The organism is Pseudomonas frederiksbergensis, from assembly GCF_000802155.2.
Taxonomy (GTDB): domain Bacteria; phylum Pseudomonadota; class Gammaproteobacteria; order Pseudomonadales; family Pseudomonadaceae; genus Aquipseudomonas; species Aquipseudomonas frederiksbergensis_A.
Map to the genome: position 1 here is coordinate 514005 of NZ_JQGJ02000001.1, position 57671 is coordinate 571675.

The 57671-nt window shown below is 61.9% G+C and carries 50 protein-coding genes and 2 pseudogenes (2 of these 52 cut by a window edge); 35 read left to right on the forward strand and 17 right to left on the reverse strand.

The genetic code is table 11. The annotated features are described in order from the left end of the window. From JZ00_RS02295 to aceA, 8 genes are all read left to right on the forward strand, one after another. Positions 1 to 316: the 3' portion of an NUDIX hydrolase gene (locus tag JZ00_RS02295; protein ID WP_039592882.1), read on the forward strand. Its footprint begins 131 nt before the window's first position; only the last 316 of its 447 coding nucleotides appear in the window; the start codon falls outside the window, past its left edge; its stop codon occupies positions 314 to 316. 59 nt (positions 317 to 375) lie between these two features. Further along, entirely contained in the window at positions 376 to 1500 is a 1125-nt protein-coding gene (mnmA, locus tag JZ00_RS02300; protein ID WP_039592881.1) for a tRNA 2-thiouridine(34) synthase MnmA, read from the forward strand. Then, entirely contained in the window at positions 1497 to 2120 is a 624-nt protein-coding gene (hflD, locus tag JZ00_RS02305; RefSeq protein ID WP_039592880.1) for a high frequency lysogenization protein HflD, read from the forward strand. The genes mnmA and hflD overlap by 4 nt, the downstream gene beginning before the upstream one ends. Before the next feature lie 133 nt (positions 2121 to 2253). Further along, positions 2254 to 3624, forward strand: a complete 1371-nt coding sequence (gene purB, locus JZ00_RS02310) for an adenylosuccinate lyase (protein ID WP_039592879.1) — start codon at positions 2254 to 2256, stop codon at positions 3622 to 3624. An 84-nt stretch (positions 3625 to 3708) separates the two neighbouring features. After that, a complete protein-coding gene (locus JZ00_RS02315; RefSeq protein WP_039592878.1) occupies positions 3709 to 4875 on the forward strand; it encodes a ribosomal protein uL16 3-hydroxylase in 1167 nt (388 codons plus the stop codon). Next, complete coding sequence (locus JZ00_RS02320) at positions 4868 to 5293, forward strand: GNAT family N-acetyltransferase (protein WP_039592877.1); 426 nt, start codon at positions 4868 to 4870, stop codon at positions 5291 to 5293. Before JZ00_RS02315 ends, JZ00_RS02320 begins: the two co-directional genes overlap by 8 nt. Positions 5294 to 5463: 170 nt before the next feature. After that, positions 5464 to 6225 (forward strand): secretin N-terminal domain-containing protein, encoded by a 762-nt coding sequence (locus JZ00_RS02325; protein WP_039592876.1) that lies wholly within the window; start codon positions 5464 to 5466, stop codon positions 6223 to 6225. A gap of 456 nt (positions 6226 to 6681) precedes the next feature. Beyond that, entirely contained in the window at positions 6682 to 8007 is a 1326-nt protein-coding gene (aceA, locus tag JZ00_RS02330; RefSeq protein ID WP_018925513.1) for an isocitrate lyase, read from the forward strand. Between the two features lie 111 nt (positions 8008 to 8118). Here the strand turns inward: aceA and JZ00_RS31850 are convergent, their stop codons facing one another. Both JZ00_RS31850 and JZ00_RS31855 read right to left on the reverse strand, forming a co-directional pair. After that, a complete protein-coding gene (locus tag JZ00_RS31850; protein ID WP_412177656.1) occupies positions 8119 to 9036 on the reverse strand; it encodes a methyl-accepting chemotaxis protein in 918 nt (305 codons plus the stop codon). Beyond that, a pseudogene (locus JZ00_RS31855) lies at positions 9022 to 10041 on the reverse strand (methyl-accepting chemotaxis protein); the annotation flags it as partial. The gene JZ00_RS31850 and the pseudogene JZ00_RS31855, both read right to left, overlap by 15 nt. 641 nt (positions 10042 to 10682) lie before the next feature. Between JZ00_RS31855 and JZ00_RS02340 the strand changes: the two are divergent. The 18 genes from JZ00_RS02340 to JZ00_RS02420 all read left to right on the forward strand — a co-directional run bounded on the left by JZ00_RS02340 (position 10683) and on the right by JZ00_RS02420 (position 31727). Beyond that, on the forward strand, positions 10683 to 11096 hold the full coding sequence (locus tag JZ00_RS02340) for an NADH-quinone oxidoreductase subunit A (protein ID WP_030141323.1): 414 nt from the start codon (positions 10683 to 10685) through the stop codon (positions 11094 to 11096). Between the two features lie 10 nt (positions 11097 to 11106). Next, entirely contained in the window at positions 11107 to 11781 is a 675-nt protein-coding gene (locus tag JZ00_RS02345; RefSeq protein WP_039592874.1) for a NuoB/complex I 20 kDa subunit family protein, read from the forward strand. 72 nt (positions 11782 to 11853) lie between these two features. Beyond that, positions 11854 to 13635 (forward strand): NADH-quinone oxidoreductase subunit C/D, encoded by a 1782-nt coding sequence (nuoC, locus tag JZ00_RS02350; protein ID WP_039592873.1) that lies wholly within the window; start codon positions 11854 to 11856, stop codon positions 13633 to 13635. Positions 13636 to 13637: 2 nt separating this feature from the next. Beyond that, positions 13638 to 14135 (forward strand): NADH-quinone oxidoreductase subunit NuoE, encoded by a 498-nt coding sequence (gene nuoE / locus JZ00_RS02355; RefSeq protein ID WP_039592872.1) that lies wholly within the window; start codon positions 13638 to 13640, stop codon positions 14133 to 14135. After that, complete coding sequence (gene nuoF / locus JZ00_RS02360) at positions 14132 to 15490, forward strand: NADH-quinone oxidoreductase subunit NuoF (RefSeq protein WP_039592871.1); 1359 nt, start codon at positions 14132 to 14134, stop codon at positions 15488 to 15490. Before nuoE ends, nuoF begins: the two co-directional genes overlap by 4 nt. A gap of 140 nt (positions 15491 to 15630) precedes the next feature. Next, positions 15631 to 18345: an NADH-quinone oxidoreductase subunit NuoG gene (nuoG, locus tag JZ00_RS02365; RefSeq protein ID WP_039592870.1), complete on the forward strand. Its 2715-nt coding sequence runs from the start codon at positions 15631 to 15633 to the stop codon at positions 18343 to 18345. Further along, on the forward strand, positions 18342 to 19349 hold the full coding sequence (gene nuoH / locus JZ00_RS02370) for an NADH-quinone oxidoreductase subunit NuoH (RefSeq protein ID WP_039592869.1): 1008 nt from the start codon (positions 18342 to 18344) through the stop codon (positions 19347 to 19349). Before nuoG ends, nuoH begins: the two co-directional genes overlap by 4 nt. A gap of 11 nt (positions 19350 to 19360) precedes the next feature. Further along, positions 19361 to 19909: an NADH-quinone oxidoreductase subunit NuoI gene (nuoI, locus tag JZ00_RS02375; RefSeq protein ID WP_024779320.1), complete on the forward strand. Its 549-nt coding sequence runs from the start codon at positions 19361 to 19363 to the stop codon at positions 19907 to 19909. Positions 19910 to 19918: 9 nt separating this feature from the next. Next, positions 19919 to 20419, forward strand: a complete 501-nt coding sequence (gene nuoJ / locus JZ00_RS02380) for an NADH-quinone oxidoreductase subunit J (protein ID WP_039592868.1) — start codon at positions 19919 to 19921, stop codon at positions 20417 to 20419. A gap of 4 nt (positions 20420 to 20423) precedes the next feature. Next, positions 20424 to 20732, forward strand: coding sequence for an NADH-quinone oxidoreductase subunit NuoK (nuoK, locus tag JZ00_RS02385; protein WP_003180046.1), 309 nt, complete (start codon positions 20424 to 20426; stop codon positions 20730 to 20732). Further along, entirely contained in the window at positions 20729 to 22582 is a 1854-nt protein-coding gene (gene nuoL, locus JZ00_RS02390; RefSeq protein ID WP_039592867.1) for an NADH-quinone oxidoreductase subunit L, read from the forward strand. Before nuoK ends, nuoL begins: the two co-directional genes overlap by 4 nt. A gap of 39 nt (positions 22583 to 22621) precedes the next feature. Next, positions 22622 to 24154 carry an NADH-quinone oxidoreductase subunit M gene (nuoM, locus tag JZ00_RS02395; protein ID WP_039592866.1) on the forward strand — a complete coding sequence of 511 codons (1533 nt, stop codon included), beginning with the start codon at positions 22622 to 22624 and terminating at the stop codon, positions 24152 to 24154. Between the two features lie 7 nt (positions 24155 to 24161). Beyond that, positions 24162 to 25625 (forward strand): NADH-quinone oxidoreductase subunit NuoN, encoded by a 1464-nt coding sequence (nuoN, locus tag JZ00_RS02400; RefSeq protein WP_039592865.1) that lies wholly within the window; start codon positions 24162 to 24164, stop codon positions 25623 to 25625. Positions 25626 to 26162: 537 nt separating this feature from the next. Then, entirely contained in the window at positions 26163 to 27968 is a 1806-nt protein-coding gene (locus JZ00_RS02405) for a phospholipase D-like domain-containing protein (RefSeq protein ID WP_039592864.1), read from the forward strand. Further along, on the forward strand, positions 27968 to 29221 hold the full coding sequence (locus JZ00_RS02410) for an SEL1-like repeat protein (RefSeq protein WP_039592863.1): 1254 nt from the start codon (positions 27968 to 27970) through the stop codon (positions 29219 to 29221). Before JZ00_RS02405 ends, JZ00_RS02410 begins: the two co-directional genes overlap by 1 nt. Before the next feature lie 314 nt (positions 29222 to 29535). After that, entirely contained in the window at positions 29536 to 29688 is a 153-nt protein-coding gene (locus tag JZ00_RS31350) for a PAAR domain-containing protein (protein WP_235433038.1), read from the forward strand. Between the two features lie 250 nt (positions 29689 to 29938). Continuing rightward, a complete protein-coding gene (locus JZ00_RS02415) occupies positions 29939 to 31048 on the forward strand; it encodes an NAD(P)/FAD-dependent oxidoreductase (protein ID WP_039592862.1) in 1110 nt (369 codons plus the stop codon). A gap of 202 nt (positions 31049 to 31250) precedes the next feature. Then, the gene (locus JZ00_RS02420) at positions 31251 to 31727 is read left to right on the forward strand and encodes a hemerythrin domain-containing protein (RefSeq protein ID WP_039592861.1); all 477 of its coding nucleotides are present in this window, start codon (positions 31251 to 31253) and stop codon (positions 31725 to 31727) included. Between the two features lie 53 nt (positions 31728 to 31780). Here JZ00_RS02420 and JZ00_RS02425 read toward each other — a convergent pair whose 3' ends face one another. The 7 genes from JZ00_RS02425 to JZ00_RS02455 all read right to left on the reverse strand — a co-directional run bounded on the left by JZ00_RS02425 (position 31781) and on the right by JZ00_RS02455 (position 38308). Next, positions 31781 to 32659 (reverse strand): LysR family transcriptional regulator, encoded by an 879-nt coding sequence (locus JZ00_RS02425; protein ID WP_039592860.1) that lies wholly within the window; start codon positions 32657 to 32659, stop codon positions 31781 to 31783. A 110-nt stretch (positions 32660 to 32769) separates the two neighbouring features. After that, positions 32770 to 33399 carry an isochorismate family cysteine hydrolase YcaC gene (gene ycaC / locus JZ00_RS02430; protein WP_014337664.1) on the reverse strand — a complete coding sequence of 210 codons (630 nt, stop codon included), beginning with the start codon at positions 33397 to 33399 and terminating at the stop codon, positions 32770 to 32772. 77 nt (positions 33400 to 33476) lie between these two features. Beyond that, on the reverse strand, positions 33477 to 35315 hold the full coding sequence (locus tag JZ00_RS02435) for an amidohydrolase (RefSeq protein WP_039592859.1): 1839 nt from the start codon (positions 35313 to 35315) through the stop codon (positions 33477 to 33479). A 118-nt stretch (positions 35316 to 35433) separates the two neighbouring features. Beyond that, positions 35434 to 36072, reverse strand: coding sequence for an antibiotic biosynthesis monooxygenase (locus JZ00_RS02440; RefSeq protein WP_039592858.1), 639 nt, complete (start codon positions 36070 to 36072; stop codon positions 35434 to 35436). Next, entirely contained in the window at positions 36065 to 36478 is a 414-nt protein-coding gene (locus JZ00_RS02445) for a DoxX family protein (RefSeq protein WP_039592857.1), read from the reverse strand. The genes JZ00_RS02440 and JZ00_RS02445 overlap by 8 nt, the downstream gene beginning before the upstream one ends. After that, positions 36475 to 37422 carry a LysR family transcriptional regulator gene (locus JZ00_RS02450; protein ID WP_039592856.1) on the reverse strand — a complete coding sequence of 316 codons (948 nt, stop codon included), beginning with the start codon at positions 37420 to 37422 and terminating at the stop codon, positions 36475 to 36477. Before JZ00_RS02450 ends, JZ00_RS02445 begins: the two co-directional genes overlap by 4 nt. A gap of 64 nt (positions 37423 to 37486) precedes the next feature. After that, a complete protein-coding gene (locus JZ00_RS02455; RefSeq protein WP_039592855.1) occupies positions 37487 to 38308 on the reverse strand; it encodes an alpha/beta fold hydrolase in 822 nt (273 codons plus the stop codon). A gap of 244 nt (positions 38309 to 38552) precedes the next feature. Here JZ00_RS02455 and JZ00_RS02460 point away from each other — a divergent pair, with 244 nt between their 5' ends. Then, entirely contained in the window at positions 38553 to 41363 is a 2811-nt protein-coding gene (locus JZ00_RS02460; RefSeq protein WP_039592854.1) for an ATP-binding protein, read from the forward strand. Here JZ00_RS02460 and JZ00_RS02465 read toward each other — a convergent pair. Next, complete coding sequence (locus JZ00_RS02465) at positions 41310 to 42800, reverse strand: ATP-binding protein (RefSeq protein WP_039592853.1); 1491 nt, start codon at positions 42798 to 42800, stop codon at positions 41310 to 41312. The genes JZ00_RS02460 and JZ00_RS02465 overlap by 54 nt on opposite strands. Before the next feature lie 183 nt (positions 42801 to 42983). Then, on the reverse strand, positions 42984 to 43934 hold the full coding sequence (locus JZ00_RS02470) for a GlxA family transcriptional regulator (protein WP_039592852.1): 951 nt from the start codon (positions 43932 to 43934) through the stop codon (positions 42984 to 42986). A 236-nt stretch (positions 43935 to 44170) separates the two neighbouring features. Between JZ00_RS02470 and JZ00_RS02475 the strand changes: the two genes are divergently transcribed. After that, positions 44171 to 44893, forward strand: a complete 723-nt coding sequence (locus JZ00_RS02475) for a pirin family protein (protein ID WP_039592851.1) — start codon at positions 44171 to 44173, stop codon at positions 44891 to 44893. 61 nt (positions 44894 to 44954) lie between these two features. Here JZ00_RS02475 and JZ00_RS02480 read toward each other — a convergent pair whose 3' ends face one another. Further along, a complete protein-coding gene (locus JZ00_RS02480) occupies positions 44955 to 45830 on the reverse strand; it encodes a LysR family transcriptional regulator (RefSeq protein WP_039592850.1) in 876 nt (291 codons plus the stop codon). A 111-nt stretch (positions 45831 to 45941) separates the two neighbouring features. Between JZ00_RS02480 and JZ00_RS02485 the strand changes: the two genes are divergently transcribed. Next, a complete protein-coding gene (locus JZ00_RS02485; RefSeq protein ID WP_039592849.1) occupies positions 45942 to 47153 on the forward strand; it encodes a YbfB/YjiJ family MFS transporter in 1212 nt (403 codons plus the stop codon). A 3-nt stretch (positions 47154 to 47156) separates the two neighbouring features. Here the strand turns inward: JZ00_RS02485 and JZ00_RS02490 are convergent, their stop codons facing one another. Then, on the reverse strand, positions 47157 to 48188 hold the full coding sequence (locus JZ00_RS02490; protein WP_039592848.1) for a GlxA family transcriptional regulator: 1032 nt from the start codon (positions 48186 to 48188) through the stop codon (positions 47157 to 47159). 268 nt (positions 48189 to 48456) lie between these two features. Here JZ00_RS02490 and JZ00_RS31860 point away from each other — a divergent pair. Both JZ00_RS31860 and JZ00_RS31865 read left to right on the forward strand, forming a co-directional pair. Continuing rightward, positions 48457 to 49539: pseudogene (locus JZ00_RS31860) on the forward strand (HAMP domain-containing protein); the annotation flags it as partial. 93 nt (positions 49540 to 49632) lie between these two features. Beyond that, positions 49633 to 50400 carry a methyl-accepting chemotaxis protein gene (locus tag JZ00_RS31865; RefSeq protein WP_412177657.1) on the forward strand — a complete coding sequence of 256 codons (768 nt, stop codon included), beginning with the start codon at positions 49633 to 49635 and terminating at the stop codon, positions 50398 to 50400. Positions 50401 to 50629: 229 nt separating this feature from the next. On the opposite strand, the gene JZ00_RS02500 is transcribed toward JZ00_RS31865, so the two are convergent. Continuing rightward, a complete protein-coding gene (locus JZ00_RS02500; RefSeq protein ID WP_039592846.1) occupies positions 50630 to 51529 on the reverse strand; it encodes a glycine betaine ABC transporter substrate-binding protein in 900 nt (299 codons plus the stop codon). A gap of 438 nt (positions 51530 to 51967) precedes the next feature. Between JZ00_RS02500 and JZ00_RS02505 the strand changes: the two genes are divergently transcribed. Beyond that, a complete protein-coding gene (locus JZ00_RS02505) occupies positions 51968 to 54004 on the forward strand; it encodes an NADH:flavin oxidoreductase (RefSeq protein ID WP_039592845.1) in 2037 nt (678 codons plus the stop codon). 99 nt (positions 54005 to 54103) lie between these two features. Here JZ00_RS02505 and JZ00_RS02510 read toward each other — a convergent pair whose 3' ends face one another. Then, on the reverse strand, positions 54104 to 54889 hold the full coding sequence (locus JZ00_RS02510) for a pyrroline-5-carboxylate reductase family protein (RefSeq protein ID WP_039592844.1): 786 nt from the start codon (positions 54887 to 54889) through the stop codon (positions 54104 to 54106). After that, positions 54886 to 55587, reverse strand: a complete 702-nt coding sequence (locus tag JZ00_RS02515; protein WP_039592843.1) for a TetR/AcrR family transcriptional regulator — start codon at positions 55585 to 55587, stop codon at positions 54886 to 54888. Before JZ00_RS02515 ends, JZ00_RS02510 begins: the two co-directional genes overlap by 4 nt. Positions 55588 to 55990: 403 nt before the next feature. Between JZ00_RS02515 and JZ00_RS02520 the strand changes: the two genes are divergently transcribed. Together JZ00_RS02520 and JZ00_RS32150 are read left to right on the forward strand one after the other, a co-directional pair. After that, positions 55991 to 56254, forward strand: a complete 264-nt coding sequence (locus JZ00_RS02520) for a hypothetical protein (protein ID WP_039592842.1) — start codon at positions 55991 to 55993, stop codon at positions 56252 to 56254. A 104-nt stretch (positions 56255 to 56358) separates the two neighbouring features. Beyond that, a complete protein-coding gene (locus tag JZ00_RS32150; RefSeq protein ID WP_442087941.1) occupies positions 56359 to 56445 on the forward strand; it encodes a small membrane protein YohP in 87 nt (28 codons plus the stop codon). 37 nt (positions 56446 to 56482) lie between these two features. Here JZ00_RS32150 and JZ00_RS02525 read toward each other — a convergent pair whose 3' ends face one another. After that, a complete protein-coding gene (locus JZ00_RS02525) occupies positions 56483 to 57052 on the reverse strand; it encodes a TetR/AcrR family transcriptional regulator (RefSeq protein ID WP_039592841.1) in 570 nt (189 codons plus the stop codon). A gap of 184 nt (positions 57053 to 57236) precedes the next feature. On the opposite strand from JZ00_RS02525, the gene JZ00_RS02530 reads away from it, so the two are divergent. Next, positions 57237 to 57671, forward strand: the 5' portion of a protein-coding gene (locus JZ00_RS02530) for an SDR family NAD(P)-dependent oxidoreductase (RefSeq protein ID WP_039592840.1). The gene runs 348 nt beyond the window's last position; 435 of the gene's 783 nt are visible here — the first part of the coding sequence; it begins with the start codon at positions 57237 to 57239; its stop codon lies off the right edge, out of view.

Consider the following 57671-nt stretch of genomic DNA (forward strand, 5'->3'; position numbering starts at 1 on the left):
CCTCATCGAAGCCGCCATACGCGAAACCCTCGAAGAAACCGGCTGGGACGTAGAACCCACCAGCGTCATCGGCATCTATCTCTACACCGCCCCGAGCAACGGCGTGACCTACCAGCGGGTCTGTTTCGCCGCCAAGCCCTTGAAACATAACCCCGACTACCAACTGGACGACGGCATCCTCGGCGCCAAATGGCTGACCCGCGCCGAACTGCTCGAGCAGCGCGAACACTGGCGCAGCGAGCTGATCATCCGCTGCATCGACGATTACCTAGCCGGCCATCGCCACAGCCTGGCGCTTATCCGCCCTTCTCTTTAGCCTTGCGCGCCCGGGCCTGATAGAATCGCGTCCTTTTTCAAGACACTCATTGAACTCCTATGCGTGATCCAGCCTCTTCGAGCACCCCAAAACAGCGCGTCATCGTCGGCATGTCCGGCGGCGTGGACTCTTCCGTTTCCGCCCTTCTGCTGATCGAGCAGGGTTATGAGGTGGAAGGCCTGTTCATGAAGAACTGGGAAGAAGACGACGGCACCGAATACTGCACCGCCATGGATGACTTGGCGGACGCCCAGGCCGTATGCGACAAGATCGGCATCAAGCTGCACACCGCCAACTTCGCCGCCGAGTACTGGGACAACGTGTTCGAGCACTTCCTGGCCGAATACAAGGCCGGCCGCACGCCGAACCCGGACATCCTCTGCAACCGCGAAATCAAGTTCAAGGCGTTCCTCGACTACGCCATGATGCTCGGCGCCGACCTGATCGCTACCGGCCACTACGTGCGCCGCCGCGACATCGATGGCCGCACCGAACTGCTCAAGGGCCTGGATCCGAACAAGGACCAGAGTTATTTCCTGCATGCCGTCGGCGGCGAGCAGATCGCCAAGACCCTGTTCCCGGTCGGCGAACTGGAAAAGCCTGAAGTGCGCGCGATTGCCGAGAAACACCAGCTCGCCACCGCCAAGAAGAAGGACTCCACCGGAATCTGCTTCATTGGCGAGCGCCGTTTCAGCGATTTCCTCAAGCAATACCTGCCGGCCCAGCCGGGCGAGATCAAGACGACCGAAGGCGAGGTCATCGGCCGCCACCATGGCCTGATGTACCACACCATCGGCCAACGCCAGGGCCTGGGCATCGGCGGGCTCAAAGACGCCGGCGACGAGCCTTGGTACGTACTGGTCAAGGACCTGGAGCACAACGAACTGATCGTCGGCCAGGGCAACGACCATCCCTGGCTGTTCTCCGGCGCCCTGCTCGCCTCCGACATCTATTGGGTCAACCCGATCGACCTCAGCGAACCGCGCCGCCTCACGGCCAAGGTTCGCTATCGCCAGAGCGACCAGCCCTGCACGCTGGAGAAAACCGCCAGCGGTTATCGGGCCACGTTCGATGATCCGCAGCGAGCGGTCACACCCGGCCAATCCGTGGTGTTCTATGACGGCGAAATCTGCCTGGGCGGCGGCGTGATCGAAGTCGCCGAGCCATGGAGCAGCAAGGCATGACGCCGATTCAGGAGCAACTGACGGCGCTGGGCGGCGTATTCCTCGCCGCCGTGCTGGTGGACCGGATCGCCAAGACCGGCCAGGCCACCGAAGCCGGCCTGGGCTGCATGCTCGGCAGCCTGCTGGTGCGCGATCCCAAGGACACGCTGGAGGTCTACGGTGGCGACGACCTGAACCTGCGCGAGGGCTATCGCGCCCTGATCGGCGCCCTGGAGCGCGACCCCAGCGCCCTGCAACGCGAACCACTGCGCTACGCCCTGTCGATGCTGGGCCTGGAGCGCCAATTGGCCAAGCGCGACGATTTGCTGGAAACCATCGGCAATCGCCTGCCGCAGATCCAGTCCCAGGTCGAGCACTTCGGTCCATCCCACGAAAACGTGATTGCCGCGTGCGGTGCGCTGTACCAGGACACCCTGAGCACCCTGCGCCAGCGCATCCAGGTGCATGGCGACATGCGCAACCTGCAGCAACCGAGCAATGCCTCGAAGATCCGCGCCCTGCTCCTGGCAGGGATCCGCTCGGCACGGCTGTGGCGACAGCTGGGCGGCCATCGCTGGCAACTGGTGATCAGCCGACGCAAATTATTGAAAGAGCTTTACCCGCTGATGCGCAACGAATGAATCCGCTCGCCAGAGGCAATAAACAGTTTTAACTTGTTACGCGTAACACGCCGGTCAGTTGGCGACGGACCGGCGCTGGTTTTCATGTATGATACGCGCCCCATTTCGTTGCCCGACTGTCCGAGAACACCCCATGCAGCTCTCTTCGCTCACTGCGGTTTCCCCTGTAGACGGCCGCTACGCCGGCAAAACCCAGGCCCTGCGCCCGATTTTCAGCGAGTACGGCCTGATCCGTGCCCGCGTCCTGGTTGAAGTGCGCTGGCTCCAGCGCCTGGCCGCCCACCCTGGTATTGGTGAAGTCCCGGCTTTTTCCGCCGAAGCCAACGCGGTACTCAACGCCCTCGCTGAAAACTTCGCGCTGGAGCACGCCGAGCGCGTCAAAGAGATCGAGCGCACCACCAACCACGACGTCAAGGCCATCGAATACCTGCTCAAGGAGCAAGCGGCCAAGCTGCCGGAGTTGGCCAACGTCAGCGAGTTCATCCACTTCGCCTGCACCAGCGAGGACATCAACAACCTGTCCCACGCCCTGATGCTGCGCGAAGGCCGCGATGAGGTGATGCTGCCCCTGATGCGCCAGACTGCCCAGGCTATCCGCGAGCTGGCGATCCGCTTCGCCGACGTGCCGATGCTGTCGCGCACCCATGGTCAACCGGCTTCGCCGACCACCCTGGGCAAGGAGCTGGCGAACGTTGTCTACCGCCTGGAGCGCCAGATCGCCCAGGTGGCCGCCGTGCCGCTGCTGGGCAAGATCAACGGCGCCGTGGGCAACTACAATGCCCACCTGTCGGCCTACCCGGACATCGACTGGGAAGCCAACGCCCGCGCCTTCATCGAAGACGAACTGGGCCTGAGCTTCAACCCGTACACCACCCAGATCGAACCGCACGACTACATCGCCGAGCTGTTCGACGCGATCGCACGCTTCAACACCATCCTGATCGACTTCGACCGTGACATCTGGGGCTACATTTCCCTGGGTTACTTCAAGCAGCGCACCATCGCCGGCGAAATCGGATCCTCGACCATGCCGCACAAGGTCAACCCGATCGACTTCGAAAACTCCGAAGGCAACCTGGGCATCGCCAACGCGCTGTTCCAGCACCTGGCGAGCAAGCTGCCGATTTCCCGCTGGCAGCGCGACCTGACCGACTCTACCGTGCTGCGCAACCTGGGCGTAGGTTTCGCCCACAGCGTCATCGCCTACGAGGCCAGCCTCAAGGGCATCAGCAAGCTGGAGCTCAACGAGCAAAAGATCGCCGCCGACCTGGACGCTTGCTGGGAAGTCCTGGCCGAGCCGATCCAGACCGTGATGCGTCGCTACAACATCGAAAACCCGTACGAGAAGCTGAAAGAGCTGACCCGTGGCAAGGGCATCAGTCCTGAAGCGCTGCAGACTTTCATCGATGGCCTGGACATGCCTGCCGAGGCCAAGACCGAGTTGAAGAAGCTGACCCCGGCCAGCTACATCGGCAACGCGGCGGCACAAGCCAAGCGCATCTGATCCATCGCTCCACCTTTGAGACGCCCGGCCGCGCCGGGCGTTTTTATTCGCGGCTGAAAAGTATATTTTTTCAATAGGTTACACATGAATCCTGACATTCCACTGCAACTCCTGGGCGGCATCACGGCACGGGAGTTCCTGCGCGACTACTGGCAGAAGAAACCGCTGCTGATCCGCCAGGCCATTCCTGACTTCGAAAGCCCGATCGATGCCGACGAACTGGCTGGCCTTGCGCTGGAAGAAGAAGTCGAATCGCGCCTGGTGATCGAGCACGGCGAGCGACCTTGGGAATTGCGTCGCGGCCCATTCGCCGAAGACGAATTCAGCAAGCTGCCGGAGCGCGAGTGGACCTTGCTGGTGCAGGCTGTCGACCAGTTTGTCCCCGAAGTCAGCGAGTTGCTGGAGCATTTCCGCTTCCTGCCGAGCTGGCGCATCGACGACGTGATGATCAGCTTCGCCGCCCCTGGTGGTGGCGTGGGCCCGCATTTCGACAACTACGACGTCTTCCTGCTGCAAGGCCATGGCAAGCGCAACTGGAAGATCGGCCAGATGTGCGACTCCGAGAGCCCGCTGCTGCCCCACGCGGACCTGCGTATCCTTGCCGATTTCGAAGCCACCGAAGAGTGGACCCTGGAACCCGGCGACATGCTCTACCTGCCGCCGCGCCTGGCTCACTGCGGCGTCGCCGTGGATGACTGCATGACCTACTCGGTCGGCTTCCGCGCGCCGAGTGCCGCCGAAGTCCTGACTCATTTCACCGACTTCCTCAGCCAGTTCCTGCCGGACGAAGAGCGTTACACTGACGCCGATGCACGCCCCGTGGCTGACCCGCATCAGATCCAGCACGACGCGCTGGACCGCCTCAAGGGCCTGTTGGCCGAGCACATGAGCGACGAGCGTTTGCTGCTGACCTGGTTCGGCCAGTTCATGACCGAGCCACGCTACCCGGAACTGGTGGTGGGCCCGGAACTGGAAGAAGACGACTTGCTCGCCGGCCTGGAACAGGGCGCGGTAATCATCCGCAACCCGAGCGCACGCCTGGCTTGGTCGGAAGTCGATGACGACCTGCTGCTGTTCGCCAGCGGCCAGAGCCGTTACCTGCCGGGCAAGCTGCGAGAGCTGTTGAAGATGATTTGCGCCGCCGACGCGCTGCACATCGAAAACCTTGGCCCATGGCTCGCCGATGAAGAGGGCCGCAGCCTCATCCATGAGTTGGTCAAGCAAGGCAGCCTGGGGTTCGCCGATGAATAAAATTCACGTTCGTGTCGCAGACTGGCAAAAGGATAACGCCGAGATCCGGCGCATTCGTGAAGCGGTGTTCATCGCCGAGCAATCCGTACCTCCCGAGCTGGAGTGGGATTCGGATGACCAGGACGCCGTGCATTTCCTGGCCTTCGAAGGGGACTTTCCCATCGGCACCGCCCGCTTGTTGGCTGACGGCCATATCGGCCGCGTCTCGGTCCTCAAGGACTGGCGCGGCCTGAAGGTCGGCGATGCCTTGATGCATGCACTCATTGCCGAGGCCGAGAAACGCGGGCTCAAGCAACAGATGCTCAGCGCCCAGGTGCACGCCACGCCGTTCTACGAGCGACTGGGGTTCGCGGTGGTCAGCGAGGAATTCCTCGAAGCCGGCATTCCTCATGTGGACATGGTGCGGCGCTCGGCCTGAGCCCCGCAGCAAGCAGCACCACAATTCCCTCGCCACAAAAGCATCCTGCAACGCCCAAAACGCCTCGCCATCCACCGATGCCGGGGCGTTTTGCCGTCTACCATTCAACTTGCCCCACCCGAGGCCGACAAACTGGCAATATCAGGCCTTTGTCTCACGGAGAAATGGACATGCTCGCACGCACCCTGCTGACCTTCCTGCTGCTTGGTAGCAGCCTGTCAGCCATGGCCGACACACAAATCGTGCCGCTGAACTACCGCACCAGCGCGGACTTGCTGCCGGTGGCACAGAACTTCATCGGCAAGGACGGCCAGGTCAGCGCCTACGGCAACCAACTGATCGTGAACGCCGAACCAGGCAAGATCGAAGAACTCCGGCAATTCCTGGCTCAGCTGGACACCGCTCCCAAGCGCTTGCTGATCACTGTCGACACCAATGAAAACAACCTGCAGGGCGACCAGGGTTACTCGATCAACGGTGCCGCGCCCAGCCAGACTCGCATCATCAACCGCAGCACCGCCAGCCGTGACGGTGGCGTGCAGCAGGTGCAGGCCAGCGAAGGCCAGCCGGCGCTGATCCAGGTCGGCCAGAGCGTGCCGTTCACCAGCAACCAGACCGACAGCTACGGGCGCATGCAAAGCCAGACCGAATACCGCAACGTCACGCAGGGCTTCTACGTCACCGCCAGCGTCACCGGCGAGACCGTTCATCTGAGCATCAGTACCAACCGTGACCGCATGAGCCAGGAACGTCCCGATGTAGTGAACGTGCAAAGTACCGACACAACCGTCAGCGGACGCCTGGGAGAATGGATCACCCTGGCCGGGGTGAATCGCCAGACTCAAGCCGATAAACAGGGCCTGACCCGCAGCTACTCGACCCAGGGCCGGGATGACATGATTCTGCGGGTGAAGGTCGACACCTTGAACTGAAGCACCAGAAACTGACTGATGAGTCGTATTAGACCAAAGATGTAGTGCTTGAAAAAAAGCACTACAAAACGTTTGACGAGCCAAAAAACCGAAGGCATGATGGCCTCGCTCCCGCTAATCAGGGGCCCTGGCAAGGGCCTTCGGGTCGATGCTTGCAACCACCCTGCGAGCCGATTCGTGTCTGTACCGCCCACAAGGTGTGTTTGACGAGGTTGCGACTGGAACGAAGTTGTCCCGAGGGACGGAAGCGTAACTAGGTAACCCGGCATCACTCTGAGTTCGTATGAAGGCCCACGACGCCCGAATGCGCCCGCAGTTCGCCTCTACCTGCTCACTTTCCCCTCGAGCCCATCGTTCATCCCGTCGCCTCCCCGCCTGAACCGACTTGTATGCCACCCCCCGGTCGGCAGGAGCAGGAATTTTCCACCCCAGACCTATGCGACGAGGTTTATCTCCATGGCACTGACACGCGAACAGCAAATTGCAGCCCTTGAAAAAGACTGGGCTGAAAACCCGCGCTGGAAAGGCGTGAAGCGCAATTACTCCGCTGCTGACGTCGTCCGTCTGCGTGGTTCGGTTCAACCTGAGCACACCTTTGCGAAAATGGGCGCAGAGAAGCTGTGGAACCTGGTCACCCAGGGCGCCAAGCCATCCTTCCGTCCCGAGAAAGACTTCGTCAACTGCATGGGCGCCCTGACTGGCGGCCAGGCCGTACAACAAGTCAAGGCCGGCATCCAGGCCATCTACCTGTCGGGCTGGCAAGTGGCTGCGGACAACAACTCCGCCGAGTCGATGTACCCCGACCAGTCGCTGTACCCGGTGGATTCCGTTCCAACCGTGGTCAAGCGCATCAACAACTCGTTCCGCCGCGCCGACCAGATCCAGTGGAAAGCCGGCAAGAACCCGGGCGACGAAGGCTACATCGACTACTTCGCTCCGATCGTGGCTGACGCCGAAGCCGGTTTCGGCGGCGTGTTGAACGCCTACGAGCTGATGAAGAGCATGATCGAGGCAGGCGCCGCCGGCGTTCACTTCGAAGACCAACTGGCCTCGGTGAAAAAATGCGGCCACATGGGCGGCAAGGTACTGGTTCCGACCCAGGAAGCCGTACAGAAGCTGACCGCTGCCCGCCTGGCGGCCGACGTTGCCGGCGTACCGACCATCATCCTGGCCCGTACCGACGCCAACGCCGCCGACCTGCTGACCTCGGACTGCGACCCGTATGACCAGCCGTTCGTCACCGGCACTCGCACCCAGGAAGGCTTCTACAAAGTGCGCGCCGGCCTCGACCAGGCCATCGCCCGCGGCCTGGCCTACGCGCCGTACGCCGACCTGATCTGGTGCGAAACCGCCAAGCCGGACCTGGACGAAGCCCGTCGTTTCGCCGAAGCGATCAAGAAGGAATACCCGGACCAACTGCTGTCGTACAACTGCTCGCCTTCCTTCAACTGGAAGAAAAACCTGGACGACGCGACCATCGCCAAGTTCCAGCGCGAACTGTCCGCCATGGGCTACAAGCACCAGTTCATCACCCTGGCCGGCATCCACAACATGTGGCACAGCATGTTCAACCTGGCGCACGACTACGCCCGCAACGACATGACCGCCTACGTGAAGCTGCAAGAGCAGGAATTCGCTGACGCCGCCAAAGGCTACACCTTCGTGGCCCACCAGCAGGAAGTGGGCACCGGCTACTTCGACGACATGACCACCGTGATCCAGGGCGGCACCTCGTCCGTGACTGCGCTGACCGGTTCGACCGAAGAAGAACAGTTCCACTGATCACAAAAACAAACGGCCCTTGCGGACCGAATAAAAGCTAACCGCAAAGCCGACGATCTGAAGCCCCGACTGGTTCGGGGCTTTTTTTTGCCGGCTTCCCCGGCTCGCTTCTCAAACCTTGAAATGACTGACCAACTGCTGCAGCTGGTTACCCAGGCGCGCCAGTTCGACGCTGGAGGCTGCGGTTTCTTCGCTGGCTGAGGCGGTCTGCTCGGAAACATCGCGCACGCTCAGGATACTGCGGCTGATTTCCTCGGCCACCGAGCTTTGTTGCACCGCGGCGGCGGCGATCTGTTGATTCATGATCTGAATGCCGGACACCGCCTGGTTGATGTTACCCAGGGATGCACCTGCCCTGCTGGCCAACTCCACGCTGCTGTCGGTCAGTTCGCGGCTGTTTCGCATCATGCTCGATACCTGGCGCGTGCCGTTCTGCAATCCCGCCACCAGGCTTTCAATTTCCTCGGTGGAATGTTGGGTACGCTGGGCCAGCCCCCGGACTTCATCGGCGACCACGGCAAAACCGCGTCCGGCGTCACCCGCCCGGGCGGCCTCGATGGCGGCGTTAAGGGCCAGCAAGTTGGTCTGTTCAGCCACCGCCCTGATCACATCCATGATCGTGCCAATGCGCCCGCTTTCTTGCTCCAGCTCGCTCATGGCTTCGACTGAACGACCGACCTCGCTGGCCAAGCGCTCGATTTGAACGATGGCTTGCGCGACTACTTCGTCGCCAATACGGGCTTGCGCATCGGCCTCTGATGCGGCTGCGCGAGCTTGTTCGGCATTACGCGCGACCTCATGCACCGTGACCGACATTTCGTGCATGGCGGTCGCCACCTGATCGGTTTCGGTCTTCTGGCTGTTAACGCCGGCGCTGGTCTGCTCGGTGACAGCCGATAATTCTTCGGCGGCACTGGCGATTTGCGTAACGCCATCGCGAATGCCCTCGATCAAGTCGCGCAGGGTGGCGCCCATGCGCTGGATACCCTGCTGCAAGATCCCCAGTTCATCCTTGCGGGTCACGATCATATGTTGGGTGAGGTCGCCTGCCGCAATGCGGTCGACCACCGCCAACGTGTCACGCAACGGCCGGGTAATCTGGCGGGTAATGATCAGGGCGGCAAGAATCCCCAACAACATCGCCAAGGCAGCACAGCTCAACTGCAGGACGCGAGCCTCGGCGCTGTCTTCGTCCCGAGAGACCAATTGGCTGGCATACATTTCGTCAGACAGACCGGTGATGGTTTCACCCAGATCGACCGTATCCTGCACGGCCTTGCCAATGGCCTGATTACTGGCAGTGAAGTCCTGCACCGAACGGCGGTAGGCAACCAGCGCGGCTTCCAGTTGCTTGAAGGTATCGGCGTAGGCCGGACCGAATGCGCTATTGAGGGTTTCGATGCCCTTGAGTGCATTTTCGAGCTGGCGATTGGCGGCCTGCTCGGTAACGCTGTTGGGGTTGCCGGTATAGCCACGCACTTCGTAACGCACCAGTGCCACATCCTCTTTTGCCTTGAGGATGATCCTGTACAACTCAAAGCGGCGCTCATCCGAGGCAGGCATTGCTTCGACGTCATTGATGACTTTGGCAATCAGCGCAGCGCCCTTGACCGCATTGACGCCCATCTCCTTGCGCATGGCTGCGTCATTGCGATAAGCCTCGCGCATCGTATCCAGGGCCACTTGATAGCGCGTGCTGGCCTGCTCGATCAGCGCCAGTTTTTGCAGGTTTTCAGGCTTTTTCAACTCGCTTGCGAGGCTTTTCTGCTTGGCAACAAACTGCTCCAGCGACGCCTGGATTGCTGCACCCTTCTGTTCATCGCCCCTGTCCAGTTGGTATTGCAAGCGAGCCCTGCGCAGGTGATCAAGACGGTTACCGAGCTCGGTAATGCTGGTCATTCGATCAGTACGCTCGATCATTTTCCCCAGGCTGAACCAGCCGGTCGCAGCGAGAATGGCGGTCAGAAGCAGCACAACGGCAAAGCCCAAAGCCAGCTTGAGCATGACGCTCATATTCGCGATCCAAGAGTTCATGACAGTCCTTACGATAATCAGCCGCGATCATTCAGGACTGGCGCGGCTATCTGAGAAGGGGGCTTAGCCTAATCACATATTGATATAGATGATTAGACGAATGAGGCATAAAGATAGCCATTTGACATCAATCCTTCAAGGGAAGAGTCGACGTTGCATGACGGCGGCGAATGACAGCCCGCCTTGCGGATCCAAGCTCCACCGCGTACGTCGCTCAAGAAAGTTTCGTGCAATAAATAGAAAATTGATCGAACGCAGTGTTGGGCTGTCTGAAAAGGAGTAAAACGTGCGGCGCTGACAATTGCAGTAGCGACGATGTTAGGAAGGCCCTCCTGCACTACATTAAGTGCACCGTGGAACGGTCACCACAGATAATAATAATTATCATTTGAAAGGCATTATCATTGTTACATCCCCCACGAAATATTATTGATGAACAGACGCCCAGCCCCCACCAGGCCTGGGTTGCAGAGCCTTGGAGGCGTGCTATGTCCTTATTCCAATAAATAATTTCATCATAGGAATTTTACTTGCCCGGTGTTTAGCCATAAAATCACCGCGATTGATTGCTGCGACATATCGTCACTGCGTTATTTCTTTTCAAGCTCAGAGACCTTTGCTCTCTGTTAAGGATTTCCAGCATGCCCGAAGCGACAGGACTCATGGCCCACAACTGGGGCTTTGCCATTTTCCTTCTGGGTGTCGTCGGCCTGTGTGCCTTCATGCTCGGCGTGTCGAGCCTGCTCGGGTCAAAAGCCTGGGGCCGCAGCAAAAATGAACCGTTCGAGTCCGGCATGCTGCCTACCGGTGGCGCCCGCTTGCGGCTCTCAGCCAAATTCTATCTGGTCGCGATGCTCTTCGTGATCTTCGATATCGAAGCCCTCTTTCTCTTTGCCTGGTCTGTGTCCGTCCGCGAAAGCGGCTGGACCGGATTTGTCGAAGCTCTCGTTTTCATAGCAATTCTGTTGGCAGGTCTTGTCTACCTTTACCGGGTGGGGGCTCTTGATTGGGCTCCGGAAGCTCGGCGCAAGCGGCAAGCGAAGCTGAAACAATGAGGCTTTGGCAATGCAATACAATCTCACCAGGATCGACCCCGATGCTCCTAACGAGCAGTATCCGATCGGCAAGCGGGAAACCGTCGCCGATCCGTTAGAAGATCAAGTCCACAAGAACATCTTCATGGGCAAGCTCGAAGACGTGCTGAACAGTACGGTCAACTGGGGTCGCAAGAACTCCCTGTGGCCGTACAACTTCGGCCTTTCGTGCTGCTACGTGGAAATGACCACCGCCTTCACGGCGCCCCACGACATCGCGCGCTTTGGCGCCGAGGTGATCCGGGCATCGCCGCGCCAGGCGGATTTCATGGTTATCGCCGGTACGCCGTTCCTGAAAATGGCCCCCATCATCCAGCGACTGTACGAACAGATGCTGGAGCCCAAGTGGGTCATTTCCATGGGCGCCTGTGCCAACTCCGGCGGCATGTACGACATTTATTCCGTGGTCCAGGGAGTCGACAAGTTCCTCCCGGTGGATGTCTATGTGCCCGGCTGCCCGCCCCGCCCCGAAGCTTTCCTGCAAGGCCTGATGTTGCTGCAGGAATCCATCGGCCAGGAGCGTCGCCCACTGTCCTGGGTCGTCGGTGATCAAGGCGTCTATCGCGCCGACATGCCGTCGCAAAAGGAACAGCGCCGCGAACAGCGAATCGCAGTCACCAATCTGCGCAGCCCCGACGAAGTCTGATCCAGCTCTGTTCTTTAGAAGAAACGAGAACCTGGCTTCATTCTTTACGTTGACCGAAAGCGATAAATAACCATGACTACAGGCAGTGCTCTGTACATCCCGCCTTACAAGGCAGACGACCAGGATGTGGTCGTCGAACTGAACAATCGTTTTGGCGCAGAGGCGTTCACCGCCCAGTCGACCCGCACCGGCATGCCGGTGCTTTGGGTTGCCCGCGCCAAGCTCATCGAAGTCCTGACGTTCCTGCGCAACCTGCCCAAGCCGTACGTCATGCTCTATGACCTGCATGGCGTGGACGAGCGTCTGCGCACCAAGCGCCAGGGCTTGCCAGGTGCCGACTTCACCGTGTTCTACCACCTGTTGTCGGTAGAGCGTAATAGTGACGTGATGATCAAGGTCGCCTTGTCCGAGAGCGACCTCAGCGTGCCGACCGTGACCGGCATCTGGCCGAACGCCAACTGGTACGAGCGTGAAGTCTGGGACATGTTCGGCATCGATTTCCCCGGCCACCCGCACCTGACGCGCATCATGATGCCGCCGACATGGGAAGGTCACCCGTTGCGCAAGGACTTCCCAGCCCGCGCCACCGAGTTCGACCCGTACAGCCTGACCCTGGCCAAGCAGCAGCTCGAAGAAGAGTCCGCGCGCTTCAAGCCTGAAGACTGGGGCATGAAGCGCTCCGGCGCCAACGAGGACTACATGTTCCTCAACCTGGGCCCGAACCACCCTTCGGCCCACGGTGCCTTCCGCATCATCCTGCAACTGGACGGTGAAGAGATCGTCGATTGCGTCCCGGACATCGGCTACCACCACCGTGGCGCCGAGAAGATGGGCGAGCGCCAGTCCTGGCACAGCTACATTCCCTACACCGACCGCATCGACTACCTCGGCGGGGTGATGAACAACCTGCCGTACGTCCTGTCGGTGGAAAAACTGGCGGGCATCACGGTGCCGGACCGCGTCAACGTGATTCGCATCATGATGGCCGAGTTCTTCCGTATCACCAGCCACCTGCTGTTCCTGGGGACCTACATCCAGGACGTGGGCGCCATGACGCCGGTGTTCTTCACCTTCACCGACCGCCAGAAAGCCTACACGGTGATCGAAGCAATCACCGGCTTCCGCCTGCACCCGGCCTGGTACCGCATCGGCGGCGTGGCCCACGACCTGCCGCGCGGCTGGGAAAAGCTGGTCAAGGATTTCGTCGAGTGGATGCCCAAGCGCCTGGACGAATACACCAAGGCCGCCTTGCAGAACAGCATCCTCAAGGGCCGTACCGTCGGCGTTGCCGCCTACAACACCAAGGAAGCGCTGGAATGGGGCGTCACCGGCCCAAGCCTGCGCGCCACCGGCCTGGACTTCGACCTGCGCAAGGCGCGCCCGTACTCCGGCTACGAGAACTTCGAGTTCGAAGTCCCGCTGGCGTCCAGCGGCGATGCCTATGACCGCTGCCTGGTTCGCGTCGAGGAGATGCGCCAGAGCGTCAAGATCATCGAGCAGTGCATGCGCAACATGCCGGAAGGCCCGTACAAGGCGGACCACCCGCTGACCACGCCGCCACCGAAGGAACGCACGCTGCAGCACATCGAGACCCTGATCACGCACTTCCTGCAAGTTTCGTGGGGCCCGGTCATGCCGGCCAACGAATCCTTCCAGATGATCGAAGCGACCAAGGGCATCAATAGTTATTACCTGACGAGCGACGGCGGCACCATGAGCTACCGCACCCGGATTCGCACCCCAAGCTACCCGCACCTGCAGCAGATCCCTTCGGTGATCAAAGGCAGCATGGTCGCGGACTTGATCGCGTACCTGGGTAGTATCGATTTCGTTATGGCCGACGTGGACCGCTAAGCATGAACAGCACGCTTATCCAGACTGACCGTTTCGCCTTGAGCGAAACCGAGCGCTCGGCCATCGAGCACGAGCTGCACCACTACGAAGACCCGCGCGCGGCGTCGATCGAAGCACTGAAGATCGTCCAGAAGGAACGTGGCTGGGTGCCTGACGGCGCGCTCTACGCCATTGGCGAGATCCTGGGTATCCCGGCCAGCGACGTCGAAGGCGTCGCGACGTTCTACAGCCAGATTTTCCGCCAGCCAGTGGGCCGCCACATCATTCGCGTCTGCGACAGCATGGTCTGCTACATCGGCGGCCACGAGTCGGTGGTCGGCGAGCTCCAGAACAAGCTGGGCATTGGCCTGGGCCAGACCACCGCCGACGGCCGCTTCACCCTGCTGCCGGTGTGCTGCCTGGGCAACTGCGACAAGGCGCCGGCGCTGATGATCGATGACGACACCTTTGGTGACGTCAAGCCGGACGGCGTCGCCAAACTGCTGGAGGGCTACGTATGACCCTGACTTCCTTCGGGCCCGCCAACCGCATCCAGCGTTCGGCCGAAACCCATCCCCTGACCTGGCGTCTGCGTGACGACGGCGAAGCGGTATGGCTGGACGAATACCAGGCGAAGAACGGCTATGCCGCCGCGCGCAAGGCGTTCGCCGACATGGCCGCCGATGACATCGTCCAGACCGTGAAAGACTCCGGCCTCAAGGGCCGTGGCGGTGCGGGCTTCCCCACCGGCGTGAAGTGGGGCCTGATGCCCAAGGACGAATCCATCAACATCCGCTACCTGCTGTGCAACGCGGACGAGATGGAACCCAACACCTGGAAAGACCGCATGCTGATGGAGCAACTGCCCCATCTGCTGATCGAAGGCATGCTGATCAGTGCCCGTGCGTTGAAGACCTACCGTGGCTACATTTTCCTGCGTGGCGAATACACCACCGCCGCCAAGCACTTGAACCGTGCCGTGGAAGAAGCCAAGGCCGCGGGGCTGCTGGGCAAGAACATCCTGGGCAGCGGCTTCGATTTCGAGCTGTTCGTCCACACCGGCGCCGGGCGCTACATCTGCGGTGAAGAAACCGCGCTGATCAACTCCCTGGAAGGCCGCCGCGCCAACCCACGCTCCAAGCCGCCCTTCCCTGCCGCCGTGGGCGTGTGGGGCAAGCCGACTTGCGTGAACAACGTCGAGACCCTGTGCAACGTGCCGGCGATCATCGCCGACGGCGTGGACTGGTACAAATCCCTGGCCCGCGACGGTAGCGAAGACATGGGCACCAAGCTCATGGGCTTTTCCGGCAAGGTCAAGAACCCTGGCCTATGGGAGCTGCCCTTCGGCGTTACCGCTCGCGAGCTGTTCGAAGACTATGCCGGCGGCATGCGCGACGGCTACAAGCTCAAGTGCTGGCAGCCCGGCGGCGCCGGCACCGGTTTCCTGTTGCCGGAACACCTGGACGCACAAATGTACGCCGGCGGCATCGCCAAGGTGGGCACCCGGATGGGTACCGGCCTGGCAATGGCGGTGGACGACAGCGTCAACATGGTCTCCCTGCTGCGCAATATGGAACAGTTTTTCTCGCGCGAATCCTGCGGGTTCTGCACCCCTTGCCGCGATGGCCTACCCTGGAGCGTCAAGCTCCTGATGGCCATCGAGAAAGGCCAAGGCCAACCCGGCGACATCGAGACCCTGCTGGGCCTGGTGGGTTTCCTCGGCCCAGGCAAGACCTTCTGTGCTCACGCACCGGGTGCCGTGGAGCCATTGGGCAGCGCAATCAAATACTTCCGCCCTGAATTCGAGGCCGGTATCGCGCCAACCCGCGCGGACAACCTCAATCAGGTGGTCACGCCGACCATGGTCGGCGCGTAACGACGCTTAAAAAGGCGAAGGGTCCGTGCCCTTCGCCTTTCGTTCGATGACGCCTTTACCGAGGCTGTTTGGATTCGGACGAATGACAAGATTCCATTAGCCACGCCCGCTGACACCGGGCCAACGAAGAACTTTGAACCATGGCCACTATCCACGTAGACGGCAAAGAGCTCGAAGTCGATGGCGCAGACAACCTGTTACAGGCTTGTCTGTCGCTGGGCCTCGACATCCCTTATTTCTGCTGGCACCCCGCCCTTGGCAGCGTTGGCGCTTGTCGCCAGTGCGCGGTCAAGCAGTACACCGACGAGAACGACAAGCGTGGTCGGATCGTCATGTCCTGCATGACCCCCGCCACCGACGGCAGCTGGATCTCCATCGATGACGAAGAAGCGAAAGTGTTTCGCGCCAGCGTCGTCGAATGGCTGATGACCAACCACCCTCACGACTGCCCGGTCTGTGAGGAAGGCGGCCATTGCCATCTGCAAGACATGACCGTGATGACCGGCCACAACGAGCGCCGTTATCGCTTCACCAAGCGCACCCACCAGAACCAGGACCTCGGCCCGTTCATTTCCCACGAGATGAACCGCTGCATCGCCTGCTACCGTTGCGTGCGTTTCTACAAGGACTACGCCGGCGGCACCGACCTGGGTGTGTTCGGTGCCCACGACAACGTGTACTTCGGTCGCGTTGAAGACGGCACCCTGGAAAGCGAGTTCTCCGGCAACCTCACCGAGGTCTGCCCGACCGGTGTGTTCACCGACAAGACGCACTCCGAGCGCTACAACCGCAAATGGGACATGCAGTTCTCGCCGAGCATCTGCCATGGCTGCTCCAGCGGTTGCAACATCAGCCCGGGCGAGCGCTATGGCGAACTGCGCCGCATCGAAAACCGCTACAACGGTTCGGTGAACCAGTACTTCCTGTGCGACCGCGGCCGTTTCGGCTATGGCTACGTCAATCGCAAGGACCGCCCGCGCCAGCCGCTGCTGGCCAATGGTACCAAGCTGAGCCTGGACGAGGCCCTGGACAAGGCCGCCGAACTGCTGCGCGGACGCAACATCGTCGGCATCGGCTCGCCTCGCGCCAGCCTGGAAAGCAACTACGCCCTGCGTGAACTGGTCGGCGCCGAGCACTTCTACAGTGGCATCGAGGCCGGCGAGCTGGAACGCATCCGCCTGGTGCTGCAAGTGCTCAAGGACAGCCCGCTGCCCGTGCCGACGATGCGCGATATCGAAGACCATGACGCGGTGTTCGTCCTTGGCGAAGACCTGACCCAGACCGCCGCCCGCATGGCCCTGGCCCTGCGCCAGTCGGTCAAGGGCAAGGCCGAGGACATGGCCGACGCCATGCGCGTCCAACCATGGCTCGACGCCGCCGTGAAGAACATCGGCCAGCACGCGCTGAACCCGTTGTTCATCGCCAGCCTCGCTGAAACCAAGCTCGACGATGTGGCCGAAGAATGCGTCCACGCCGCCCCCGACGACCTGGCGCGTATCGGTTTCGCCGTGGCCCACGCCCTGGACGCCAGCGCCCCGGCCGTCGACGGCCTGGACAGCGAAGCAGCCGCCCTCGCCCAACGCATCGCCGACGCCCTGCTGGCGGCCAAGCGCCCACTGATCATCGCCGGTACCTCCCTGGGTTCCAAGGCACTGATCGAGGCCGCTGCCAACATTGCCAAGGCCTTGAAGCTGCGCGACAAGAACGGCTCCATCAGCCTGGTCGTGCCTGAAGCCAACAGCCTCGGCCTGGCCATGCTCGGTGGCGAATCGGTCGATGCAGCCCTGCAAGCCGTGATCGACGGCAGCGCCGACGCCATCGTGGTGCTGGAGAACGATCTGTTCACCCGCACTGACAAGGCCAAGGTCGATGCTGCGCTGAACGCCGCCAAGGTCGTGATCGTCGCCGACCACCAGAAAACCGCTACCACCGACCGCGCCGACCTGGTGCTGCCGGCGGCGAGCTTCGCCGAAGGCGACGGTACGCTGGTCAGCCAGGAAGGTCGCGCCCAGCGGTTCTTCCAGGTTTTCGACCCGCAATACCTGGACGCCAGCATCCTGGTCCACGAAGGCTGGCGCTGGCTGCACGCCCTGCGCGCCACCCTGCTGGACCAGCCGATCGACTGGACGCAACTGGACCACGTCACCGCCGCCGTTGCTTCGAGCAGCCCGCAACTGGCCGGTGTGGTCGACGCCGCGCCGTCCGCCGCGTTCCGCATCAAAGGCCTGAAGCTGGCGCGCGAACCGCTGCGCTACTCCGGTCGTACCGCGATGCGCGCCAACATCAGCGTCCATGAACCGCGTACCCCGCAGGACAAGGACACCGCGTTCGCCTTCTCCATGGAAGGCTACTCGGGCTCTGCCGAACCGCGCTCGCAAGTGCCGTTCGCCTGGTCGCCGGGCTGGAACTCGCCACAAGCCTGGAACAAGTTCCAGGACGAAGTCGGCGGTCACCTGCGCGCCGGTGATCCGGGCACTCGCCTGATCGAAAGCCAGGGCGATGGCCTGGGCTGGTTCGCCAGTGTTCCGCGGGCCTTCAATCCGGCACCGGGCACCTGGCAGGTTGTGCCGTTCCATCACCTGTTCGGCAGTGAGGAGAACTCCTCCCGGGCCGAACCGGTACAGGAACGCATCCCGGCCGCCTACGTGTCGCTGGCCAAGTCCGAAGCCGATCGCCTGGGCGTCAACGACGGTGCCCTGCTGAGCCTGAACGTGGCCGGCCAGATACTGCGCCTGCCGCTGCGCATCAATGAAGAACTGGGCGCCGGCCTGGTGGCCCTGCCGGCTGGCCTGGCGGGTATTCCACCGGCTATTTTCGGCAAAACCGTCGACGGTCTGCAGGAGGCAGCGCAATGAGCTGGTTCACCCCTGAAGTGATCGCCGTGATCCTGACGGTCCTCAAGGCCATCGTGGTCTTGCTGGCCGTGGTGGTGTGCGGCGCGTTGCTGAGTTTCGTCGAGCGTCGCCTGCTGGGCTGGTGGCAGGACCGCTACGGTCCGAACCGCGTCGGCCCGTTCGGCATGTTCCAGATCGCCGCCGACATGGTGAAGATGTTCTTCAAGGAAGACTGGACGCCACCGTTCGCCGACAAGGTGATCTTCACCCTGGCACCGGTCGTGGCCATGAGCGCCTTGCTGATCGCCTTCGCGGTCATCCCGATCACCCCGACCTGGGGCGTGGCGGACCTGAATATCGGCCTGCTGTTCTTCTTCGCCATGGCCGGCCTGTCGGTGTACGCGGTGTTGTTCGCCGGTTGGTCGAGCAACAACAAGTTCGCCCTGCTCGGCAGCCTGCGGGCTTCGGCCCAGACCGTGTCCTATGAAGTGTTCATGGGCCTGTCGCTGATGGGCATCGTGATCCAGGCCGGTTCGTTCAACATGCGCGACATCGTCGAATACCAGGCGCAGAACCTGTGGTTCATCATTCCGCAGTTCTTCGGCTTCTGTACGTTCTTCATCGCTGGCGTGGCCGTGACTCACCGTCACCCCTTCGACCAGCCGGAAGCGGAACAGGAACTGGCCGACGGTTACCACATTGAATATGCCGGCATGAAATGGGGCATGTTCTTCGTTGGCGAGTACATCGGCATCATCCTGATCTCGGCATTGCTGGTGACGTTGTTCTTCGGTGGCTGGCACGGTCCGTTCGGCATCCTGCCGCAACTGTCCTTCGTGTGGTTCGCCCTGAAGACCGCGTTCTTCATCATGCTGTTCGTCCTGCTGCGCGCCTCGATCCCGCGCCCACGCTACGACCAGGTGATGGACTTCAGCTGGAAATTCTGCCTGCCGCTGACCCTGATCAACATGCTGGTGACCGCTGCGATCGTTTTGATGAACGCGCCTGCGGCCGCGGTTCAGTGAGGATTTGACCCATGTTCAAATATATTGGCGACATCGTTAAGGGTACCGGTACCCAACTGCGAAGCCTGGTCATGATCTTCGGCCATGGCTTTCGCAAGCGCGACACCCTGCAATACCCGGAAGAACCGGTCTACCTGGCGCCGCGTTATCGCGGGCGCATCGTCCTGACCCGCGACCCCGACGGCGAAGAGCGCTGCGTAGCCTGTAACCTCTGCGCCGTGGCGTGCCCGGTGGGCTGCATCTCCCTGCAGAAAGCCGAGACCGAAGACGGTCGCTGGTACCCGGACTTCTTCCGCATCAACTTCTCGCGCTGCATTTTCTGCGGCTTGTGCGAGGAAGCGTGCCCGACCACCGCGATCCAGCTCACGCCGGATTTCGAAATGGCTGACTTCAAGCGTCAGGACCTGGTGTACGAGAAAGAAGACCTGCTGATTTCCGGTCCCGGTAAAAACCCTGATTACAACTTCTATCGTGTTGCAGGTATGGCCATTGCCGGTAAGCCGAAAGGCGCCGCGCAGAACGAAGCCGAACCGATCAACGTGAAGAGCTTGCTGCCTTAAGGAAGAAAGATGGAATTCGCTTTCTATTTCGCATCGGGTATCGCGGTGGTCTCCACACTTCGTGTGGTCACCAACACCAACCCCGTGCACGCCCTGCTCTACCTGATCATTTCGCTGATCGCCGTGGCCATGACCTTCTTCGCCCTCGGCGCACCGTTCGCCGGTGCCCTGGAAGTGATCGCCTACGCCGGCGCCATCATGGTGCTGTTCGTGTTCGTGGTGATGATGCTCAACCTCGGCCCGGCGGCAATCCAACAGGAACGCGCCTGGCTCAAGCCCGGCATCTGGGCGGGGCCGGTGATTCTCTCCGCCCTGCTGCTGGGTGAACTGCTGTATGTGCTGTTCGCCCACCAGAGCGGCCAGGCCATCGGCCACACCACCGTAGACGCCAAGGCCGTGGGCATCAGCCTGTTCGGCCCGTACCTGCTGGTGGTCGAACTCGCCTCGATGCTGCTGCTTGCCGCAGTCGTCACGGCGTTCCATTTGGGCCGTAACGAGGCGAAGGAGTAATCACATGCCTGCTATCCCTCTCGAACATGGTCTGGCGGTCGCCGGCATCCTGTTCTGTCTCGGTCTGGTCGGCCTGATGGTCCGCCGCAACATTCTGTTCGTGCTGATGAGCCTGGAGGTGATGATGAATGCCTCCGCCCTGGCCTTCATCGTCGCGGGCGCTCGCTGGGCGCAACCGGATGGACAGATCATGTTCATCCTGGTGATCAGCCTGGCAGCCGCCGAGGCCAGTATCGGCCTGGCGATCCTGTTGCAGCTGTATCGCCGCTTCCACACTCTCGATATTGACGCTGCCAGCGAGATGCGCGGATGAACCTTCTTTTCCTGACTTTCATATTTCCCCTCATCGGTTTCCTGCTGCTGTCGTTCTCCCGTGGACGTTGGTCGGAAAACCTTTCGGCGCTGGTTGGCGTGGGTTCCATCGGCCTGTCCGCCATCGTCACGGCCTACGTGATCTGGCAATTCAACGTCGCGCCGCCGGAAGGTGGCGCGTACGTGCAGGTGCTGTGGCAGTGGATGGCGGTGGAAGGCTTCACGCCTAACTTCGCCCTCTACCTGGACGGCCTGTCGGTGACCATGCTTGGCGTGGTGGTCGGCGTGGGTTTCCTGATCCACCTGTTCGCCTCCTGGTACATGCGCGGTGAAGCCGGTTATTCGCGTTTCTTCGCCTACACCAACCTGTTCATCGCCAGCATGCTGTTCCTGGTGCTCGGCGATAACCTGTTGTTCCTGTACTTCGGCTGGGAAGGCGTGGGCCTGTGCTCGTACCTGTTGATCGGTTTCTACTACAGCAACCGCAACAACGGTAACGCCGCACTCAAGGCCTTCATCGTGACCCGGATCGGCGACGTGTTCATGGCCATCGGCCTGTTCATCCTGTTCCAGCAACTGGGTACGCTGAACATCCAGGAACTGCTGGTCAAGGCACCCGAGCACTTCAAGGCCGGCGACTTCTGGATCGTCCTGGCGACCTTGATGCTGTTGGGCGGCGCTGTCGGTAAATCCGCGCAACTGCCGCTACAGACCTGGTTGGCGGACGCGATGGCCGGCCCTACCCCGGTTTCGGCACTGATCCACGCCGCGACCATGGTCACCGCCGGTGTCTACCTGATCGCACGTACCCACGGCCTGTTCGCCCTGGCGCCGGACATCCTTCACCTGGTCGGCGTCGTTGGCGGCGTGACCCTGGTGCTGGCCGGTTTTGCCGCCCTGGTACAAACCGATATCAAGCGCATCCTCGCCTACTCGACCATGAGCCAGATCGGCTACATGTTCCTGGCCCTGGGCGTCGGTGCCTGGGAAGGCGCGATCTTCCACCTGATGACCCACGCCTTCTTCAAGGCCCTGCTGTTCCTTGCCTCCGGTGCAGTGATCGTTGCCTGCCACCACGAGCAGAACATCTTCAAGATGGGCGGCCTGTGGAAGAAACTGCCGTTGGCCTACGCCAGCTTCATCGTTGGCGGCGCGGCCCTGGCGGCCCTGCCACTGGTCACCGCCGGTTTCTACTCCAAGGACGAGATCCTCTGGGAAGCGTTCGCCAGCGGTAACCAGGGTCTGCTCTATGCAGGCCTGGTGGGGGCGTTCATGACCTCGCTGTACACCTTCCGCCTGATTTTCATCGCGTTCCACGGTGAAGCCAAGACCGAAGCCCACGCCGGCCACGGCATCGCCCATTGGCTGCCGCTGTCGGTGCTGATCGTGCTGTCGACCTTCGTCGGCGCCATGATCACTCCACCGCTGGCCGATGTGCTGCCGCAAAGCGTCGGCCATGCCGGCGGCGAAGCCAAGCACAGCCTGGAAATCGCCTCGGGCGCCATCGCCCTGGCGGGTATCCTGCTGGCCGCCCTGTTGTTCCTGGGCAAGCGTCGCTTCGTCACGGCAATCGCCAACAGCGGCATCGGGCGTTTCCTTTCGGCCTGGTGGTTCGCTGCCTGGGGCTTCGATTGGATCTACGACAAACTGTTCGTCAAGCCATACCTTGCGATCAGCCACATTCTGCGCAAAGACCCGCTCGACCAGACCATTGGCCTGATCCCGCGCATGGCCAAGGGCGGCCACACTGCCCTGAGCCGTACCGAGACCGGTCAACTGCGTTGGTATGCGGCTTCCATGGCGGCTGGCGCCGTGCTGGTTATCGGCGCCATCGTGCTGGTAGCGGTCTGATATGAACCTTGCGAACTTGCGAAAGGAAACGAGCCCGTCATGATTCTGCCCTGGCTAATCCTGATCCCCTTCATCGGCGGCCTGCTGTGCTGGATGGCGGAGCGTTCCAGCTCTACCCTCCCGCGTTGGATTGCGCTGCTGACCATGTCCCTGGAACTCGCGCTCGGCCTCTGGCTGTGGGCGACCGGCGACTATTCATTTGCACCGGCCCCGGGTGCCGATCCGACCTGGGCGCTTGAGTTCAAGCACATCTGGATCGAGCGCTTCGGCATCAGCGTGCACCTGGCCCTCGACGGCCTGTCCCTGCTGATGATCCTGTTGACCGGCCTGCTGGGTATCCTCTCGGTACTCTGCTCCTGGAAAGAGATCCAGCGTCACGTCGGTTTCTTCCACCTGAACCTGATGTGGATCCTGGGCGGTGTCGTCGGCGTGTTCCTGGCGCTGGACCTGTTCATGTTCTTCTTCTTCTGGGAAATGATGCTGGTGCCGATGTACTTCCTCATCGCGCTCTGGGGTCACAGCTCATCGGACGGCAAGAAGACCCGGATCTACGCGGCGACCAAGTTCTTCATCTTCACCCAGGCTTCCGGCCTGATCATGTTGGTGGCGATCCTTGGCCTGGTCCTGGTGAACTTCAACAACACCGGCGTGATTACCTTCAACTACGCCGACCTGTTGAAAGTGCAGATGTCCCGTACCACCGAGTACGTGCTGATGCTGGGCTTCTTCATCGCCTTCGCGGTGAAGCTGCCGGTGGTGCCGTTCCACTCCTGGCTGCCGGACGCCCACGCCCAGGCGCCGACCGCAGGTTCCGTGGATCTGGCGGGTATCCTGTTGAAGACAGCCGCCTATGGCCTGCTGCGCTTTGCCTTGCCGCTGTTCCCGAACGCCTCGGCCGAGTTCGCGCCGATTGCCATGACCCTGGGCCTGATCGGGATTTTCTACGGTGCGTTCCTGGCGTTCGCCCAGACCGACATCAAGCGCCTGATCGCGTTCTCCAGCGTTTCGCACATGGGCTTCGTGCTGATCGGGATCTACTCCGGCAGCCAACTGGCCCTGCAAGGCGCGGTGATCCAGATGCTGGCCCACGGTCTTTCGGCGGCGGCGCTGTTTATCCTCAGCGGTCAACTGTACGAGCGCCTGCACACCCGGGACATGCGTGAAATGGGCGGCATCTGGTCGCGCATCGCCTACCTGCCGGCCATCAGCCTGTTCTTCGCGGCCGCTTCCCTGGGCCTGCCGGGTACCGGCAACTTCGTCGGCGAGTTCCTGATCCTGATCGGCTCGTTCGTCAGCGCCCCATGGATCACCGCGATTGCCACGTCCGGCCTGGTGTTCGGTTCGGTCTACTCGCTGATCATGATCCACCGCGCCTACTTCGGTCCGGCCAAGTCGGACGAAGTGCTGCGTGGCATGGACGGTCGCGAACTGATCATGGTGCTTGGCCTTGCGGTGCTGCTGGTCTACCTCGGCGTTTATCCGCAGCCGTTCCTCGACACTTCCGCCGCCACGATGCATGGCGTGCAGCAGTGGCTCGGCACCGCCTTCTCTCAACTCGCTTCGGCCCGGTAAGAGCGCTATGGAATTCACGATTCAACACTTTATCGCGCTTGCGCCGCTGTTGATCACCAGCGCCACGATCATCGTGGTGATGCTGGCGATCGCCTGGCGGCGCAATCACTCGCAGACCTTCCTGCTGTCGGTGGCGGGGCTGAACCTGGCCTTGCTGTCGATCTTGCCGGCCCTGAAAGTCGCACCGCTGGCGGTCACGCCGCTGGTGCAGATCGACAGCTTCGCCTGCCTCTACATGGCGTTGATCCTGGTCGCCACCCTCGCCTGCGTCACCCTCGCCCACGCCTACCTGGGTGATGGCGGTTCGGGCTACCCGGGCAACCGCGAAGAACTGTACCTGCTGATCCTGATGGCTGCCGCCGGTGGCCTGGTCCTGGTCAGTGCGCAGCACCTGGCCAGCTTGTTCATCGGCCTGGAACTGCTCTCGGTACCGGTCTACGGCCTGGTCGCCTACGCCTTCTTCAACAAGCGCTCCCTGGAAGCCGGCATCAAGTACATGGTGCTGTCGGCGGCCGGCTCCGCGTTCCTGTTGTTCGGCATGGCCCTGCTTTACGCCGAAGCCGGAACCCTGAGCTTCGTCGGCATCGGCCAGGCCCTGGCGGCCACCGGCCTGCCTAGCCCGATCGCGCAACTGGGCCTGGGCATGATGCTGATCGGCCTGGCGTTCAAGCTGTCGCTGGTACCGTTCCACCTCTGGACCCCGGACGTCTACGAAGGCGCCCCGGCACCCGTGGCGGCGTTCCTCGCCACCGCATCGAAAGTGGCGGTGTTCGCTGTGATGGTGCGGCTGTTCCAGATCTCGCCAGTGGCCAGCAGCGGCGTACTGAGCAACGTGCTGACCATCATCGCCATCGCGTCGATCCTGTTCGGTAACCTGCTGGCGCTGACCCAGAGCAACCTCAAGCGTCTGCTGGGTTACTCGTCCATCGCCCACTTCGGCTACCTGTTGATCGCCCTGATCGCCAGCAAGGGCCTGGCCGTGGAAGCCATCGGCGTATACCTGGTCACCTACGTGATCACCAGCCTCGGCGCCTTCGGCGTGATCACCCTGATGTCCTCGCCGTACAACGGCCGCGACGCCGACGCCCTGTACGAATACCGCGGCCTGTTCTGGCGCCGTCCGTACCTGACCGCCGTGCTGACCGTGATGATGCTGTCCCTGGCCGGCATCCCGCTGACCGCCGGTTTCATCGGCAAGTTCTACATCATCGCCACCGGCGTCGAGGCCCACCAATGGTGGCTCGTCGGCTCCCTGGTGCTGGGCAGTGCCATCGGCGTGTTCTACTACCTGCGCGTCATGGTCACCCTGTACCTGATGGAACCGAACCTGCGTCGTCACGACGCCGAGTTGCACTGGGAACAGAAGGCAGGCGGCGTGATGCTGCTGGCCATCGCCGTGTTGGCATTCTTCCTCGGTGTGTACCCGCAGCCGTTGCTGACCTTGGTTCAGCAGGCTGGGTTGACCGGCTGATTGCCCGGACGCCGTCACCTCTAAAAAGCCCGTATCGCGAGATACGGGCTTTTTTTGTTTGCTTGTAGGCAACTTCCTAAGGAATAGGAAAGCCCCTTTATAGGATGCTTCTGAATATTCAGAACGGGCGGTTTACCTATGGTATCTGCCCTTCGCCCTGCGCCACTCTGGTTCCCCTCGACAACAACACGCCACGCGCCATGAGCGTGGTACCCAGGGCGACCTTCGACATGCCTAACCCATTCCCGACTTTCTCCGACCACAGCCGCCACACCCTGCGACCCGGTCATCGCCCGCAACGAACGCCGCAACGTCCTGCGCACCCCGACCAACAACCCTTACCACCGCGAATCGCCCCCCCAGCCATCGGTGCGCAACTCAAACCCTTCTCCACGTGCAATTGGCCAACCGTGGTTTGCATAACCACCGCACACAGACCGACGCCGAATTGACCGCACCCTCTACGCACACGGATCACCGTGCACTGTATGCCGTCCTGATGGATGGCCCTGACCCAGCCAAGGAAGAAACCAACCCATGAATTTGCCAGAGATCGTGGTGCCCATTTGCTTAAAGTACACAAACGAAGCCGTCTGCACCCCGCCGTGGTACGTCCACAACACTGAATACCATCCGGTGATCGCCAGCTATCAAGCGCTGGTCAATGGCGAGGAAACCTTCACCGCCGTGCACCAGGCCATTGCCCAGGCCCAAAAGAGCATCGACATCATCTGCTGGGGCTTCCAGCCGTCGATGTATTTCATCCGCGACGGCAAGGCGCCGAGCATTGGCGAACTGCTCATGGCCAAGGCACGGGCAGGCGTCGAGGTACGGTTGCTGGGCTGGGAAATGCCGTTCAATACCGCCGGCTTTGCCGGTGAGGCCAATTTGCCCGGCAAAGGCTCGATCCGCCTCATGGACCGGGTGATGCAACGCGCCACCGAAGAACAATACGCCTTCGATCGCCAATGGTTTGCGACGTGCGCGGTCGCCGACGACAAGGCTGCGCAACGTACCGCCAGCGGACTGCCGGTGTTTGTCAGTCGCGGCTTCAACCTGGATGAACGGGGCGAGATCGCCCACTGGGTGAAATACGCGAGCCTCGACAGCGAAATCAGTACCAAGATGCGCCAAACGCTGAGGTGGACGGCCACCCACCACCAGAAAAGCGTGCTGGTCGATTATGAGTTACCGGACTGCGCGGTCGGTTTCATCATGGGCCACAACATGCTCGACGAGTACTGGGACACGGACAACCATTCGGCACTGAACCGAAGCCAGGACAGCAAACCCGCCCCCAACCTTGGCCCGCGCGGCGATACGCCGCGCCAGGACATTTCCTGCCAGCTCAGTGGGCCGATCCTGGAACACCTGCACCACAACTTCGCCGCTGCCTGGCGCAAGGAAACCGGCGAAGACCTGCTCGCCTCGCGCCAATCCATGAAGGTCGGGCCGCAACTGCGCACCCACGGCATGCCGCAAATGGCGCAGATCCTGCGTACCCAACCCCAGGCGGGCAAACGCGACATCGAGCGGCTCTACATGCAAGCCGTCAACAACGCGACGCAGTTCATCTACATCGAAAACCAGTATTTCCGCTGGCCACCGCTGGCCGAATTCATCAAATCGGTCGCCGCCACCCAGACCCAGGGCGGGCGCGATCCCGGCCTGCACGGCGCGTTGCACCTGTTCGTGGTCACCAACGCCACCGACGATGGCATCGGCGCCGGCACCGTGAACACCCAACGCATGCTCGAAAGCCTTGGACGGGCCAACACCATCCCCGGCGTTACCAAACTGCGGCGCGTTCAAAAAATGCAACAGAAAGCGCCGCCCAGGCCGCGCCCGGAACCGCGCGACCGGGAGGGCCAAAGGGAGCTGGCCCAATGGCAGGCCGAGCTTGACCGGCAGACACAAGAGATCATGGACAGCACCGTCCTGCCGGAGGAAATACCCGGCCTGAAGGTTCACATCTGCTCGCTGGTCGCCCCCGATTCACCGGCGGGTAAACCCTGGATGCCGGTGTACATACACTCCAAGCTGATGATCATCAACGACGTGTTCACTACCCATGGTTCGGCCAACATCAACACCCGCAGCATGCAGGTGGACAGTGAACTGAACATTGCCCATGAGTGGATGAGCGTGACCCAGGCGTTGCGGCGGCGATTGTGGGATCTGCATACGGGTGAGAGGGGGGCGCAGGATGATGCGGGGGACGCGTTTAAGGCTTGGCAGGACATCATCGACAAGAACAAAGACCGTCAAACGAACGAATTAACGCCTGATAGTTCACTCGTTGAGTTTTATTACGAAAAAGCCGTCTTGAAGGACCTCGACTGATGCGCCTGTTCCTCTTGCTGTCCTGCCTGTTGCTGACCGCTTGCGGCGCTGATGGCGCTTTTAACTTTCCCAAGAAGGACCCTTCCGTGAAGCCTTTAACCGAGATCAAGGCCAACCTGGCCTTTACCTGCAAACAGGAAACGATCCCCGCTCCGTCCGCTAAAAGTGACGTGCTATTTCAATACGCCCGTTGGTTGCAAAAAAACAACCAGCTCAAGCAGGACAAAACCGTTGATCTAGAGATTGAGCGGCTGTATCGCATCGCCTCAGAGAACGGCCATTTCAAAGCCAATATCAACCTGCAGAACGGTGCAATGCGCGGTCGTTTCGAGCTCAGTGGCGCCCAGCACTTGCGCATGAGCCAAATCTTGATCGACGCAGGTGTGGCGACGGGTTACTACTTTGTCGGAATTTTCCTGCAACAGGGCTCGGCGGGTCTGCATCAGGACGCAGAGATGTCGTTGCGTTACTTCCGTAAGGCAGCCGATCAGGGCAACGCCCAAGCTCAGTATCTTGTTGGCGACAAGTTGGCACCTATCAGAATTGCGCCAGATATAGCGCGGCAGATGCGCCGCTGTGCGGCCGAACAGGGTCATGGCAAGGCCGCCGTCGCTCTTGGTATCGACCTTCAAGGAAAGGGCCTCTACCAAGAGGCGCTTGAGGTCTTCCAGATGGGTATTGCCGCTGGTAACGAGAACGCTGCGGGGCGTTTGGAAGAGGCGTTTCGCGCACCACCCATTACTAATGAGCTGTACTACCTCGGCCAACAAGAAGACCTCGAACGCGCCGAGCGCTATAAAACCATCTGGCGAATCCTGGCGAACTACTCCTACGCCAACCCCACCGTTCCCGAAATCAACGAAATTCTCCCCTTGCCACCCGCCGAACTGCCCGAGTGGGACGGCAAACTCCAATGGCTCGAAGCCCGCCTGGCCAACGTCCCGCCGCAAAAACCCAGCGAGGCGCTGATCCGCGAGCTGGCCGAGGCCAAGGGTCTCGAACCCGCCACCGGCAGGCCCACGCCCCGCTCACCTGCGTTCATCACGATCCCCCAACCCGCACCGACCTGCCACAGCGGCCAGGCCTGCCCGCATACCGGTTATTGGATCGCCGGCGCGTACGACGTCATCCGCCGCTTCGAACAGGGCGAGATCCTGCCAACACTAAACGTACGCAAATGGGAGAGCCGTTTCCTGCTCCCGGATCGGGAGACAGTTGGCCCGGAAAAGGTTGAGTGGATGTTCCATGGATGATCATCGGTTTTTGCGTGACATGCATGCGGCATGGAAGGCCATCCACCGACCGTGCTGTGTCGAGCTTTATTACGAGATATTTTACGGATGAGCTATCGAATGATGTTTATGACAATTGGGTGTGAATGGCGTCAGGTAACTGGACAACGTCGAGTTTTATTTCGACGTGGCCAAACGCGTGTCCGTCTGGCTGTTTTCACAGGGCTGCTCTGGCTTTCAGGAACCTGTGATAAAACGACCGGCGACGGTACCGTCCGATCAGGCTCAACCGTCATGAAATCGGAGGCGTCGGGGTCGCTCGGGTAGGTGATCCAGTGGACTGCCCGACTCCAGGTCACGGCCGGACGGTCATCGCCGAAGGTCACCCTACATTCAAAGACAATGGTGTGCCGGTGGCTTTTGACGGTCATCGTTGCGCCTGTGGTTGTGCGCTGATTTCGTCGATGCCTGGCGCGGGGGCCAGTTAATCATGCCGGTGCGAATGGAAGGCTTAAGAGCATGGCATTGACGCCTGCGCCTCCAATCTCGGAATAGGACATTCGAATGCAACTGCGAAACTTTGTACCTGTGCGGACGGTGGCCAGCGGTTCGTTGCCGGCACCTTGGGGCTGATCCGGTGCGCTGGACGATGCTGATATCATCCGCATGATAACTAACACCGTAGATGTGCGGGGCTATGCTTGAACGCGATCATCTGCTCATGAAGGAGGCCCAGCGTTGAGCGTCGATATTGATTGCATCGTCGTCGGCGCAGGCGTCGTCGGCCTGGCCGTGGCGCGGGAGATGGCGCGTGCCGGGCATGAAGTGCTGGTGATCGAAGCAGGTGATGCCATCGGCATGGGCATCAGTTCGCGCAATTCCGAGGTAATCCATGCCGGGCTGTATTACCCGCCGGGCAGCCTCAAGGCGCAGTTGTGCGTCGACGGTCGGCGACGGCTGTATGAGTATTGCGACAGTCACGGCGTCGAGACTCGCCGGCTCGGTAAATTGGTCGTGGCCAAGGACCAGACTCAGTTGGCCGGGCTTGAAACACTGCTGGCGCGCGGTCGGCTCAATGGGGTGGACGACCTGCGTCTGCTTGATCGAAAGCAGGCACAGGCTTTGGAGCCGGCGCTGTCCTGCGTCGGCGCGTTGTATTCGCCTTCCACCGGTATCGTCGACGCCCATGCCTTGATGTTGGCGCTGCAAGGCGATGCCGAGGCGGCCGGCGCCAATGTGGTGTTTCGCACGCCCCTGCTGGCGGCTCGTGTTGTCGACGAGGGCTTCAGCCTGGCATTGGGCGGCACGGCGCAGATGACATTGTCCTGCCGCCGGCTGATCAACGCCGCCGGCCTCCAGGCCCCTGCCCTCGCCCGCCGGGTCGAGGGCCTGGAGAGGCAATGGATTCCCGATGATTACCTGTGCAAGGGCACCTATTTTCAACTGGCCGGGCGGGCGCCGTTCCGCCATCTGGTCTATCCCGCGCCGGAAGCCGCCGGCCTGGGTATTCACATGACGCTCGACTTGGCAGGCCAGGCGCGTTTCGGTCCCGACACCGAATGGGTCGAAGCGGAGGATTACCGCGTGGATCCGGCCCGGGCGGAAGCGTTTTACCGGGCCATTCGAAATTACTGGCCGGGCCTGCCGGACCAGAGCCTGCAACCTGCCTACAGCGGCATCCGCCCGAAAATTTCCGCACCGGGCGAACCCGCTCGGGACTTTCTCATCAGCAGTGAAGCCGAACATCAGGTGCCGGGGCTGATCAACCTGTTCGGTATCGAATCCCCCGGGCTGACATCCTGCCTGGCGCTGGCGCAACGGGTCAGGCAACTGTTCGGCAACACCTGATGCCCTTGGCAGCGCAAAGTGCAAGGCGTTTTAGCCCCGGCTCATGCAGCCTGCACGATGACAAAACCCGGCTACGACATAACCAGTTGTTTTTAAAGGAAATTAAAAAGCGACTCGGCTGGCACGACGGATGCACCTCTCATGTTACGTGGCGCCGGCGCTCGAAGCCGGCCCGCATCCGTGAATGACCGAGGAGCAGCACATGAACGCCATCGACCTGTTGAAAGCCGACCACGAACGCGTCAAAGCCATTCTCACTCAGTTGAGTGAGTCAACTGATCGCGCGATCAAGAAACGCACCGAACTGCTGGCGAAGCTGGAAATGGAAGTGTCCATCCACACCCGCCTGGAGGAAGAAATCCTCTACCCGGCGTTCAAGCAGGCAGGCGGCAAGGAAGAAGCCGAGATGTATTACGAAGCCAAGGAAGAGCACCGCACCGTCGATTCGCTGGTGCTGCCCGACCTGAAAGCCACCGATCCATCGCAGCCTGAATTTGCAGGCCGGGTCAAAGTGGTGAAAGAACTGCTGGAGCACCACATCGAGGAAGAAGAAAAGGAAATGTTCCCCCAAGCCAAGAAAGTGCTGGGCAAGGCCAAGCTGGACGCCCTGGGTGAGCAGATGGAAACCATGAAGGCGCAGTACAAGAAGGAATTGAGCAGCGCCAACCTCGCCGCTTGATCACCAGGCGCCAACGCTTCAGCCCCTGATCGGAGGCTGAAGCGTCCAGGCCTTCATAACATCTGTTCGCGCAGAAACTCCACTAGCGCCTGCACCGGGCGCGAAGCCTGGCGATGTTGCGGATAGACCGCCGACAGTGTCAACGGCTCCGTTTCGAACCCTTCCAGCACCCTGACCAACCGGCCATCCTTCAACGCGTCACCGAGGATGAAGGTTGGCAGATAGGTGACGCCCATCCCGGCGATCGCCGCATCCCTGAGCAAATCGCCGTTATTGGCCCGCATCCGCCCCGTCACTTCCAGGACCAACGGCTTGCCATTTCCCTCGAACCGCCACTGCACCTGACGGCTGTGTCCATAAGGCAGGCAGTCGTGATTGCGCAGGTCTTCAGGTCGGGCCGGTGTGCCTTTGTCGGCCAGGTAGGCCGGGCTGGCGCAGTACACCCGCTCGATGCTCGCGATGCGCCGGGCGATCAGTGTTGAATCTTCCAGCACGCCGATCCTCAGCGCCAGGTCGTAGCCTTCACCCAGCAGGTCCACCGAGCGATCGCTCAGGTCCACCTCGACGCTGACGTCCCGGTAGCGCTGCAAGAACAGTGGCAGCAGGCAGCCCAGGTGCGCCACGGCGAACGACAACGGCGCGCTGAGCCGAATGGTCCCGCGTGGCTCGCTGGTCTGGCCACTGATGCCCTGCTCCACTTGCTCGACTTCACTGAGCAAGCGCAACGCTGCCTCGTAATAGCGCTGCCCCAGCGGTGTCACGTCCAGTCGGCGCGTGGAGCGGTTGAGCAGGCGCACGCCCAGGCGCTGTTCCAGTTCCATGAGCTTGCGGCTGACGAACTGCTTGGACAGCCCGAGCTTGTCCGCCGCCGCTGTGAAACTGCCCGACTCCATGACCTGGGCAAAGATGCGCATTTCTTCGAAGGGGTTCATTGCCATTCCTGGGTGGGGCTTTATTTAGACATCCTGGCCGAATACAAAACCTGTGGCCAGACAAAAAGATGCCCGCACATTGGCGGGCACCTGTTCAGCCAGGAGGCTACTTACTTGGCCGTCAGCGCCGAGTAGCTGTTCATCAGGTTGCGGTAGTTGGGGATGCGCTGGGACAGCAGATTGCCCAGGCCTTCGATGTCGTTGCGCCAGTCGCGGTGCAGCTCACAGGCCACGGAGAACCAGTTCATCATTTGCGCGCCGGCAGCGGTCATGCGCACCCAGGCGGCCTGTTGCACGGTTTCGTTGAAGGTACCCGAAGCGTCGGTGACGACAAACACGTCAAAACCTTCGGCCAGCGCCGACAGGGTCGGGAAGGCCACGCAGACATCAGTCACCACGCCCGCGATGATCAGTTGCTTGCGGCCGGTGGCCTTGATCGCCTTGACGAAATCTTCGTTGTCCCACGCGTTGATCTGGCCTGGACGCGGGATGTACGGCGCGTCCGGGAACATCTCCTTGAGTTCCGGCACGATCGGGCCGTTGGGGCCTTGTTCGAAGCTGGTGGTCAGGATGGTGGGCAGTTCGAAGAACTTCGCCAGGTCAGCCAGGGCCAATACGTTGTTCTTGAACTCGTTGGGCGAGAAATCCTGGACGAGGGAGATCAAGCCAGTCTGGTGATCGACCAGCAGGACCACCGCGTCATCTTTGTTCAGGCGGTTGTAGGCGGGAACGTTGCTCATGGGATGACTCCTTTGGGATGGATATTACGAAACCAATGTGGGAGCGGGCTCCCACATTCGGGTAGGTGTGTGCTCAGTCAAAAGGCAAAGCAGGAACAGCCAAACGCGCCCCAGAAACCCTGGAAGTCGCTGACCGGAACGTTCGACAGTCGCGCCCGTTCGTGGCTGTGGGAATGCACTTTGCACGGCCCGCTGCACTGGTGGACCTGGGCCTGCAACGGCGAGCTCGGGCGCCAGTGACCTGGGACCTTGACCACCGGCGACCAGTCCGGCAGCACCGGGACGCTGGCCGGGCCGAGTTTTTCGAAGTCGCCGGCGGCGTACACCACCTTGCCGTCAACCACGGTCAGGACCGACTCGATCCACTTGATGGCTTCTTCCTCGACGCTGAAGAAATCCGCGCTCAGGGCCGCCAGGTCTGCCAGTTGGCCGACCTTGATCTGCCCCTTCTTACCCTGCTCCGACGAGAACCAGGCGCTGCCATGGGTGAACAGTTCCAACGCGGTCAGGCGCGGCAGGCCTTCTTCGTGCAACGACAGACCGCCAACGGTGCGACCGCTGACCATCCAGTACAACGAAGTCCACGGGTTGTAGCTCGACACGCGGGTGGCGTCGGTGCCGGCGCCCACCGGCACGCCTTCGGCGAGCATGCGCTTGATCGGCGGCGTGGCTTCGGCGGCCTTGGCGCCGTAGCGGTCGACGAAGTATTCGCCCTGGAAGGCCATGCGGTCCTGGATCGCGATACCGCCGCCCAGTGCTCGCACGCGTTCGATGTTCTTCGGCGTGATGGTCTCGGCGTGGTCGAAGAACCACGGCAGGCCGTTGAACGGGATGTCACGGTTGACCTTTTCGAACACGTCGAGCATGCGGCTGATGGATTCGTCGTAGGTGGCGTGCAGGCGGAATGGCCAGCGCTGCTCCACCAGGTGACGCACCACCGGTTCCAGGTCCTGTTCCATGCCGGGCGGCAGGTCCGGGCGCGGTTCGAGGAAGTCTTCGAAGTCCGCGGCGGAGAACACCAGCATTTCACCGGCGCCGTTGTGCCGCAGGAAATCGTCGCCCTGGTGCAGCTTGACGCTGCCGGTCCAGTTCTTGAAGTCGGTGAGTTCTTCCTTGGGCTTCTGGGTGAACAGGTTGTAGGCGATGCGCACCGTCAACTGCTGCTCGCGGGCCAACTGCTCGATGACTTCGTAGTCGTCCGGGTAGTTCTGGTAGCCGCCACCGGCGTCGATGGCGCTGGTCAGGCCCAGGCGATTGAGCTCGCGCATGAACTGACGGGTGGAGTTGACCTGGTACTCCAGCGGCAACTTCGGCCCTTTCGCCAGTGTCGAGTAAAGGATCATCGCGTTGGGCCGCGCCACCAGCATGCCGGTGGGTTCGCCCTTGCTGTCACGCACGATCTCGCCGCCCGGCGGGTTCGGCGTGTCGCGGGTGTAGCCGGCCACGCGCAGGGCGGCGCGGTTGAGCAAGGCGCGGTCGTACAGGTGCAACACGAATACCGGGGTGTCGGGCGCGGCCTGGTTGAGTTCTTCCAGGGTCGGCATGCGTTTTTCGGCGAACTGGAATTCGTTCCAGCCACCCACTACGCGAACCCATTGCGGCGTCGGCGTGCGGTCGGCCTGGTCCTTGAGCATGCGCAAGGCATCGGCCAGGGACGGCACGCCCTCCCAGCGCAGTTCCAGGTTGTAGTTCAAGCCACCACGAATCAGGTGCAGGTGCGAGTCGTTGAGGCCGGGAATGACGGTGCGGCCCTTGAGATCGATGACTTGGGTGCCACTGCCGCGCAAGGCCATGGCCTCGGCGTCGGTGCCCACGGCGACGAAGCGGCCCTGGCTGATGGCGACCGCGCTGGCACGAGGCTTCTCGCGGTCGACGGTGTGGAATTGGCCATTGAACAGAATCAGATCGGCGTTCATCGGGTTTCCTTGTGAGTGGGAAGAAGCAAGGGACAGGCGTGGCCAGAAAGCGGCGGCAGCGCTGAGCAAGGATCCGGCGGCGAGTAATTGGCGGCGCAGTGGATCGGTTGGGTCGTCGTTATTGGCCATGACCGGGCTCCAGGTGTTCGTGGGCTTCGGAGGATTCCAACCAGGGCGCGAACAGCCGGGTCGCCAACGGCATGCACACGTACACCACCGAGAGCACGATGGTCACGGTGATGAGGAAAGTGGCGACCACGTAGTTGGACAAAAATGCGTTGAGCTGCAGCAGCGGGCCCCAGAGCAATGGCACCAGCAAGGTATGCGGCAGGATGACCAGCAGCGTCACCACCGATTGCTTCCAGCGCGGCGGTGGCGTGGCGGCATCGGCCAGCGGCGCGAACCAGAACTCCTTGTGGGGAGCGACTTCGGTCTGGTCGCCATCAGCGAGCAGCGGCGCGGCCTCCTCCACCAGCTCACGACGCTCCGGCGAATCCAACCAACGCTGCATCGCCTCGGTGGAGCAGAAACGCAACACACACGTGAACAGCGACAACCCGCCCTGCTTGCCCCGGACTACATCCACGCCCAGGTGCCCCGGCCACTGGCCGGCGACGCTGACGATGCGCCGCAACCAGGCTTCATAGGCACCGTCCTGGCCAGCCTTGACCCGGTGCTTGACCACCAGGGTGACGATTTCATCGAAGCCGGGCATTGCCGGGCTCACGGTTGATTCGAGGGTTTGGGACTCAGGCATGACGCAGTACTCCAGCAAAGCGCGCGTTCATCGCCAGGCGTCCAGGGCCGGCAATGAACACGCTGGTAAAGACGATCAACAGCAACCAGCCGAACTGGCCTTCTTCCAGGCTCCACTGCGGATGCACGACCAACAGCGCCACGGCCAGCAGGAACAGGATGGGCAAGCACGCCAGGCGCACCAGCACGCCGGCCATGATCAGCAGCGGACACACCACCTCGGCGAAAATCGCCAGGATCAGCGTGGGCGCCGCACCGAGGTGGAACGGGTCTTCGATGCGGGTCAACTCGGCGCTGTAGTTCAACAGCTTGGGCAAGCCATGCACCCAGAGCAGGAACAAGGCGCCGCTCAGGCGCAGGAACAGCAGGCCAAGGTCCTGCAGGCGGCTTTCATCAGTGGTACTCATCGGTGAGCTCCGGCCGCGTCCGCCGAAGCGGCCGTCGGCAGCGGTTGGGACATGTGGGTGGCAATGCGCGAGCGCAGCCAGCGCTCGGCAGGGTCGTTGTCGTGCACGCCACTCCAGACCATCGACAACTCGGCGGCATTGATCTCGAACGGCGGGTCTTCGGCGCGCAACGCGCAGCCCTCCACCAACGCACAGGCGGCGTAGTCGGGTACGGTGGCGATCAGTTCGGTGCCGGCCAGCAAGGCCCGCAGGCCGCTGAATTGCGGCACTGCCAGCACGACCTTGCGCGCCCGGCCGATGCGGGCCAGGTCCAGGTCGATGTTGCCGCTCAGGTCGCCCGAGAACGAGACCATGGCGTGGGGCCGCGAACAGTACTCGTCGAGGGTCAGTGGCCCCGGGCGTTTGTCGCCGCGCAAGACCTTGCAGGGAATGTCCCGCAGTTTCTTGCGCTTGGCATTGGCCGGAAGGTCGGTGGTGTAGCTGACGCCGACGCTGATTTCGCCGCTGGCCAGCAGCGACGACATCAACAGGAAATTGGCCCGGCGCACCACGACAATGATGCCGGGTGCTTCTTCACGCAGTTGGCTCAGCAAGGGTGGGAACAGGCCGAACTCGGCATCGTCGGACAGGCCGACTCGGAACACGTCGCAACTGGTGGACGGGTCGAACGCCTTGGCCCGGCTGACGGCGCTGGAAATCGTGTCCATGGCCGGCTGCAATTCCTGCAGGATCGCCAGCGCCCGAGGCGTCGGTTCCATGCCCCGGCCGTGACGGATCAGCAGTGGATCATCGAAAAGATCCCGTAGCCGCCCGAGCGCCGCGCTCACCGCCGGCTGGCCCATGAACAGCTTTTCAGCGACGCGGGTCAGGTTCTTCTCGAACATCAGCGCCTCGAAGATCACCAGCAGGTTCATGTCGAGACGGCGTAGATCGTTGCGGTTCATGGGTATGAGGTCCTGTTTTGACTGTGGGAGCGAGCGGGCTTGCTCCCACAGGTTCATGGCCTTATCAGCCCTTGATGAATGCCAGCAGGTCCGCGTTGAGCTGGTCCTTGTGGGTATCGGTCAGGCCATGAGGCGCGCCCGGGTAGATCAGCAACTGCGAATTTTTCAGCAACTTGGCGGCGGCAATGCCGGCGGTTTCGATCGGCACCACCTGGTCGTCATCGCCATGGACCACCAGGGTCGGCACGTCGATGTTGCGCAGGTCTTCGGAGAGATCGGTCTCCGAGAACGCCTTGATGCAGTCGTAGGTGTTCTTGTGGCCGGCGAGCATGCCTTGCATCCAGAACCAATCGATCATGCCTTGGGAGACTTTGGCGCCCGGACGGTTGGCGCCGAAAAAGGCGCTGGCCACATCCTTGTATAGCTGAGAACGGTCAGCCAGGGAGGCCTGGCGGAAGCCGTCGAAGACTTCGACGGGCAAGCCGCCGGGGTTGGCCGGGGTCCTGAGCATCAGCGGCGTGACCGCCGAGATCAGGCCGAGCTTGGCGACGCGGGCGGCGCCATGCCGACCGATGTAGCGTGCCACTTCGCCGCCGCCGGTGGAGAAACCGAGCAACACCGCGTCCTTCAGGTCCAGGCGCTCGATCAGCTCCGCCAGGTCGTCGGCGTAGGTGTCCATGTCATTGCCATCCCACGGCTGGCTGGAACGTCCATGGCCGCGACGGTCGTGGGCGATCACCCGGTAGCCGTTGGAAGCGAGGAACATCATCTGGGCCTCCCAACTGTCTGAATTCAATGGCCAGCCGTGGCTGAAGACAATCGGTTGGCCAGTGCCCCAATCCTTGTAGTAGATCTCTGTGCCGTCGCGGGTGATGAACGTGCTCATGACATGACTCCTTGAGGTGGGTGGATCGCTTTATGGTCCGGCCAGGGGCGGTTTGTGCGTGAGTTAAACGTTGTTAATTTTTTCGGGACTGACGTGCTTTGGTGGCGAAGGAGCTTGCTCTCTCGCCACGGGTTTGGCGTTGATCAGGAGGTTGGCAACCCCAACCACCGTTGCGCTTGTCACAAAACCTGACGAATATGCTCAGGTACAGCCCCTCTCCAGGGAACAGAACAATGAGCGCGCCATGAGTCAGTACCTCCGCCTGCCCGTCGAAAAGACGCTGCATTTCGGCCCTTACCGGGTTCATCCCCGCCAGCGCCTGGTGCTGGAAGGGGGGCAGCCGTTGCGCCTGGGTCGGCGGGCGGTGGAGATTCTGCTGGTGCTGCTCGAACACGCAGGGCAAGTGGTCAGCAAGCAGCAATTGATCGCCCGCGTCTGGCCCAAGAGCGTGGTGGAAGACACCAACCTGCGGGTCCATGTGGCCGCGCTGCGCAAGGCGTTGGGTGACGGGCAGGCCGGCCAGCGCTACATCGTCACCGTGGCGCAACGCGGCTACAGTTTTGTCGCGCCGGTAACCTTCGAACCGCCGGAAGCGCTGGCTCGTATCCCCCACCCTGCCCTGGCGCGCAACTTGCCGCCGCGTCGCACGCGGGTAATCGGGCGCCAGGGCCTGGTGGAAAGCCTGGTCGCCCAGCTGCCGCGAAAACGCTTCATTACCCTGGTCGGCAGTGGCGGGATCGGCAAGACCACCGTCGCCCTCCAGGTCGCCGAGCGGCTGATTGGGCATTACCGCGACGGCACCTATCTGCTGGACCTCGGCTCGCTCAACGACCCGACCATGATCGCGCCGAACCTCTGCGCCCTGCTGGAGCTGTCGTCACAAGACGGCGAGCCCCTGGAAGCCATCGTGCGGCCGCTCAAGGAACGGCAGTTGCTGCTGGTCATCGACACTTGCGAGCATCTGGTCGACGCCGTGGCCCAGCTCTGCGAGACGTTGCTGCGCGCCGCGCCGCACTTGCATATCCTCGCCACCAGCCGCGAAGGCCTGCGCGCCGAAGGCGAACATGTGCAGCGCCTCGACTCATTAGCGATCCCGCCCCGGGGCATGATCATCGAAGGTTATCCGGCCCTGGAATATCCAGCGCTGCAACTGTTCGCAGAGCGGGCGATGGCCAGCCAGGACGACTTCGAACTGACCGATCACGAGGTGCCGCTGATCGTCGATATCTGCCAGCGCCTGGATGGGATTCCCCTGGCCATCGAACTGGCCGCCGCCCAGGTCGGACGCTTTGGGCTGCAAGCGCTGTGCCGGCAACTGCGAGACAGCGTCGCCTTGCTCGATCACGACAAGCGCAACAGCGCACCGCGACAACAAACTCTTCGCGCCACGCTGGACTGGAGCTTCGCGCTGCTCACGGCTTGCGAGCAGACCTGCCTGCGGCGGCTGGCGGTGTTCATGGGCAGTTTCAACCTGGCCTCGGCCGCGGCGGTCATCGTCGGCCAGCATGTCGCGCCCGACCAGGTGCTGGTATCGGTCAGCCAGTTGGTCGCCAAGTCGCTGCTCAATGTTGAGATCGGTGACGATGAGGTCCGCTATTGCCTGCTGGACACCACGCGCAGCTACGCCTTGGAAAAACTGCTGGAGGCAGGCGAACTCGCCGTGAGCCAGGCGCGACACGCCGAGCGTTGCCTGACGCTGATGGAACAGGCTGAGAAAGACTGGGAGAGCACCCCGACGCGGTTGTGGATCGCACGCTACGCGACCTACCGTGACGACATTCGCGCAGCGCTGGACCGCGGGCTTGGCCCGCACGGTTCACACGCCGTGGCGATCCGCTTGACCGCCCGCACCCTGCCCCTCTGGCAGGAACTGTCACTGCTCAAGGAGCACGGTCTCTACGTCAGCAAGGCCCGCGAACTGCTGCACGGCAGCGCCTCGCCGTGCCCGAGGCTGACGCTGGCCCTGGAACTGGCCCACGCCAGCCTCAACTACCACACCGAGGGCGGTACGCCGGCCACGGTCGAGGCGTTCGTCACGGCCCGGCGCCTGGCCCGGCAGTGCCAGGACCTGGCGGGTGAACTGCGCGCCTTGTCGGGCCACCTGACCGTCAACCTCAGTTGTGGCCGCTACCAGCAGGCGCTGGAACAATGCCAAGACTTCGACCGCCTGGGACCGCAGGGTGACCCGGTGCTGTCCTTGAGTACCCAGCGCCTGCGGGTGCTGGCGTTGCATTTCACCGGCGACCAGGATGCCGCGCGACGCGATGCCGAACAAGTCATCCAGCGCCTGGCCCAGAACGGCCACCTGAGCCGGTTCACCCATGGTTTTGGCGTGCAGTACGAACAGAGCGTTGCGGCATTGACGATCCTGGCGCGTATTCTCTGGCTGCAGGGGTTCGCCGAAAAAGCCCGGCGCACCGCCAATCTCGCGCTGCAGATTGCCCTGCAGATCAACCACGGCCTTTCAATCTGCTACACCCTGGCGATTACCGGTTGCGTGCTCGCCCAGTACACCGGCGAGCATTCAATCGCCCGGGAACGGCTCGATATGCTGAAACACCAGGCCCGCAAACATTCGGTCATGCTGTTCCATGACTGGGCCTGCCACTACGAGCGCGCATTCGACGGCGCGCCGCTGGAGACCTGTCCGGCCACGGGCGGCTTGGTCCAGGACATGGTCGTGACACTGCGCACGGATGCCGCCGGCCCCGAGCAGATCAAACGCGCCCACAGCGGCGCCGCAGGCTGGTGCTCCGCCGAGATCCTGCGGGCCAGCGCCGAAACGTTGTTGGCGCAGGATGCCCCGTCCGCAGAGAGCCGTGCCGAAACGCAACTGCACGCCGCCCTCGCCGTCGCCCGGCAGCAAGGCGCGCTGGCGTGGGAACTGCGCAGCGCTGTTTCCCTGGCGCGGCTGTGGCAGCGCCGTGGCCAGGATCAGGCCGCCGCGGATGTACTCGGCCCCGTCTATCGACGCTTCAGTGAAGGCTTCGACACGCCGGACCTAAAGCAAGCCGCCGCGCTGCTCCAAGCGCTGGCTCGGCGCCTCGGGTCTTGACCGACGCGGTTGCCAGGCTTGTTGCAGTGCGTAACGCCGATGGAAAAGCTGGGACTGTCCACTGCAACGCAACTTTTCCAGGGCATAGGTGCGGGTGGTGTGCAGCAGATAAAAACGCGTTCCCTCGGCACGCTGCTCGACCATCACCAATGACTGATTGACCAGCCGCGACACCAACCAGGGCAATCGATCCGCCGCCAGCTCCGGGCAACTGACCACGGCCATCGCGGCCCTGAGGCTGAAGCGTTTTTCGAACACCGCCAGGCGTTGGAACACCGTTCGCTCATCCTGGCTCAAGCGGTCGAAGCTCCAGTCAAGGGCGGCCTCCAGGCTTCGGTGGCGGGCCACGGCGGTACGACGCCCGTGGCTCAGCAGCGAAAGACCGTAGTCCAACTGTTCCAGGACCCCGGCCACGCCCAGCACATCGACCTGGGCCGCCGCCAGTTCCAGCGCCAACGGCAATCCGTCGAGGCGTTGGCAGATTTGCACGAGCGCCGCCAGGTCCCGCTCAGTGGGTTTGAAGCCCTGCTGGCGAGCGCCGACCCGTTCGACCAGCAATTGCACCGCCGGGCACGCCAGCATCTGATGATCGGGCTGCTTGGCGGGCACTACCACCAGGCCAGGCAATTGCACGATATTTTCATCGGCCAGGTTCAGGATTTCCCGGCTGCTCACCAGCAGCGACACACCCGGCGCCGCCCTGCGCAACGTCACGGCCAACTCCCGGCAGGCATCGATCAGCTGTTCACAGCCATCGAGCACCAGCAACACCCGACGGGCTTGCAGTTGCAGGGCCAGGCATTCTTCCGCCAGGTCCAGGGCTTGGGCGATTCGCAGCGCAACCTGCGCCGGGTCGTCGACGCCAGCCAAGTCAATGAACCAGGCGCCGTCGGCAAAATGCTCCAGCAGCAGCTCCGCAACTCGCAATGCCACAGTGGTCTTGCCGATGCCACCGGGGCCGGTGATCGTGGTCAGGGATTGGCGTGGCACTTCTACCAACAACCGGCCCAGGATTTTGTCGCGACCGATCACCGGACTCAGCCGGGCGGGCAGATTGTGCCGCTCGGACGGCTCCGCGGCCGCTGGCTCGTCGCCGGGCCGCAAGGTCACGGGCACCGCAAAACAATAGCCTCGGCGGGGATGGTTGAGGATGTAGCGATTGCCTTCGCGCGTCTCGCCGAAGGCCCGCCGCAGCGCGGCAATGTGCACCCGTAGATTGATGTCTTCCACCACGCTGTCGGGCCACACATGGTCGATCAGCGTTTGCTTGCTGACAAAAGCACCCGCATGCGCGACCAGTACTTGCAGGATGTCCAGGGCGCGACCGCCCAATGCCAGGGGCTGACCGTCGCGAGTGACCAACCGCTGCTGTCGATGAAAGACGAACGGGCCGAAGCCTACCGTTGGCCCGGTGCAGGGTGTGACGAAACTGTTCATGAGCGATCCAGCGCCAGATGACCGGTCCAGGCATCGCGTTGCGAATCGCCGCACGCGTCAGCCCTGGCTCTTGCGCATCCTTTCCAGAGGGTTCGCGGTTATCTTGGCAGCCCTGCCCCGCAGAACAATGCTGGCACAGGACCCATCACGGACATCACGGTGCCCAGGACGGACATCCAAGGCTCAACTGAACTGCTGGCGGTACTGGACCGGTGTCAGGCCAAGCTTTTCACTGAACAGCTGGCGCATGTGGCGGACACTGCCGAAGCCGCTGCGAAACGCCACGGTCTTGAGGGGCAAGTCGGTGGATTCGAGCAACTGCCGCGCCCGATCGATGCGCGCCCCTTGGAGGAATTCCATGGGCGTCATTTTCACCTCTCGGACAAACAGCCGGGCAAAATGCCGGGCGCTCATGGCCACGACTGCCGCCATGCGTTCCACCGTGAATGGCTCCTCCAGATGCTCCATCACGTAGTGCTGCACCCGAGTGACCGCTGACTCCTGGGCCGCCACGGTCGCCACCAGCGGACTGAACTGCGCTTGTCCGCCCTGGCGCTTCATGAGCACCAGCAGCACCTTGGCGACATCCAGCGCAATCTTGCGGCCATGATCCTGTGCGACGATGGACAAGGCCATGTCGATGCCGGCGGTGACACCGCCAGAGGTGATCAGGCGTCGGTCCCGCAGAAAGATTTTGTCGGTCTCGATCAGTGCCTTGGGAAAGCGTTGGATCAAGCGCTCGGTGTAATGCCAATGCGTGGTCACGCGGTGTCCATCGAGCAACCCCGCCTCACCGAGCACAAACGCACCGGTACAGATGGAGCCGTAGCACGTGGCCCGTTGCGCCGAGGCCCGCAGCCAGGTGTGCAACGCTGGGTGCCGGTCGTTATAGGCCCCGGGGCCGCCCGGTACGAGCAACACGTCATAGGCAGCCCAGGCCTGGTCGATATGGATATCGGCGTGGACGTTCACACCATTGGAGGCGCGCAACGGGCCTCGCTCGGTGCCCAGGGTCAGCAGTTGATAATGCTGGTCGGGGACAAGAAAACGATTGGCGATGGAAAACACTTCCAGCGGCCCGGCCATGTCGAGCAGCAGGAAATCGGGGAACAGCACCATTGCTACGGTTTTCATGGGAAGACGCCAGATCGAGAAGAACATGCAGCAAATTGGAAAAACGCGAACCTTGTGGGGTTTGCAATCATCGGTCGGCATTATGACGAAGCGAAGCGTGCGGTGCGAAATTGTCCACTCAGAACGGACAGTATTTCCACATTCACCTGCTTATTGCACAAGTCGATTACCATTAACCTTCTTCTGAACCCGGCGAACGGCCATGGCCACCGCCCACTGAACCAGGAGAAATTATCATGCTGACCCTTCGTAAAGCGTCCGATCGCGGTATTGCCCGTCACGGCTGGCTGACGTCGTTCCACACCTTTTCGTTCGCCAGCTACCGCGACCTCAATCAACAAGGCTTTTCCGACCTGCTGGTGATCAACGACGACCGGGTCGCCGCCGCCAAGGGTTTCGGCCAGCACCCTCATCGGGACATGGAGATTTTCTCCTACGTGCTCGAGGGCGCGCTGGAGCACAAGGACACCTTGGGCACCGGTTCGGTCATCCGTCCCGGGGACGTGCAGCTGATGAGTGCCGGCAGTGGCGTGGCTCACAGTGAGTTCAATCACAGCGCCGACGAGCCCGTGCACTTCCTGCAGATCTGGATCGTGCCCAACGTCGTCGGCGCCACGCCGCGCTACCAGCAGGAACACTTCAGCCCCGAACAGAAACGTGGTCGCCTGCAACTGATCATCTCGCCGGACGGCGCCGAGGGCTCACTGCATGTTCGCCAGGACGCACGGGTCTACGCCGGGCTGTTCGATGGCGCCGAGAGCGCCACGCTGGCGTTGGCTGCCGATCGCTATGCCTATGTCCATGTCGCCCGAGGCAGCGTCGAGCTCAATGGCGTGCCGTTGCAGGAAGGCGATGGCGTGCGGGTGCGCCAGGAACAGGCGCTGACACTGAGCAACGGCCAGGATGCCGAAGTGCTGGTGTTTGACCTGCGGCCACAGGAGCTGCCGCAGATGCCATGAGGCCTGCATGCAGGACATCCTGTGGGAGCGAGCAAGCTCCCACAGGTTCTTTTATCCTGCATCATTGGTTTTCCTGGGAAAACGCCGCGACAATCTCATCGATCACCGCCCGCACCCGCGCCGTATGGCGCAAGTCCGCGTGCGTCACCAGCCAGACCTCGTAGGGCAGCGGCCGCGTGCGCTGCGGCCACAGGCGCACCAGTCCATCGCGCTCGCCCATGTACACCGGGATTTCCCCCACTCCGAGCCCTGCCGCAATCGACCGACGTACCAACAAGCTTGAGCTCAGGCCGGCAACGATCCGCCCACGACTGACCGGCTCGGCGACCAGGGTAAAGTCCTTTTGCGCCTGCAAATATGGCTGGTAGACCACCAGGTCATGGCCTTCGAACGCGCTGCCCGGCGTCGGCTCGCCATGGGCGTCGACATATTCGCGCGACGCGAACAACCCCACCGGCCAACGGGCGATCCGCCGGGCGATCAGGTCGGGATTGTCCGGCCGGGTGTTGCGCACGGCAACGTCCGCTTCGCGCTTGACCAGGCTGGTGATCTGCGTGGAAGCGTCCAGCTGCACGCGCACGTCGGGGTGGCGTTGGTGCAGACGGGCAATGGCGGGGATCAGGAAGTCGATCGCCAATGAATCGGTGGTGGCGACACGCACATTGCCCGCCAGCCGATCGTCGAGGCCTTGTATCCGACGCTCCAGCTCCAGGGCCGACTGCTCCATTTTCTCCACGGACTTGAGCGCGGCCTCGCCCATCGACGTCAGGGCGTAACCGTCGGGCGTGCGCAGGAACAGAGCCGCGCTCAAGGATTTCTCCAACGCGCCGATGCGCCGGCCCACAGTCGCCTGGTCCACCCCCAGCACACGCGCCGCACCCCGCAGGGTCGACTCCCGACAGACCGCCAGGAATACCCGTGCATCATCCCAATTCATCCATCCTCCTACCGATGCATAGTTGCATCACCGCGCCGCGTAATCGCTGCATAAACGCAACAACAATAGCCGATATGCTGGACGCCATGAACCTTCTATGGGATCGCTACCATGCGTACATCATCCGCGGCGCTCGATTCACCTCCATCCAGTATCTGGTTGCCGATATTCGCCGGCCTCTGCGCCAGCCTCGTCAGCATCGGCCTGGCGCGCTTCGCCTACACCCCTTTGATTCCACCGCTGATCGAAGCGCATTGGTTCAGCGCAGGCGACGTGGTCTACCTCGGGGCCGCCAACCTCGTCGGCTACCTGATCGGCGCCCTCCTCGGCCGGCCAATGGCCCGTTGGCTGTCCAATAAAAATGCATTGCGGCTGATGATGCTGGCCGTGACGGCTGCGTTTTTCGCCTGTGCCTTTCCTGTGTCGGTCACCTGGTATTTCGCCTGGCGGCTGCTGTCGGGCATCGCCGGCGGCGCGATCATGGTGCTGGTGGCCGCCACCGTGCTGCCCCATGTGCCCGTCGCACGCAGAGGCCTGGCCAGTGGTGCGATTTTCCTGGGCATCGGGCTGGGCATCGCCGGCTCCGGAACGATCGTGCCGCCGCTGTTGAGTCTCGGCCTGCAAGCCACATGGCTCGGGCTCGGCGTGCTGTCGCTGGTACTGACCGGGTTGAGCTGGTTCGGTTGGCCGCACGACGCTGCGCACGAGAACAGTGGCTCGAAACACGCCACACCGGACGAACCCACGCCCCGCGCCGTCTATCAGTTGTTTGCCCAATACGCCTTCATGGCGGCGGGGTTGGTCCCGGCGATGGTGTTCCTGGTGGACTATGTCGCCCGCGGCCTCAAGGCCGGCGCCCACGTCGGTGCACTGGTATGGGTGATGTATGGCCTGGGGGCGATTGTCGGGCCAGTGACTTATGGTTTTCTGGCGGACCACCTGGGCGCGCGCAAAAGCATACGACTGGTGTTGGCCGTCCAGGCCGTAGCCCTCGGCCTGCTGGCGACCTCCCAGAGTTTCCTGGCGCTGGCAGTGCTGGCCGTGGTGATCGGTTCGTTCCCGCCAGGCATCGTGCCGTTGGCCCTGGCCCGGGTGCATGAGCTGCTGCCGGACCACCATCGCCAGCAAGTCGCCTGGAGCCGCGCCACCGTTTCCTTCGCCACTTTCCAGGCGCTGGCCGGGTTTGGCTATTCGGCGCTGTTCAATGCCAGCGGTGGACACCACGCGTTGCTGTTCCTGGTTTCCGCTGGCGCGATTATCGTGGCCTTGCTGCTCGACTTCGCTGCGGGGCGAATCGCAAGGTCAGCAACGGTGGGCGGCTAAACCTCATTTGCGCCCGAACGTCGACCGGTAGCTGCCAGGCGGCACGCCGAAAAAGTCCCGGAAACGCCGCTGGAAATGCGGCGAGCTGACGAAGCCCGTGGCAACGGCGATTTCCGTGACCGAGCGGTTGGTCTGCTGGATGAGTTGGCGCGCGCGCGTCAGGCGCAGCTCCAGGTAATAACGCGTCGGGGTCGCGCCGAGGAACCGGCAGAACCGCCGTTCCAACTGACGCTTGGAAACCTTGACGCACTCCGCCAGCTCATCGATCGTCAACGGCTCCTCGACGTTCTGCCACATCAATTCCAGCGCCAGCTTGAGGCTTTCCGGCAGCGTCGGGTCCGTCTCGACAAAGATCGGCGGCAAGTCCGAGGCGTCGTCCCCTGACTCATCGCAGCGAAGGATCTCTTCGATGGCCCCCACCAGCGCCTCCCCGCCCGTGCGGCGGATCAACTGGAGCATCATGCGCAGCGAACTGTTGGCGCCCGCGCAACTGACCCGCTCACGGTCCACGACATAAGCGCGGCTGGAGACTTTCACGTGAGCAAACATCTCGGTCATCGTCGCCCGGCTTTCCGGGTGGACCGCGCATTCGTACCCGTCGAGCAGGTTCGCATCGGCCACGAAAAACACCCCATTCCACAAACCGCCCAATAGCGCACCCGACGTCGCGTTGGCGCGCAGCTTGCGTCGCAACAGCGGCGTGCCTTGCAGTTTCACCCGAAAGCCACCGGCGACAATCAACACGTCCAGGTTGTCCGGCAGTTGCGCCAGCTCGACATCGGTGGAAATGACAATGCCCAGGTCACTCGTCACCTGCCCGCCGGAAGCACCTACCGTCAACACGTCATAAAGCGGCGTGTCGTTCATCAGGTTGGCGGTGACCAGCGCGTCCACCGCACCGGTGAAGGACATCATCGAAAAATTGTCCATCAGTACAAACGCGACGCGGACCGGCGCCTGGCTGACCGAAGCAGTCCCTTGGGGCCGATAAGCCATGTTCTTGTTCTTGAGTACGCTTTCGAATGCGCTGGGCATGGGGCCTCGTGATGCGGAAAGGCGATCTGGACTGAAGCCGGGCAAAGAACCCGAACGATGCCATCTTCGCGATTAACCACCCAGGCGACATTCGCCTGGGCGACATCACTGTCAGCGATAACGACCTCCGACAAGTGGTGACCTCAAGGGAATACGACCTTGGTCGATAGCCTGAGGGTAGGCATGGGCGCTTTCCCTCCAGAGTTCGCAACGCTCGACGCTAATGTTTCCGCCGCTCCAACACCGATAAATACCTGCGGGAGAAGTCATGAATATCAAACAGAAGCTGACATGGGCGTTCGCGGCCATTGCCTGCGTGCCGGTGATCCTGGTGGCGGTGCTCGTGGTATTGAACCTGCGCGACGCGGCACAAGCCAACTTCCTGGACAGCAGCGGTCGCGAGATTCGCCAGATCGACAACGGCATGAAGCAGTTCTTCGACGGCATCATGCAGAACGTCGAATTCTTCGCCAAGGACCCAAGGATCGTCGCGGCCAAGGACCTGAAGAACTATTCCGGCGCCGACGCTGCACAAATCCCGCTGACCGAGAACAACAAACAACTCCTGGCGATTTTCGACCAGTTCGCCAAGAGCCATCCAACCACTGCCTACCTGTCCCTGGGCCTGGCGGACGGCGGCTACGCGAGTTGGCCGGATGATCCGAAGATCTCCAACTACGATCCGCGCGTGCGCCCTTGGTACAAGGCTGCCATCGCCGCGCCGGGCACCACGGTCAAGACCGACGCCTACTACTGGGCACCGGACGACGTGTCGCTGATCGGCATCGTGCACACCGTCGCCGATGCCAGCGGCAAGCTGGTCGGCGTCGTTGGCCTGGACGTGTCGCTCAAGCAACTGACCGAACTGGTCAAGAACATCAAGCTGGGCGACAGCGGCTACCTGATGCTGGTGGAGGGCAGCGGCAACGTGCTGGTTGACCCCGCCGATGCCAAGCACAACTTCAAGCCGCTGGCCGACCTCGGCCCCAATTACGCCGCGCTGGCCAAGAGCAGCGATGGCGCGACCCAGATCGAGATCGACGGCGTGCCGTACATGGCCAACATCGTCACCTCCAAAAGCCTGGGCTGGCGCTTCATCGGCCTGATCAAGCGCGACGAAGTGATGGCCGAAGCCGCGAGCCTGACCTGGCTGATCGCGGTGATCGCCGCCGCACTGGCCGTAGTCTTCGCCATCGTCGGTGCCAGTTTCGCCAGCGTCATCGTCCGACCGATCCGTGGCGTTGCCAACGGCCTGCAGGAAATCGCCGAAGGTGAAGGCGACCTCACCCGCAAACTGTCGGTGCAGGGCAAGGACGAAACGGCCACCCTGGCGGGTTGGTTCAACCAGTTCCTGGCCATGATCGCGCAACTGATGCAGCGCATCGGCAGCGCTTCTTCCGACCTGCAAACTGCCGCGGCCGATACCAGCAACGTGGCCCAGAACATGAACGATGCCGCCGGGCGCCAGCGCCAGGCCGTGGAGCTGGTGAGCACCGCGTTCAACGAAATGGTCGCCACCGCCAACGAGGTGGCCCGCTCCTGCAGCCAGGCCGCCGTCAGCGCGGACACCGGCTATCGCGATGTACATGACGGCCAGCACCACATCGGCGAAGCCACCGGCAGTGTGCTAAAGCTGAGTGAGGAATTGCAGCAGTCGACCCAGACCATGCAGGCGCTGGAGCAGGACAGCAAGAACATCAACACCATCCTCGACACCATCCGTTCGATCGCCGAACAGACCAACCTGCTGGCGCTCAATGCGGCCATCGAAGCGGCGCGCGCGGGCGATCAGGGCCGCGGCTTTGCCGTGGTGGCCGACGAGGTGCGCGCTCTGGCGCGGCGTACCGCCGATTCCACCGGCGAGATCGACAGTCTGCTCGGCAACCTCGCGCGGCGCACCCAGGAAGTCACGCAACAGATGCAGAACAGCCTGCAGGTGTCGCACACCAGCGTCGAGCGCATCCAGCAGGCTCGCGACAGCTTCGACAAGATCCGCACCTCGGTGGACTCGATTCGCGACCAGAACACCCAGATCGCCACCGCTGCGGAGCAACAGCACCAAGTGGCGGAAGACATCAACCGGCACATCGCGCAGATTCATTCCGATGCGCAGTTGGTCGAGGAGTTTGCCCATACGGCGCAGACCGGTTCAGGGCGGTTGACGGATATTTCCGGACAGCTCAAGGGATTGGTGGGGCGCTTCAAGTTCTAAACCGAGCTTACGTCCACTGAAGATCAAATGTGGGGAGCACAGCAAGGAACTCGCCTAGAAACGCCCCCGCCAATGCCAATGTCATCAAGGGGAACACCGCATACAGGGCTTGCACTTCCGCCAGCCCCAGACCTCGCACTGCGTAGACATGCGACAGAACCCGGCAGCAGTGCCCTTGGAGCTTGACCAAGGGCACCGGACTGCAACAGCTATCGGATATCAACGGCGATTACTGGGCTGGCGCCACGGAAGCCGTCTGGCTGCCAAACATCGCTTCGAATCGAGGCTTGTTCGCCGCGTAATACTCGGCAACCACCTTGTCCGCGGTACTTTCGCGGGCATCCGCCATCAACTTTTCAAGGTCCGCTTTCGGAATCTTGAAGTTGGCAAAGAAGCGAGCCACGTCTGGATGCTCGGCACTGAAGCCTTTGCGTGCGACGGCGTGGATCTGCTCGGCGCCACCGAAGATCTGCTTCGGATCATCCAGATAGCGCAACGGCCATTTGGCGAACATCCAGTGCGGGCTCCAGGCGTTGACCAACGACCATTTGTCGCGCTTGAGGTTGCGATCCAGTTCGCTCAGCATTCCGGACTCTGAAGACGCCACCATCTTGTAGCCATCGAGCTTGTATTCCTTGATGGCTTTCTCGGTCAGTTTGTACTGACCGTTACCTACTTCCGAGGTGAGGATCTTGCCGCCAAGTTTCTCCCGGACTTCGGGCTTGTTGAGGTCTTCGACACTGGCGATCTCGCTGGTTGGAATGGAGGTAGGCACCGCCATGCCGATTCGACCTTCATACAACACGCCGAGGTCTTCGAGCCTGTCCTTGTACTTGTCATAGAACGACTTGTGGGTGCTGGGCAGCCAGACCATCGGGATCAGATCGATATTGCCGTTAGCCAGGGCCTGGAACTGGATGCCGATATCGGCCAGCACCAGCTTGACCGGTTGCTTGAGGTGATCTTGCAACGCGGTGTTCGCCAGCTTTACCGCGATTTCCGTATCCGACCAGTTCACCCAGCCGATACGGATGGGCGTGGGTTCCTCGGCTTGAGCGATCAGACTGCTGCAGGCTAATGCGAGGCCTGCAAACCAGCCGATAAAAGTTTTACTGGGTAACGTCATCATGTGCATCTCCGCAGACTGTATTAGTAGTTATTGGCAGAACAGCAGAAGCATTCATTTCCCATCATGACCGCAGGCGGCCATCGGTAAGTTCTAGTTATGAAAATCACGGGGACTAACGTTTTCCTGCCCTCCTCCGCCCTTTGGCGTTTCCAACCGCAATGACCGGCGGCTTTCACCCGGACTTTTACATTCGGGTCGATGGCGCGCCTAACCGCACCGAGCATTTTCATTGTTCTTCGCATAGCCCCTTCCACGTGGATCGAGGCGGGATGGCGGGCCGCAGGGGCCGTATCACCCCCGTTTCGACTGGATGGTAATCCCGGTTTTTCCATCAAGCAAGAAAAATGTACACCAGTGTCCCACCCGTTGACACACATGAACATTCAACATACCATTATGTCAAAACCCAGCCTGATGTTCTGTTCCGGGAGCAACACCATGTCCAGCGATCCTCTGCTGCAGCCCTACAAAATCAAGCATCTGACGCTCAAGAATCGGATCATGACCACCTCCCACGAGCCCGCGTATCCGGTCGATGGCATGCCGAAGGATTTGTACCGTGCCTATCACGCCGAACGGGCGAAGGCCGGCGTGGCGCTGACCATGACGGCGGGTTCCGCTGCCGTTTCCCGGGACAGCCCGCCCGTGTTCAACAACGTGCTGGCGTACAAGGATGAAGTGGTCAAATGGATGAAGGACCTGACCGACGAGTGCCACGAACACGGCGCCGCCGTAATGATCCAACTCACCCACCTGGGCCGTCGCACGCGCTGGGACAAGGCTGACTGGCTGCCGGTCGTCTCGCCGTCCCATCGCCGCGAGGCGTCCCACCGGGCCTTCCCGAAGAAACTGGAAGACTGGGATATCGACCGGATCATCAAGGATTACGTGGACGCCGCCGAACGCATGAAGGCCGCCGGTCTTGATGGCTTGGAGCTGCAGGCCTACGGGCACCTCATGGATCAGTTCTGGTCGCCGCTGACCAACGATCTCGACGGGCCCTACGGTGGTTCGCTGGAAAACCGCATGCGCTTCACCTTCGATGTGCTGCGCGGTATCCGCCAGCGCTGCGGTGAGGACTTCCTGCTGGGGGTGCGCTACACCGGCGACGAAGACCTGCCGGGCGGCTTCGGCGCCAGCGATGGCCTGAGGATTTCCCACATGCTCAAGGACAGTGGGCTGGTGGATTTTCTCAACGTCGTACGCGGGCACATCGATACCGATGCCGGCCTCACCGACGTGATCCCGATCCAGGGCATGCGCAACTCGCCGCACCTGGATTTTGCCGGCGAGATTCGCTCAGCCACCGGTTTTCCGACCTTTCATGCGGCCAAGATCCCGGACGTCGCCACAGCACGACACGCCATCGCCTCGGGCAAGGTAGACATGATCGGCATGACCCGCGCGCACATGACCGACCCGCATATCGTGCGCAAGATCATTGAAAAACGTGAAGAAGAGATCCGCCCCTGCGTTGGCGCCAACTATTGCCTGGACCGCATCTATCAGGGCGGCGCCGCGTATTGCATCCACAACGCCGCCACCGGGCGCGAAACCACCATGCCCCACGAAATCCCCAAGGCGCCGGTCAAGCGCAACGTCGTGGTGATCGGCAGCGGCCCGGCGGGCCTGGAAGCGGCGCGGGTGGCCGGTGAGCGCGGCCATGATGTCACGGTGTTCGAAGTGGCCGACCAGCCAGGTGGGCAAATCCGCCTGACCGCGCAGAGCGAACGTCGACGCGAGATGATCAGCATCATCGATTGGCGCATGGCGCAATGCGAACGGCTGGGGGTGAAGTTTCGCTTCAATACCTGGGCCGAAGCCGAGACGGTCTTGGCCGAACAACCGGACGTGGTGGTCGTCGCCACGGGCGGCTTGCCCCATACCGAGGTGCTCAAGCAAGGCAATGAGCTGGTGGTGTCGACCTGGGACATCATTTCCGGCGACGTCAAGCCCGGCCAGAACGTGTTGATTTTTGACGACGCCGGCGACCACGCGGCGCTACAGGCGGCCGAGGTAATCGCCAACAGCGGCGCGAAACTGGAGATCGTCACGCCCGACCGATCGTTCGCGCCGGAGGTGATGGCCATGAACCTGGTGCCGTACATGCGCAGCCTGCAAGACCTGAACGTCACCTTCACCGTCACGTATCGGGTCGACTCCGTGGAAAAACGCGACGGGCAACTGGTTGCCAGCTTCGGCAGCGATTACGGCCAGGTGCACAAGCAGCGCGTGGTCGACCAGGTGGTGGTGAACCACGGCACCCTGCCCCTGGATGATCTGTACTTCGAGCTGCGCCCGCATTCGCGCAACAACGGCGCGGTCGAACAGCACAACCTGATCGCCGGGAAAACCCAGGACATCGTGACCAACCCGGACGGCCGCTTCCAACTGTTCCGGATTGGTGACGCGGTGTCGGCGCGTAATACCCATGCGGCAATCTACGACGCGTTGCGGCTGGTCAAGGACCTTTAAGAAGAGTTCGCTCGCGAAAGCGGTGGTTCAGCCACATGCATGTTGGATTGGCTTCCGACTTCGCGGGCAGGCTCCCACAAGTCCCTGTATATGCACGCGTCAGGCTTGGAGTCCTTTACGCGCCACGGCGGCGCCAGCTTGCAACGCCCTTCCCACCTGCGCCTCGAAATGCCCCTGGGTCATCGACTGCAAGGCGGCGGCCGTCACGCCGCGATAGGCGACCAGGGCATCGATCATCTGCCGGGCATCATGACTGGCGAGCAACTGGCTGCTGTTGACCACGACATTATGGGCGGCTAGCTGTGCAATCTCCGCAGGAATGCCGGCTGCCATCGCCTGATTCGCCAATGCCGTCATCAACAGAGCAGGAAAGGCCGGGCCGGTGCCCGAAAGCGCGGAGAGATAGTCGATGAAGTCTTCCTGCTGGACCTCGGCAGCGGTGCCCACGCATTCGAACAAGCGCTGGACGAGGCTCTTCGTCGCCGGCTCCACCGCGCCAGCGCAATACCAAGGCGTAAAGGATTGCCCGATTTCCACCGCCGCATTGGGCATCGCCCGCACGACGCTTGAAGCCGAGGACTGCGCGACAATAGCCTGCGCCGTGATGCCGGCCATCAATGATATGACCGTCTTGCCCATCGCGTTGAGGGTCAGGCCGGCGAATTGCTCGGGTCGTACCGCGATGATGACGATGTCGCTGCGGTCCACCAGTGCCTGGTTATCGGCGACCAGGCAAACGCCTTGCCGCGCCAATGGATGAGTCCCTGAGCGATTGGATACGACCAGGTTACTCGCCGGCAGCAGGTTCTTCGCCAGCACGGCCTTGGCAATCGCCCCGCCCAGCCAGCCCGTACCGCCGATGATGCCCAGCGTCGGCTCGGTCATTTTCCAGCGGTCTCTTCAAAGGTTTCCACCAGCGGCACAAAGACCCCAGGCTCTTTTTCGGCATAACCGAATTTGCCGTAGAAACGGTCCAGCTCGCGCTGCTTGGGCACCTTGCCGGTGAAAATGCTCACGTAATGCGGGATGCGCTGGAAACGCACGGTGATCAACTCGCTGGTGTTCATGGTGATGTAGCCGATCTGGGTCAGGTAGATCGTTCGCGCTCGTGCGTCGGCCCCTTGGCTGTCGTAGCCGAAGCGCTTGAACATGCTCGCCAGGGCGCCCATTCGCTGCTCGTCGACAACGGCGACTTCCTGGGCCACTTCAGCGGATTGGAGTGCCCAACTGCGCACCGCGAATTCGAACTGCGAGTCGAACAGTTGTGGGTTGAGCCAGCACTCGAAGACATTCAGGATCGCCTCGGAGATGCTCTCGGCGTAGCTTTCGCTTTGACGGATCAGGCCACCGGTGTTGGTCTCGCGCCAGCGCGACAGCAAAGCCGCCAGCAGCTGTTCGCGGTCCTCGAAAAACCAATAGAAACTGGTGCGTGACAACCCCAGGCGCTTGGCCAACGGCATGACCCGGACCGCATCGATGCCGGACTCCTTCAAAGCCTCGTAGGCCGCTTCCAGCCAGCCTTCGGGCGACCCCCGCCAACCTGCGTCCTGGGCCTTGCCACGCGCCTTCCCGACCTGGGGCATTTTGCATCCACCTTATTGAACATACGTAACGCGAATGTACTCGGATGCCCGTCGAATGTACACCGGAGTACATTTGATTGACTCGCCTCCCCTGGTCCCCAGGGACCGGCTCTGGTTTAGCCCGCTGGCCTTGGTGGGTTCGCCATCGCCGCGCCCATCCGCTTGACCTTCTTGGGCGTGCGCGATGTTCCCCATGAACCACGGCCGGTTTTATCCGGACCGTTACCAGAGCCTTTGGTGGCCTGAAATATGAATCCCGTTTTCTCGCAACGCTGCTTTATCCATGTTTGAGCAGAGCGCGTCGTCCCCATTTATCAATTGCCTTAAAAAACCGGGACCGGCGGCCGATACCTATGACAAGAGCCCATTAACTGGGTAAGCAGGATGACGGCGGGAACCGGTGATGACAGACATATATCTGCTGATAGCGAGCGGGACAGACCAGAGCGATGCGTATGTACTGGGTTGGTTCGATGACCGAAACAAAGCCCGGGAAGCGGCCGAACAGAAGGAATGGGAGGCTTATCGAGCCAGCCTGAAGGCGGAGCATCCCTGGTCGAGCCATAAACCACTGGCACCGGACAAGACCGATTACCGGCGCTACTGGATCAAGACCGTTTCGAAATTCGAACAGGTTTCCGTCCCGAGGTCTCTGGCCGTCCACTGAGCGGTCCGTGTCCATCAAACCGTCGACTCATTGCGAAAATTTAACGAACCGCGCGCGCTCGCCGGGGGTCTAGAAAACTAAGCCCATCCGATGAGAGCGTTCCTATGTTGAAATTTCTTGGTGGTACCGTTGGGATCATTTTCCTGATTGGCCTGATCGTGGTCATTGCCTTGTTCAAGTTCATTTTCTGATCCGGCCGGCGGTAGCGTATTGCGCTACCGTCGCGCTTTACACAGGTTCGGACGCAGGCAGGGACGCCAGGATCCGATCACGGCAGACCTGCAGTATCTCGTCCGCCAACGGAGCATCATCCGGACAGGCCCGCGACAGCATCACCGCACCGACTGCATGGGCGAACAGGTTGATCATCGCTGCCCGGTCCCCTTCGCCTGTCGGCCCCAGCTTTTGCTCAAGCGCAGCCAGCGTGCCCTCCACTCCGTTGGCAAACATGGTTTTCACCTCATCGGACTGACGCGCCGCGTCGCCGCACAAGGCGGCCATCGTGCAGCCATTGCCCCGCGCATCGCGGTGCTCGCGCGAGACATACATGGCGAAGAACCCAGCAACATCCAAGTTGCTGGCGCTGGTCAATGAACGCGAAAGACTGTCCGCCGCAGCTTCGGCCATCAGGTCGGCTTTCGAGCCGAAGTGCTTGTAGAAGCCACCATGGGTGAAGCCAGCGGCGGCCATCAGGTCGGCCACGCCGATGCCGTCAAAGCCACGTTCGCGAAACAGGACAGACGCCGTCTCGACGATATGTTCCCGGTTTGCCTGTGCCTGGGCCTTTGTCACTCTCATTTTTCGTCACCTCGTGCCGCTCGAATCATGCTTCGCATCATACATAGATGCCGACCATAATCAAATTCGTTGACAGCTTAGATTTCGGTCATCATCATAAATCGGACCCAATGCAATCCAGCTCCAGGTTACATCTTGAGCGCCGCAGCCAATCGCACCTCCTTACCCTGAAGAGACTGACACCATGACCACTCGCAAAACCGTACTCATCACTGGTGCTTCCACCGGCATCGGCGCCGTCTATGCCCAGCGCTTCGCCCAGCGCGGCCACGATCTGGTGCTGGTGGCTCGCGACAATGCGCGGCTGGAAGCGCTGGCGACCGAACTGCGCAACGAACACAACGTTATCGTCGATGTGCTTCAGGCGGACCTGACTCAAACCGCCGACCTGAACAAAGTCGAAGCGCGTCTGCGCGACGACGACAACATTGGTCTCTTGATCAACAACGCAGGCGCGGCCCAATCCGGCAGTTTCATCGAACAGACCACCGACAGCGTCGCGCTGCTGGTTTCGCTCAACACCACCGCGCTCGTCCGGCTCGCCAGCGCCATCGCCCCACGCCTGGCGAAGGCTGGCGACGGCGCGATCATCAACATCGGCTCGGTGGTCGGCCTGGCG

What these genes read in the sequence shown, in the direction of transcription:
- mnmA (WP_039592881.1), top strand. Translation starts at nt 376, where the DNA reads ATGCGTGATCCAGCCTCTTCGAGCACCCCAAAACAGCGCGTCATCGTC.
- hflD (WP_039592880.1), top strand. Translation starts at nt 1,497, where the DNA reads ATGACGCCGATTCAGGAGCAACTGACGGCGCTGGGCGGCGTATTCCTC.
- purB (WP_039592879.1), top strand. Translation starts at nt 2,254, where the DNA reads ATGCAGCTCTCTTCGCTCACTGCGGTTTCCCCTGTAGACGGCCGCTAC.
- JZ00_RS02315 (WP_039592878.1), top strand. Translation starts at nt 3,709, where the DNA reads ATGAATCCTGACATTCCACTGCAACTCCTGGGCGGCATCACGGCACGG.
- JZ00_RS02320 (WP_039592877.1), top strand. Translation starts at nt 4,868, where the DNA reads ATGAATAAAATTCACGTTCGTGTCGCAGACTGGCAAAAGGATAACGCC.
- JZ00_RS02325 (WP_039592876.1), top strand. Translation starts at nt 5,464, where the DNA reads ATGCTCGCACGCACCCTGCTGACCTTCCTGCTGCTTGGTAGCAGCCTG.
- aceA (WP_018925513.1), top strand. Translation starts at nt 6,682, where the DNA reads ATGGCACTGACACGCGAACAGCAAATTGCAGCCCTTGAAAAAGACTGG.
- JZ00_RS31850 (WP_412177656.1), bottom strand. Translation starts at nt 9,036, where the DNA reads ATGATCGTGACCCGCAAGGATGAACTGGGGATCTTGCAGCAGGGTATC.
- JZ00_RS02340 (WP_030141323.1), top strand. Translation starts at nt 10,683, where the DNA reads ATGCCCGAAGCGACAGGACTCATGGCCCACAACTGGGGCTTTGCCATT.
- JZ00_RS02345 (WP_039592874.1), top strand. Translation starts at nt 11,107, where the DNA reads ATGCAATACAATCTCACCAGGATCGACCCCGATGCTCCTAACGAGCAG.
- nuoC (WP_039592873.1), top strand. Translation starts at nt 11,854, where the DNA reads ATGACTACAGGCAGTGCTCTGTACATCCCGCCTTACAAGGCAGACGAC.
- nuoE (WP_039592872.1), top strand. Translation starts at nt 13,638, where the DNA reads ATGAACAGCACGCTTATCCAGACTGACCGTTTCGCCTTGAGCGAAACC.
- nuoF (WP_039592871.1), top strand. Translation starts at nt 14,132, where the DNA reads ATGACCCTGACTTCCTTCGGGCCCGCCAACCGCATCCAGCGTTCGGCC.
- nuoG (WP_039592870.1), top strand. Translation starts at nt 15,631, where the DNA reads ATGGCCACTATCCACGTAGACGGCAAAGAGCTCGAAGTCGATGGCGCA.
- nuoH (WP_039592869.1), top strand. Translation starts at nt 18,342, where the DNA reads ATGAGCTGGTTCACCCCTGAAGTGATCGCCGTGATCCTGACGGTCCTC.
- nuoI (WP_024779320.1), top strand. Translation starts at nt 19,361, where the DNA reads ATGTTCAAATATATTGGCGACATCGTTAAGGGTACCGGTACCCAACTG.
- nuoJ (WP_039592868.1), top strand. Translation starts at nt 19,919, where the DNA reads ATGGAATTCGCTTTCTATTTCGCATCGGGTATCGCGGTGGTCTCCACA.
- nuoK (WP_003180046.1), top strand. Translation starts at nt 20,424, where the DNA reads ATGCCTGCTATCCCTCTCGAACATGGTCTGGCGGTCGCCGGCATCCTG.
- nuoL (WP_039592867.1), top strand. Translation starts at nt 20,729, where the DNA reads ATGAACCTTCTTTTCCTGACTTTCATATTTCCCCTCATCGGTTTCCTG.
- nuoM (WP_039592866.1), top strand. Translation starts at nt 22,622, where the DNA reads ATGATTCTGCCCTGGCTAATCCTGATCCCCTTCATCGGCGGCCTGCTG.
- nuoN (WP_039592865.1), top strand. Translation starts at nt 24,162, where the DNA reads ATGGAATTCACGATTCAACACTTTATCGCGCTTGCGCCGCTGTTGATC.
- JZ00_RS02405 (WP_039592864.1), top strand. Translation starts at nt 26,163, where the DNA reads ATGAATTTGCCAGAGATCGTGGTGCCCATTTGCTTAAAGTACACAAAC.
- JZ00_RS02410 (WP_039592863.1), top strand. Translation starts at nt 27,968, where the DNA reads ATGCGCCTGTTCCTCTTGCTGTCCTGCCTGTTGCTGACCGCTTGCGGC.
- JZ00_RS02420 (WP_039592861.1), top strand. Translation starts at nt 31,251, where the DNA reads ATGAACGCCATCGACCTGTTGAAAGCCGACCACGAACGCGTCAAAGCC.
- JZ00_RS02425 (WP_039592860.1), bottom strand. Translation starts at nt 32,659, where the DNA reads ATGAACCCCTTCGAAGAAATGCGCATCTTTGCCCAGGTCATGGAGTCG.
- ycaC (WP_014337664.1), bottom strand. Translation starts at nt 33,399, where the DNA reads ATGAGCAACGTTCCCGCCTACAACCGCCTGAACAAAGATGACGCGGTG.
- JZ00_RS02435 (WP_039592859.1), bottom strand. Translation starts at nt 35,315, where the DNA reads ATGAACGCCGATCTGATTCTGTTCAATGGCCAATTCCACACCGTCGAC.
- JZ00_RS02440 (WP_039592858.1), bottom strand. Translation starts at nt 36,072, where the DNA reads ATGCCTGAGTCCCAAACCCTCGAATCAACCGTGAGCCCGGCAATGCCC.
- JZ00_RS02445 (WP_039592857.1), bottom strand. Translation starts at nt 36,478, where the DNA reads ATGAGTACCACTGATGAAAGCCGCCTGCAGGACCTTGGCCTGCTGTTC.
- JZ00_RS02450 (WP_039592856.1), bottom strand. Translation starts at nt 37,422, where the DNA reads ATGAACCGCAACGATCTACGCCGTCTCGACATGAACCTGCTGGTGATC.
- JZ00_RS02455 (WP_039592855.1), bottom strand. Translation starts at nt 38,308, where the DNA reads ATGAGCACGTTCATCACCCGCGACGGCACAGAGATCTACTACAAGGAT.
- JZ00_RS02460 (WP_039592854.1), top strand. Translation starts at nt 38,553, where the DNA reads ATGAGTCAGTACCTCCGCCTGCCCGTCGAAAAGACGCTGCATTTCGGC.
- JZ00_RS02465 (WP_039592853.1), bottom strand. Translation starts at nt 42,800, where the DNA reads ATGAACAGTTTCGTCACACCCTGCACCGGGCCAACGGTAGGCTTCGGC.
- JZ00_RS02470 (WP_039592852.1), bottom strand. Translation starts at nt 43,934, where the DNA reads ATGAAAACCGTAGCAATGGTGCTGTTCCCCGATTTCCTGCTGCTCGAC.
- JZ00_RS02475 (WP_039592851.1), top strand. Translation starts at nt 44,171, where the DNA reads ATGCTGACCCTTCGTAAAGCGTCCGATCGCGGTATTGCCCGTCACGGC.
- JZ00_RS02480 (WP_039592850.1), bottom strand. Translation starts at nt 45,830, where the DNA reads ATGAATTGGGATGATGCACGGGTATTCCTGGCGGTCTGTCGGGAGTCG.
- JZ00_RS02485 (WP_039592849.1), top strand. Translation starts at nt 45,942, where the DNA reads ATGCGTACATCATCCGCGGCGCTCGATTCACCTCCATCCAGTATCTGG.
- JZ00_RS02490 (WP_039592848.1), bottom strand. Translation starts at nt 48,188, where the DNA reads ATGCCCAGCGCATTCGAAAGCGTACTCAAGAACAAGAACATGGCTTAT.
- JZ00_RS31865 (WP_412177657.1), top strand. Translation starts at nt 49,633, where the DNA reads ATGAACGATGCCGCCGGGCGCCAGCGCCAGGCCGTGGAGCTGGTGAGC.
- JZ00_RS02500 (WP_039592846.1), bottom strand. Translation starts at nt 51,529, where the DNA reads ATGATGACGTTACCCAGTAAAACTTTTATCGGCTGGTTTGCAGGCCTC.
- JZ00_RS02505 (WP_039592845.1), top strand. Translation starts at nt 51,968, where the DNA reads ATGTCCAGCGATCCTCTGCTGCAGCCCTACAAAATCAAGCATCTGACG.
- JZ00_RS02510 (WP_039592844.1), bottom strand. Translation starts at nt 54,889, where the DNA reads ATGACCGAGCCGACGCTGGGCATCATCGGCGGTACGGGCTGGCTGGGC.
- JZ00_RS02515 (WP_039592843.1), bottom strand. Translation starts at nt 55,587, where the DNA reads ATGCCCCAGGTCGGGAAGGCGCGTGGCAAGGCCCAGGACGCAGGTTGG.
- JZ00_RS02520 (WP_039592842.1), top strand. Translation starts at nt 55,991, where the DNA reads ATGACAGACATATATCTGCTGATAGCGAGCGGGACAGACCAGAGCGAT.
- JZ00_RS32150 (WP_442087941.1), top strand. Translation starts at nt 56,359, where the DNA reads ATGTTGAAATTTCTTGGTGGTACCGTTGGGATCATTTTCCTGATTGGC.
- JZ00_RS02525 (WP_039592841.1), bottom strand. Translation starts at nt 57,052, where the DNA reads ATGAGAGTGACAAAGGCCCAGGCACAGGCAAACCGGGAACATATCGTC.